Origin of the sequence: Pontibacter rufus (genome assembly GCF_015694705.1) — a bacterium.
Lineage (GTDB): Bacteria > Bacteroidota > Bacteroidia > Cytophagales > Hymenobacteraceae > Pontibacter > Pontibacter rufus.
Map to the genome: position 1 here is coordinate 860975 of NZ_JADQDR010000001.1, position 54853 is coordinate 915827.

At 48.1% G+C, this 54853-nt stretch carries 68 protein-coding genes (2 of these 68 cut by a window edge); 55 read left to right on the forward strand and 13 right to left on the reverse strand.

All coding sequences use genetic code 11. From position 1 onward, the window contains the following. The 12 genes from I2I11_RS03900 to I2I11_RS03955 all read left to right on the forward strand — a co-directional run. On the forward strand, positions 1–2189 hold the 3' portion of the coding sequence (locus I2I11_RS03900; protein ID WP_196266320.1) for an FtsK/SpoIIIE family DNA translocase. The gene continues 418 nt to the left of window position 1, outside the view; only the last 2189 of its 2607 coding nucleotides appear in the window; its start codon lies beyond the left edge, outside the window; its stop codon occupies positions 2187–2189. Positions 2190–2217: 28 nt separating this feature from the next. Then, a complete protein-coding gene (gene lolA1, locus I2I11_RS03905; protein WP_196266321.1) occupies positions 2218–2862 on the forward strand; it encodes an outer membrane lipoprotein periplasmic chaperone LolA1 in 645 nt (214 codons plus the stop codon). Between the two features lie 185 nt (positions 2863–3047). After that, a complete protein-coding gene (gene pyrF / locus I2I11_RS03910) occupies positions 3048–3875 on the forward strand; it encodes an orotidine-5'-phosphate decarboxylase (RefSeq protein ID WP_196266322.1) in 828 nt (275 codons plus the stop codon). 94 nt (positions 3876–3969) lie between these two features. After that, positions 3970–4602 carry a hypothetical protein gene (locus I2I11_RS03915; protein WP_196266323.1) on the forward strand — a complete coding sequence of 211 codons (633 nt, stop codon included), beginning with the start codon at positions 3970–3972 and terminating at the stop codon, positions 4600–4602. A 142-nt stretch (positions 4603–4744) separates the two neighbouring features. Continuing rightward, the gene (locus tag I2I11_RS03920) at positions 4745–4990 is read left to right on the forward strand and encodes an AbrB/MazE/SpoVT family DNA-binding domain-containing protein (protein WP_196266324.1); all 246 of its coding nucleotides are present in this window, start codon (positions 4745–4747) and stop codon (positions 4988–4990) included. Further along, entirely contained in the window at positions 4981–5304 is a 324-nt protein-coding gene (locus tag I2I11_RS03925; protein WP_196266325.1) for a type II toxin-antitoxin system PemK/MazF family toxin, read from the forward strand. The genes I2I11_RS03920 and I2I11_RS03925 overlap by 10 nt, the downstream gene beginning before the upstream one ends. A gap of 127 nt (positions 5305–5431) precedes the next feature. After that, the gene (locus I2I11_RS03930; RefSeq protein ID WP_196266326.1) at positions 5432–5899 is read left to right on the forward strand and encodes a YehS family protein; all 468 of its coding nucleotides are present in this window, start codon (positions 5432–5434) and stop codon (positions 5897–5899) included. 113 nt (positions 5900–6012) lie between these two features. After that, a complete protein-coding gene (locus I2I11_RS03935) occupies positions 6013–7302 on the forward strand; it encodes a DUF2851 family protein (protein ID WP_196266327.1) in 1290 nt (429 codons plus the stop codon). Further along, a complete protein-coding gene (locus I2I11_RS03940) occupies positions 7299–8591 on the forward strand; it encodes a hypothetical protein (RefSeq protein ID WP_196266328.1) in 1293 nt (430 codons plus the stop codon). The genes I2I11_RS03935 and I2I11_RS03940 overlap by 4 nt, the downstream gene beginning before the upstream one ends. Positions 8592–8748: 157 nt before the next feature. Further along, positions 8749–9384 (forward strand): NeuD/PglB/VioB family sugar acetyltransferase, encoded by a 636-nt coding sequence (locus I2I11_RS03945; RefSeq protein WP_196266329.1) that lies wholly within the window; start codon positions 8749–8751, stop codon positions 9382–9384. Positions 9385–9485: 101 nt separating this feature from the next. Next, on the forward strand, positions 9486–9710 hold the full coding sequence (locus tag I2I11_RS03950; protein WP_196266330.1) for a hypothetical protein: 225 nt from the start codon (positions 9486–9488) through the stop codon (positions 9708–9710). Then, complete coding sequence (locus I2I11_RS03955) at positions 9694–10050, forward strand: type II toxin-antitoxin system RelE/ParE family toxin (RefSeq protein ID WP_196266331.1); 357 nt, start codon at positions 9694–9696, stop codon at positions 10048–10050. Before I2I11_RS03950 ends, I2I11_RS03955 begins: the two co-directional genes overlap by 17 nt. 122 nt (positions 10051–10172) lie before the next feature. Here I2I11_RS03955 and I2I11_RS03960 read toward each other — a convergent pair whose 3' ends face one another. The 7 genes from I2I11_RS03960 to I2I11_RS03990 all read right to left on the reverse strand — a co-directional run bounded on the left by I2I11_RS03960 (position 10173) and on the right by I2I11_RS03990 (position 15510). Next, complete coding sequence (locus I2I11_RS03960; RefSeq protein ID WP_196266332.1) at positions 10173–11468, reverse strand: tyrosine-type recombinase/integrase; 1296 nt, start codon at positions 11466–11468, stop codon at positions 10173–10175. 51 nt (positions 11469–11519) lie between these two features. Then, entirely contained in the window at positions 11520–12038 is a 519-nt protein-coding gene (locus I2I11_RS03965; protein WP_196266333.1) for a hypothetical protein, read from the reverse strand. Between the two features lie 76 nt (positions 12039–12114). Next, on the reverse strand, positions 12115–13188 hold the full coding sequence (locus I2I11_RS03970) for a type I restriction endonuclease (protein ID WP_196266334.1): 1074 nt from the start codon (positions 13186–13188) through the stop codon (positions 12115–12117). Positions 13189–13279: 91 nt separating this feature from the next. Next, entirely contained in the window at positions 13280–13669 is a 390-nt protein-coding gene (locus I2I11_RS03975) for a DUF2511 domain-containing protein (protein ID WP_196266335.1), read from the reverse strand. An 11-nt stretch (positions 13670–13680) separates the two neighbouring features. Beyond that, complete coding sequence (locus I2I11_RS03980; RefSeq protein WP_196266336.1) at positions 13681–14115, reverse strand: hypothetical protein; 435 nt, start codon at positions 14113–14115, stop codon at positions 13681–13683. Positions 14116–14297: 182 nt separating this feature from the next. Next, the gene (locus tag I2I11_RS03985; RefSeq protein ID WP_196266337.1) at positions 14298–14735 is read right to left on the reverse strand and encodes an SH3 domain-containing protein; all 438 of its coding nucleotides are present in this window, start codon (positions 14733–14735) and stop codon (positions 14298–14300) included. A 16-nt stretch (positions 14736–14751) separates the two neighbouring features. Continuing rightward, the gene (locus I2I11_RS03990; protein ID WP_196266338.1) at positions 14752–15510 is read right to left on the reverse strand and encodes a S24 family peptidase; all 759 of its coding nucleotides are present in this window, start codon (positions 15508–15510) and stop codon (positions 14752–14754) included. Between the two features lie 122 nt (positions 15511–15632). Here I2I11_RS03990 and I2I11_RS03995 point away from each other — a divergent pair, with 122 nt between their 5' ends. The 28 genes from I2I11_RS03995 (at position 15633) to I2I11_RS04130 (ending at position 35112) form a co-directional block, all read left to right on the forward strand. Next, positions 15633–15869 (forward strand): hypothetical protein, encoded by a 237-nt coding sequence (locus I2I11_RS03995; RefSeq protein WP_196266339.1) that lies wholly within the window; start codon positions 15633–15635, stop codon positions 15867–15869. A gap of 86 nt (positions 15870–15955) precedes the next feature. Beyond that, complete coding sequence (locus tag I2I11_RS04000; RefSeq protein WP_196266340.1) at positions 15956–16255, forward strand: hypothetical protein; 300 nt, start codon at positions 15956–15958, stop codon at positions 16253–16255. Positions 16256–16273: 18 nt separating this feature from the next. Then, complete coding sequence (locus I2I11_RS04005) at positions 16274–16507, forward strand: hypothetical protein (protein ID WP_196266341.1); 234 nt, start codon at positions 16274–16276, stop codon at positions 16505–16507. Positions 16508–16526: 19 nt separating this feature from the next. Next, complete coding sequence (locus I2I11_RS04010) at positions 16527–17237, forward strand: pentapeptide repeat-containing protein (RefSeq protein ID WP_230679866.1); 711 nt, start codon at positions 16527–16529, stop codon at positions 17235–17237. A gap of 4 nt (positions 17238–17241) precedes the next feature. Then, positions 17242–17532: a hypothetical protein gene (locus I2I11_RS04015; RefSeq protein WP_196266343.1), complete on the forward strand. Its 291-nt coding sequence runs from the start codon at positions 17242–17244 to the stop codon at positions 17530–17532. An 11-nt stretch (positions 17533–17543) separates the two neighbouring features. After that, positions 17544–18866, forward strand: a complete 1323-nt coding sequence (locus I2I11_RS21225) for a hypothetical protein (protein WP_230679867.1) — start codon at positions 17544–17546, stop codon at positions 18864–18866. 47 nt (positions 18867–18913) lie between these two features. Then, complete coding sequence (locus I2I11_RS04025; RefSeq protein WP_196266344.1) at positions 18914–19246, forward strand: hypothetical protein; 333 nt, start codon at positions 18914–18916, stop codon at positions 19244–19246. Positions 19247–19262: 16 nt separating this feature from the next. Continuing rightward, positions 19263–19937 (forward strand): hypothetical protein, encoded by a 675-nt coding sequence (locus I2I11_RS04030; RefSeq protein WP_230679868.1) that lies wholly within the window; start codon positions 19263–19265, stop codon positions 19935–19937. A gap of 40 nt (positions 19938–19977) precedes the next feature. Then, on the forward strand, positions 19978–20157 hold the full coding sequence (locus tag I2I11_RS04035; RefSeq protein ID WP_196266345.1) for a hypothetical protein: 180 nt from the start codon (positions 19978–19980) through the stop codon (positions 20155–20157). Between the two features lie 2 nt (positions 20158–20159). Further along, positions 20160–20375, forward strand: coding sequence for a hypothetical protein (locus I2I11_RS04040; RefSeq protein ID WP_196266346.1), 216 nt, complete (start codon positions 20160–20162; stop codon positions 20373–20375). A gap of 111 nt (positions 20376–20486) precedes the next feature. Continuing rightward, positions 20487–20693, forward strand: coding sequence for a hypothetical protein (locus I2I11_RS04045; protein WP_196266347.1), 207 nt, complete (start codon positions 20487–20489; stop codon positions 20691–20693). A gap of 15 nt (positions 20694–20708) precedes the next feature. After that, a complete protein-coding gene (locus I2I11_RS04050) occupies positions 20709–21029 on the forward strand; it encodes a hypothetical protein (protein WP_196266348.1) in 321 nt (106 codons plus the stop codon). A 385-nt stretch (positions 21030–21414) separates the two neighbouring features. Beyond that, positions 21415–21933 (forward strand): hypothetical protein, encoded by a 519-nt coding sequence (locus I2I11_RS04055; RefSeq protein WP_196266349.1) that lies wholly within the window; start codon positions 21415–21417, stop codon positions 21931–21933. Between the two features lie 2 nt (positions 21934–21935). Then, positions 21936–22142, forward strand: a complete 207-nt coding sequence (locus I2I11_RS04060; RefSeq protein WP_196266350.1) for a hypothetical protein — start codon at positions 21936–21938, stop codon at positions 22140–22142. Further along, positions 22142–22357, forward strand: a complete 216-nt coding sequence (locus I2I11_RS04065) for a hypothetical protein (protein ID WP_196266351.1) — start codon at positions 22142–22144, stop codon at positions 22355–22357. Before I2I11_RS04060 ends, I2I11_RS04065 begins: the two co-directional genes overlap by 1 nt. A 29-nt stretch (positions 22358–22386) precedes the next feature. Then, positions 22387–22593, forward strand: coding sequence for a hypothetical protein (locus tag I2I11_RS04070; RefSeq protein WP_196266352.1), 207 nt, complete (start codon positions 22387–22389; stop codon positions 22591–22593). Between the two features lie 32 nt (positions 22594–22625). Next, entirely contained in the window at positions 22626–23420 is a 795-nt protein-coding gene (locus I2I11_RS04075) for a hypothetical protein (RefSeq protein ID WP_196266353.1), read from the forward strand. After that, positions 23417–24841 carry a replicative DNA helicase gene (dnaB, locus tag I2I11_RS04080; RefSeq protein ID WP_196266354.1) on the forward strand — a complete coding sequence of 475 codons (1425 nt, stop codon included), beginning with the start codon at positions 23417–23419 and terminating at the stop codon, positions 24839–24841. The genes I2I11_RS04075 and dnaB overlap by 4 nt, the downstream gene beginning before the upstream one ends. A 38-nt stretch (positions 24842–24879) precedes the next feature. Next, positions 24880–27402, forward strand: a complete 2523-nt coding sequence (locus tag I2I11_RS04085; protein ID WP_230679869.1) for a DNA methyltransferase — start codon at positions 24880–24882, stop codon at positions 27400–27402. A gap of 49 nt (positions 27403–27451) precedes the next feature. After that, positions 27452–28660, forward strand: a complete 1209-nt coding sequence (locus tag I2I11_RS04090) for a phosphoadenosine phosphosulfate reductase domain-containing protein (RefSeq protein WP_196266355.1) — start codon at positions 27452–27454, stop codon at positions 28658–28660. Further along, positions 28660–29094 carry a DUF559 domain-containing protein gene (locus tag I2I11_RS04095; RefSeq protein ID WP_196266356.1) on the forward strand — a complete coding sequence of 145 codons (435 nt, stop codon included), beginning with the start codon at positions 28660–28662 and terminating at the stop codon, positions 29092–29094. Before I2I11_RS04090 ends, I2I11_RS04095 begins: the two co-directional genes overlap by 1 nt. Positions 29095–29097: 3 nt before the next feature. Further along, positions 29098–29727 carry a hypothetical protein gene (locus tag I2I11_RS04100; protein ID WP_196266357.1) on the forward strand — a complete coding sequence of 210 codons (630 nt, stop codon included), beginning with the start codon at positions 29098–29100 and terminating at the stop codon, positions 29725–29727. A 2-nt stretch (positions 29728–29729) separates the two neighbouring features. Next, entirely contained in the window at positions 29730–29939 is a 210-nt protein-coding gene (locus I2I11_RS04105) for a hypothetical protein (protein WP_196266358.1), read from the forward strand. 439 nt (positions 29940–30378) lie between these two features. After that, positions 30379–30771 (forward strand): hypothetical protein, encoded by a 393-nt coding sequence (locus I2I11_RS04110; RefSeq protein WP_196266359.1) that lies wholly within the window; start codon positions 30379–30381, stop codon positions 30769–30771. Between the two features lie 351 nt (positions 30772–31122). Then, positions 31123–31875, forward strand: coding sequence for a terminase small subunit (locus tag I2I11_RS04115; RefSeq protein WP_196266360.1), 753 nt, complete (start codon positions 31123–31125; stop codon positions 31873–31875). Next, positions 31862–33388 carry a terminase large subunit domain-containing protein gene (locus I2I11_RS04120; protein WP_196266361.1) on the forward strand — a complete coding sequence of 509 codons (1527 nt, stop codon included), beginning with the start codon at positions 31862–31864 and terminating at the stop codon, positions 33386–33388. The genes I2I11_RS04115 and I2I11_RS04120 overlap by 14 nt, the downstream gene beginning before the upstream one ends. 1 nt (position 33389) lies before the next feature. Next, the gene (locus I2I11_RS04125; RefSeq protein WP_196266362.1) at positions 33390–34811 is read left to right on the forward strand and encodes a phage portal protein; all 1422 of its coding nucleotides are present in this window, start codon (positions 33390–33392) and stop codon (positions 34809–34811) included. Position 34812: 1 nt separating this feature from the next. Continuing rightward, on the forward strand, positions 34813–35112 hold the full coding sequence (locus I2I11_RS04130; RefSeq protein WP_196266363.1) for a hypothetical protein: 300 nt from the start codon (positions 34813–34815) through the stop codon (positions 35110–35112). 100 nt (positions 35113–35212) lie between these two features. Here I2I11_RS04130 and I2I11_RS04135 read toward each other — a convergent pair whose 3' ends face one another. From I2I11_RS04135 to I2I11_RS04150, 4 genes are all read right to left on the reverse strand, one after another. Next, entirely contained in the window at positions 35213–35446 is a 234-nt protein-coding gene (locus tag I2I11_RS04135; protein WP_196266364.1) for a hypothetical protein, read from the reverse strand. 226 nt (positions 35447–35672) lie between these two features. Beyond that, positions 35673–35846, reverse strand: a complete 174-nt coding sequence (locus tag I2I11_RS04140; RefSeq protein ID WP_196266365.1) for a hypothetical protein — start codon at positions 35844–35846, stop codon at positions 35673–35675. 21 nt (positions 35847–35867) lie between these two features. Next, positions 35868–36071: a hypothetical protein gene (locus tag I2I11_RS04145; protein WP_196266366.1), complete on the reverse strand. Its 204-nt coding sequence runs from the start codon at positions 36069–36071 to the stop codon at positions 35868–35870. Next, positions 36068–36256: a hypothetical protein gene (locus tag I2I11_RS04150; RefSeq protein ID WP_196266367.1), complete on the reverse strand. Its 189-nt coding sequence runs from the start codon at positions 36254–36256 to the stop codon at positions 36068–36070. The genes I2I11_RS04145 and I2I11_RS04150 overlap by 4 nt, the downstream gene beginning before the upstream one ends. A gap of 149 nt (positions 36257–36405) precedes the next feature. On the opposite strand from I2I11_RS04150, the gene I2I11_RS04155 reads away from it, so the two are divergent. From I2I11_RS04155 to I2I11_RS04200, 10 genes are all read left to right on the forward strand, one after another. Continuing rightward, positions 36406–37047: a hypothetical protein gene (locus I2I11_RS04155; protein WP_196266368.1), complete on the forward strand. Its 642-nt coding sequence runs from the start codon at positions 36406–36408 to the stop codon at positions 37045–37047. Between the two features lie 17 nt (positions 37048–37064). Further along, on the forward strand, positions 37065–37430 hold the full coding sequence (locus tag I2I11_RS04160) for a hypothetical protein (protein ID WP_196266369.1): 366 nt from the start codon (positions 37065–37067) through the stop codon (positions 37428–37430). 19 nt (positions 37431–37449) lie between these two features. Continuing rightward, the gene (locus tag I2I11_RS04165) at positions 37450–38580 is read left to right on the forward strand and encodes a major capsid protein (RefSeq protein WP_196266370.1); all 1131 of its coding nucleotides are present in this window, start codon (positions 37450–37452) and stop codon (positions 38578–38580) included. Positions 38581–38599: 19 nt separating this feature from the next. Continuing rightward, a complete protein-coding gene (locus tag I2I11_RS04170; protein WP_196266371.1) occupies positions 38600–38821 on the forward strand; it encodes a hypothetical protein in 222 nt (73 codons plus the stop codon). Next, on the forward strand, positions 38821–39141 hold the full coding sequence (locus I2I11_RS04175; RefSeq protein WP_196266372.1) for a DUF6706 family protein: 321 nt from the start codon (positions 38821–38823) through the stop codon (positions 39139–39141). The genes I2I11_RS04170 and I2I11_RS04175 overlap by 1 nt, the downstream gene beginning before the upstream one ends. After that, on the forward strand, positions 39141–39467 hold the full coding sequence (locus tag I2I11_RS04180) for a hypothetical protein (protein ID WP_196266373.1): 327 nt from the start codon (positions 39141–39143) through the stop codon (positions 39465–39467). Before I2I11_RS04175 ends, I2I11_RS04180 begins: the two co-directional genes overlap by 1 nt. Positions 39468–39469: 2 nt before the next feature. Next, positions 39470–39913 (forward strand): hypothetical protein, encoded by a 444-nt coding sequence (locus tag I2I11_RS04185; RefSeq protein ID WP_196266374.1) that lies wholly within the window; start codon positions 39470–39472, stop codon positions 39911–39913. Next, a complete protein-coding gene (locus tag I2I11_RS04190; protein WP_196266375.1) occupies positions 39910–40332 on the forward strand; it encodes a hypothetical protein in 423 nt (140 codons plus the stop codon). The genes I2I11_RS04185 and I2I11_RS04190 overlap by 4 nt, the downstream gene beginning before the upstream one ends. A 2-nt stretch (positions 40333–40334) precedes the next feature. After that, a complete protein-coding gene (locus I2I11_RS04195) occupies positions 40335–40910 on the forward strand; it encodes a hypothetical protein (protein ID WP_196266376.1) in 576 nt (191 codons plus the stop codon). A 78-nt stretch (positions 40911–40988) separates the two neighbouring features. After that, entirely contained in the window at positions 40989–41510 is a 522-nt protein-coding gene (locus tag I2I11_RS04200) for a hypothetical protein (RefSeq protein ID WP_196266377.1), read from the forward strand. Positions 41511–41714: 204 nt separating this feature from the next. On the opposite strand, the gene I2I11_RS04205 is transcribed toward I2I11_RS04200, so the two are convergent. Beyond that, positions 41715–42044, reverse strand: a complete 330-nt coding sequence (locus I2I11_RS04205; protein WP_196266378.1) for a hypothetical protein — start codon at positions 42042–42044, stop codon at positions 41715–41717. A gap of 121 nt (positions 42045–42165) precedes the next feature. Beyond that, positions 42166–42570: a hypothetical protein gene (locus tag I2I11_RS04210; RefSeq protein ID WP_196266379.1), complete on the reverse strand. Its 405-nt coding sequence runs from the start codon at positions 42568–42570 to the stop codon at positions 42166–42168. Between the two features lie 57 nt (positions 42571–42627). On the opposite strand from I2I11_RS04210, the gene I2I11_RS04215 reads away from it, so the two are divergent. The 5 genes in view from I2I11_RS04215 to I2I11_RS04235 are tightly spaced (at most 2 nt apart) and all read left to right on the forward strand, a layout consistent with a single transcriptional unit that may run on beyond the window. After that, positions 42628–47205 carry a hypothetical protein gene (locus I2I11_RS04215; protein WP_196266380.1) on the forward strand — a complete coding sequence of 1526 codons (4578 nt, stop codon included), beginning with the start codon at positions 42628–42630 and terminating at the stop codon, positions 47203–47205. A gap of 2 nt (positions 47206–47207) precedes the next feature. Beyond that, complete coding sequence (locus tag I2I11_RS04220; protein ID WP_196266381.1) at positions 47208–49976, forward strand: phage tail protein; 2769 nt, start codon at positions 47208–47210, stop codon at positions 49974–49976. Further along, entirely contained in the window at positions 49976–50764 is a 789-nt protein-coding gene (locus I2I11_RS04225) for a hypothetical protein (RefSeq protein ID WP_196266382.1), read from the forward strand. Before I2I11_RS04220 ends, I2I11_RS04225 begins: the two co-directional genes overlap by 1 nt. After that, positions 50764–54471, forward strand: coding sequence for a hypothetical protein (locus I2I11_RS04230; RefSeq protein ID WP_196266383.1), 3708 nt, complete (start codon positions 50764–50766; stop codon positions 54469–54471). The genes I2I11_RS04225 and I2I11_RS04230 overlap by 1 nt, the downstream gene beginning before the upstream one ends. Further along, on the forward strand, positions 54468–54853 hold the 5' portion of the coding sequence (locus tag I2I11_RS04235; RefSeq protein WP_196266384.1) for a hypothetical protein. It continues 2635 nt past the right edge of the window; only the first 386 of its 3021 coding nucleotides appear in the window; its start codon is at positions 54468–54470; its stop codon lies beyond the right edge, outside the window. The genes I2I11_RS04230 and I2I11_RS04235 overlap by 4 nt, the downstream gene beginning before the upstream one ends.

Below are 54853 nucleotides of genomic sequence, written 5' to 3' on the forward strand. Positions count from 1 at the left end.
TCCTGTTTTTTGCCGGTATGCGCATTGTGTTCCAGCGCGTCAATATATCCATGTCCTATATTCTGGGTTTGTGCTGTTTCAGTATGCTGTGGCTGAGCTTAACGCTGGGCTATATTGTTTTCTCGCTGGATGCCATAGATAAACTCGGCTTTATGGGCGGCGGCATCGGCATCGAAACGGCCATCTGGCTCAACAGCCTCATTGGCTGGGGCTCGTGGCTGCTGCTGGGCTTCTTGTTGCTCGTGTTTTTGGTTGGTTTTTTCAACATCACCAGTATACACTGGAGTAAATCTGTGCTGGTAGATCTGGAGGAGGAAGACAGGATGCCGGAGAAAAATTATGCATCTTCTCTGGGTGACGTGATGGGTTCCGCTTCACGCGGCATCAACCACAACGCAGATCCAACAGCTTCGCTGGAAGTTGTGGAAGAAGCAGACGACTTGCCTTTCGACGAGGAAGATGATGAAATAAACCGGGCGCTGGAGATGGAACTGACGGCCCTGACACAGACGCCTGTTCCGCCGGCCAAACCGGCCGCCCCTGCCTTAGAGCTCGATATTGACGTGCCGGAGGATGTGGAACTTGAGGATAGTATAGATGACCTTAGCGAAGTTGAGGAAGACATGGAACTGGAGATTGAGGAAACGCCGGAAGAAAAAGCTGCCCGCGCCCTCTCAGGCGAAAACTATGATCCCACGCTCGACCTGGCCCGTTATCAATACCCGCACATTGACCTGCTCAACGACTATGGCGTCAACAAAATCCAGGTAACCAAAGAGGAGCTGGAAGCCAATAAAGATAAAATTGTAGAAACGCTCGGCCATTACAATATCGGTATTGCCAGCATCAAAGCCACCATCGGCCCAACGGTTACGCTTTACGAAATTGTGCCGGATGCCGGGGTGCGTATTTCCAAAATCAAGAACCTGGAAGATGATATTGCCCTGAGCCTCGCTGCATTGGGCATCCGTATCATTGCGCCGATTCCGGGCAAGGGCACGATAGGTATAGAAGTACCGAACACCAAAAAGGAGATGGTTTCCATTAGGTCAATACTGGCTACGGAGAAGTTTATGAAGAGCGATATGGAGCTGCCGATTGCCTTCGGTAAAACCATCACCAACGAAGTGTTTATCACCGATCTGGCCAAAATGCCGCACCTGCTGATGGCGGGTGCCACAGGCCAGGGTAAATCGGTTGGTCTGAATGCTATACTTACTTCTTTGCTCTACAAGCGCCATCCTTCGCAGCTCAAGTTCGTGCTCGTAGACCCTAAAAAGGTGGAACTGTCGCTGTTCAATAAAATTGAGCGCCATTTCCTGGCCAAGTTGCCCGATACCGACGAAGCCATCATTACAGACACAAAAAAGGTAGTGAACACGCTCAACTCGCTGTGTATGGAGATGGATATGCGCTACGACCTGCTGAAAGATGCCGGTTGCCGCAACCTGAAAGAGTATAACCGCAAGTTTGTGGAGCGCCGCCTCAACCCGAAAAAAGGCCACAAGTTTATGCCATACATTGTGCTGGTAATCGACGAATTGGCCGACCTGATGATGACAGCGGGCAAAGAAGTGGAAACGCCGATTGCGCGCTTGGCGCAGTTGGCCCGTGCCATCGGCATACATTTGGTGGTGGCCACGCAACGTCCATCCGTAAACGTGATTACGGGTATCATCAAAGCCAACTTCCCGGCACGTATTTCCTTTAAAGTAACGTCCAAAATCGACTCCCGCACTATTCTGGACGCCGGCGGTGCCGATCAGCTCATCGGCCAGGGTGATATGCTGTTCTCTATTGGCTCCGATATGGTGCGTATCCAGTGTGCCTTTGTGGATACGCCGGAAGTTGACCGTATCTGCGATTATATCGGGGAGCAGCAGGGCTATAGCGATGCTTACCTGCTGCCAGAGTTTGTGGGCGATGAAAGCGGAAATGATAAAGCTGACTTCGACCCAAGCAACCGAGATCCTTTGTTTGAGGATGCCGCCCGCATTATAGTGCAACACCAGCAGGGCAGCACCTCGTTGCTGCAGCGCCGCCTTAAATTAGGGTATAACCGCGCCGGCCGCCTGATAGACCAGCTGGAGTCGGCCGGAATTGTAGGGCCGTTTGAGGGAAGCAAGGCACGCGAAGTTTTAATAACCGATGAGTATAGTTTGGAACAGTTATTGAATACGATGGGCTAAGTAATCAATAATATCTAAATTTTTAGAAATGAAACGACTATTCTCTCTGTTGCTGGCCGTGCTGCTGTTTGTGAACCTAGCCAATGCGCAGCAGGACCCTAAGGCTGCCAAAATTCTGGACGCGATGAGCCAGAAGTATAAAACGATGAAAGCCTTTAAAGCCGATTTCTCCCAGACAATGGAAAGCCCTTCGGCCAAAGTGAAGGAAACCATGGAAGGCAACGTACTGGTGAGCGGCGACAAATACCGGCTGAAGGTGAACGGCCAGGAGGTGATAAACAATGGCAAACTGATGTGGACCTACCTCAAAGACGCCAACGAAGTAACCATCACCGAAAACGATGCCGAGGCAGAAAGTATGTCGCCGGGCAAGATTTTCGAAATGTATAAGAAAGGCTACAAGTATAGTTATGCCGGCACCGAAACAATAGATGGCGCAAAGTATAATGTCATTGAGCTGGCGCCCGAAGACCGCAGCAACCCGATATTTAAGGTGCGCCTTTACATCAACCAGAAAGACAATACCCTGAAGAGCTGGCAGATGTTCCGCAACAACGGCAATCGTTATACTTATACTATCAAAAATTTCCAGGCAAACCCCACAGTGACCGCCGACGCCTTTGCCTTTAACAAAGCAAAGTATAAAGGCGTGGAAGTGGTGGATTTACGTTAAACCATACTTTGCTGAAGCACAAAAAAGGCTGCTCTAACCGGGCAGCCTTTTTTGTGCGCCGGTTTACCAGATGCTCACAGGGTATAAAAGACCTGTGAGCGTCTGAGGCCGTTAAAAGTATAAATTACAGTTTCGCCAGTCCGCCTAAAGCTATACTTTTGTACAAACCTTAGCCCGCCCTCCTTATGACCAGAGAAAAACTTTTCGAGCAGATACTACTAAAGAAATCCTACCTGTGTATCGGCCTCGACACAGACCCGCAAAAACTGCCGCAACACCTGCTGGACACTGAAGATCCGGTATTTGAGTTTAACCGCCAGATAATTGAGGCAACTGCCGATCTGTGTGTGGCCTACAAGCCGAACATTGCTTTCTATGAAGCACAGGGCCCGCGTGGTTGGGTGAGTCTGGCCAAAACACTGGAGGTTATACCTGATGAGATTTTTACCATAGCCGACGCCAAGCGTGGCGATATCGGCAACACGTCGGAACTGTACGCGCGGGCTTTCTTTGAAAACATGAATTTCGATTCCATCACGGTAGCGCCCTATATGGGAGCCGATTCGGTGAAGCCATTTTTAGTGCAGCCGGGCAAGTGGGTGATTCTGCTGGCGCTTACCTCCAACCCCGGCAGCCAGGATTTCCAGATGCTGAAACTTGCTGATGGCAACGAGGAATACCTGTTTGAGCAGGTGTTGCGCACGAGCTCAGGCTGGGCTACGGCCGGGCAGATGATGTACGTGTTAGGCGCCACACAGGCCGAGTATGTGCAGCGCGTGCGGGCGCTGGTGCCGGAACACTTTCTGCTGGTGCCGGGCATTGGCGCGCAGGGCGGCAGCCTGGAGGAGATTTCGAGGCTGGGCATGAACCGGCAATGCGGGCTGCTCGTCAATTCATCCCGAGCCATCATCTACGCCTCCTCCGGTCCCGATTTTGCCAAAAAAGCCCGCAAAGCAGCTCTGGCGGTGCAGCGTGAGATGGAGGTATTGCTGGAGGAACTGCTGGTGAAGTAAGGGGTTAGATAGCGTTGCTACTACTGTAAGATGCTATGTCTATATAGGAAATTAAATATTTTGTTAGTTAATAGCTGGGCTCTAAACAAACAATATGACCGATACAGTAGAAGAGTGCTTGAAAAGGTTAGAATGCTTTGAATCTAAAGTTAAACAATCCGCCATTGTTTTAATTCAATCGGGAAAGGGCATGTATGATTTAGATATTCTTGCTAATGCAGTTTTGAACAGAGCATTATCTACCATTAGTGGTTTTTTACTATTGACAAGAGCAAACAACTTCCATTGTGCAGCTCATTTAGTAAGAACTCATCTTGATACATATTTAAGATTCACCGGTGCATGGCTTGTAGAAGATCCACATGAATTCGCAAGGAATGTTCTTAAAGGTGAGCATATTAGAAACATGAAAGATAGAACAGGTGCGAAAATGACAGATATGTATTTAAAAACAAAGCTATCCCAAATACACCCTTGGGTTGAAAAAGTCTATGAAGAAACCTCAGGGTACATTCATTTAAGCAACAAGCATGTTTTTAACTCATCAATATTAAAAGATGAAAGTACTTCAGCATTTTCAATTAGTAGCGAAGACTTATTTGTGAGTGATAAATTAAGGATTGAAGCAACAGAACTGATGATTGAAATTACAAATTGTATCTGCCAATTTGTAAGTAGCTATAGCCTTGAGAAAGTTAATCAAAGTGATCTTGGTAGCAGAGAATAGCATCTACGTTGCCTACTTTCACTTTGTAGTAGCTACGCCACATTATAGTTAACTCAGTTACTTAATTATAAAAAGTGAGAGAACCTGGTCTTGTACTCTGACGTTTATGTAATAACTTTGTAATTACGTTAAAGTATCAGCTATGGAAGTTTCAATTATTCAGATAGGAAATTCAAAGGGGCTTCGGTTATCGAAATCAATTCTCGACAGGTACAATATCAAAGATAAGATTGAGTTGATTCTGGAGAAAGGGCACATCATTCTAAAACCAGTTGAGCACCCGAGACAAGGCTGGGACATAGCATTTAAAAAAATGCATGACAACGGCGATGACCAACTTCTGCTGGATGATGTGTTTGGCGATGAAAGCTTTGAAGAATGGAAATAAGCCAGTATGAGGTTGTATTGGTTAATTTAGACCCGACCATCGGAAGTGAGATACAGAAGACAAGGCCTTGTGTTGTGATTTCGCCCGATGAGATTAACCATAACCTGAGAACCGTAGTAGTTGCGCCGATGACGACAAAAAGTCGTAATTACCCGACCCGCGTGAAAGTGAAACATAATAACCAAACCGGCTGGGTAGTTCTAGACCAGATTAGGACAATTGATAAAGTCCGCATCGTGAAAGCTTTAGGGCAACTAAGTTCTGCAGAAGCCGAGACCTGTAAGCAGGTCATAAAAGAAACTTTCGTGGACTAACTGAAAGTTACGACAAGTAACCCGATGAATGCTTAACCGTCCTTTCGCTATGGGCGGCGCTTGTACGTAGCCGTTATAAACGTGAATCGCACACGCCTCTTTCCGTGCTCAAACAAAATATAAACCAATGAGTAACAACGACATATTACGCCAGATCAGATATACCTTTGATTTCAGTGATTCCGAAATGATAGAACTGTTTGGTCTGGCGGGGCAGCAGGTAACGCGGGCGCAGGTCAGCGATTGGCTGAAGAAAGAGGAAGATCCGGCGTTTCAGGAACTGGATGACGAGCACCTTGCGGTTTTCCTGAACGGCCTGATAAACAGCAGGCGGGGCAAAAAGGAAGGCCCGCAACCCGCACCGGAAAAGCGGTTGAACAACAACATCATCTTCCGGAAATTAAAGATTGCCTTAAACCTGAAAGACGAAGACATCTTGGAAATATTGGAGATGGTGAACTTTCGCTTAAGCAGACATGAACTAAGTGCGTTTTTCCGAAACCCCAGCCAGAGCCAATACCGCGCCTGTAAAGACCAGATATTACGAAATTTCCTGCACGGCATGCAGCTAAAATACCGTGATAACGCAAGTTGAAAGATGAACCTTTATGGTGTAAAAGCCAGCTCTGCCAATGGAGCTGGCTTTTCTTGATTTTATGCCATTATTTATACATCTTCACTTTTCCTAATCTGCACAGCAGCAAAGCTATGAAAGAAGATTTCCTGCACTACATCTGGCAGCATCAGTATTTCGATAAAACGCACCTGTCTACCACGGCCGGCGAGCCGGTGCAGATGCTGCGAACCGGGTTCTACAACACCGATGCCGGCCCAGACTTTAAAGAGGCGCTGCTGCAGATAGGAGAGGTGGAGTGGTCGGGCAGCGTGGAAGTTCACCTGAAAGCCTCCGACTGGTACTGCCACCAGCATCAGCAGGATTTAAAGTACGACCAGGTGGTGCTGCACGTAGTATGGGAGGCCGACAAGCCCGTGCTGCACATCGACGGAACGCCGGTGCCAACGCTGGAACTGAAAGGGCGCATCAACCTGGCGCTGCTGCATACTTATGAGCAACTGCAGCAATCCCGGCATGCTGTTCCGTGCGCTCCATTCTGGCCAAGCATAAACGAGATAACTAAAACCATGATGCTGGAACGGGCACTGGTAGAGCGGTTGGAAGCCAGGGGCGAAGAAGTGCTGAAGTTCTATACAACAGGCGGCAACGATTGGGAACAGGCAGCTTACGGTGTTTTGCTCCGTGGTTTCGGCTTTAAAACAAACCAACAGGCATTTGAATTGCTGGCAAAAGCGCTGCCGCTGACAGTGGTGCGGCGGCACCGGCACAACCTGCTGCAAGTAGAAGCATTGTTGCTGGGCCAGGCCGGTTTCCTGACAGCGCCGGAGGATGACTATACGTTACAACTGCAGAAAGAATACAATTTCCTGAGCCATAAGTATGGCCTGCAGCCAAACGCCCTACAACGCCACCAATGGAATTTCCTGCGCATGCGGCCTGCCAATTTTCCGACGCTGCGGCTGGCCCAGCTCGCCGCGTTGCTGCACCGGTACCAGTCACTTTTTTCCGGCATCGTGGAGGCCGATAGTATAAAGCAGTATGAGGCGTTGTTCCGGGTTCCTGTTTCTGGATATTGGCAGGAGCATTATATGCCGGGGCGTTCGGCAAAAGTGGTTCAGCAAAGTATGGGCATAGGCAGCGCGCACAATCTCATTATCAACGTGGCGGTGCCGCTGCTCGCCGCCTACGCCATCCATAACGGCAACAAATTGTACCTCGACAAAGCCGTCAGCCTGCTGGAACTGGTGAAAGAGGAAACAAACAAGGTAACGCGTTTGTACGAAGAACTTGGCTGGAAAACGAAGAATGCGGCTGGCAGCCAGGCAGCCCTTGGGCTTTACAAATACTACTGCCAGCCTGTAAACTGTATGCGCTGCGCCATAGGCAACAAAATCATGAAACAAAACAGCGCCACCGCGTGAGTATATTTCTATACTTACTGAATGCGGGCATTTTGCTGGCGCTGGTATGGCTGCTCCGGCAGCAAAGCTGGGCGCAGGCGCTGCAGCGATACTTCTATCCGGCTTTGTTCCTGAAATTGCTGTGCGGCGTGTTGCTGGGCTTGTTATACTTTCATTATTACGGCGGCGGCGATACCATTGCTTACTACAACGGCTCGCTTATACTTACTGATCTTGCCCGCAACGATGCCGCAGCCTATATCCGGTTGCTTTTTTTTAACGAATTTGGCAGCGAGGCTTTCCGCGCTTCCGTGCCTTTTTCGCGGTTGCCGGGCTTCACAAATTCTTTTTTCATGATGAAGCTGCTGAGCCTGCTCAATCTTCTCACCGGCAATTCATACTATCTCAACAGCTTATACTTCTCGCTTTTCAGTTTCTGGGGAGCCGCAAAGTTAGCGGCTGTTTTGGTGCGGGTTTTCCCTACGTATAAAAGTGCTGCCGTGGTGGCTTTCCTGTTTTTCCCATCCGTGGTTTTCTGGAGTTCCGGCCTGCTGAAAGATGCTGTTTTATTTGGCAGTATGTGCTGGGTAACCTCGTTTTTCCTGATGCTGGCGCACAAGCAAAAGCTGCCTGCTACCACGCTGGCGCTTGCGCCGGTTATAATTTTGCTTTTCTGCCGGATTAAGTTTTTTCTGGCGCTTATGCTGTTGCCGTTGTTGCTGTTATACCTGCTGGTAAAGTTGCTGGCAAAGTATAGTCACTATTTTCAAAGTAGCTTGCGGCAGGTATGGCTGATGACTGTTGCCATTGTGGTTTTTGGGTTGGCCGGAGCGTTAGCCTTTAAAGTATACGCGGATGGCTTTTTCTATACTAACCTGGTGGAGAGTTATGAACATTTGCTGGCACTGTCGCAGGGAAAGCCGCACATTGCATATCATACTTTAGCGCCAACCATGCGGAGCTTTGCCGTTAATGCGCCTAAAGCAATTTTTAACGCTATTTACAGGCCTTTTATAGGGGAATCAGGTAACTGGCTGTTTGTGCTCCTGGCTTTAGAGAACTTTGTGTTGCTGCTACTCAGTGTATTGGCTGTTGGTGCGGCATGGCGCGGTAAAAGACCAGAAGTGAAGACAGACCACGTACTATTTGTAGCCATTGTATTAGCATTTGCCGTTATATTCGGCCTCAGCACACCTAATTTTGGCACTCTGAGCCGCTATCGGATTGCATTTCTGCCTTTTCTGGTATACCTGCTTTTGCAAAACAGGTACGCGCAGCAGCTGCTTGCAAAGCTCAGGTTGCAGTCCTGATCTCCGGCTTTCCAACTCGCGCGCTTTTTCGTACCTTTGCGCCTGAACTGAAGTATAAAATCAGCCCTGACCAGGTACAATGCATTAGTTATCAGGTATAATAAATACAAAGGCCTGTATCTGATGTCTTCATACTTGTGTCCTTTTACTTAAAATTATGCAAAACCCTGTAATTATACTTGGCGCCCAAAAGCTGGGCACCGCTGCACTGGATATTTTCAACAGCAACGAGGTGGTTGTGTATTGCTTTCTGGAAGATAACCAAAAGTTGCAACAGCAGGAAGTAAACAATGTGGCCGTGATGAGCAGCACCGAAGACAATGAGTTCCTGAAACTGATTGGCACCAAGTGCGATGTGTTTGTGGCTGTGGAAGACGCCGCCGCACGCAAAGGCATGATCAAGCTGCTCAAGGAAGAGTACAAAGCCGTTCCGGTAAATGCCATCCACCGTTTCAGCGCTGTGTCGGAGTTTGCGTGGCTGGGCCATGGTAACCTGATAGCTGCCGGTGCCGTGGTAAACAGCAATGCTAAAATCGGCAACAACTGTCTCATTCATTCCAATGCCGTTGTAGATTCGCAGGCTGAATTGGCCGATTTTGTACAGGTAGGTGCCGGCGCGATTATTAATTCAGAGGTGATGGTGGAGGAAGGCGCCTTTATCGGAACAGGTGCTGTGGTGGTATCCGGCGTTAAGATAGGCAAAAACGCACGCGTGGGTGCCGGTGCCGTAGTAGTAGCCGATGTGCCCGCCAAAGCCACCGTATTCGGAAACCCCGCCGCGCCCATCAAGTAAACTTTTATGCTTGCTGCAGCTGTTAGAGGATAAATTGCTAAATGGTTTATTCTAACCATTTAGCAATTCAACCACCACATTGAATAAAATTATACTTTGCTATGACTGCTCCAATTCAATATATTATCGACAATGACGGGCATAAAAAGTCTGTGGTTATCCCTTTTGAACAATGGGAGGAGTTAAATCAGCGGTATGAGAAGCTGAATAACAAAGTTCAGGTGCTGACGGGTATTGCCAAAGCAGTAAAAGAAGTTAAGAAAGCCCGGGAAATGGGTAAACCATTGCAAACGTTGGCTGATTTTCTGAATGAAAGTAGAGGTTAAGGTTACCAGCAACTTTAAGAAGCAGGCGAAACCTCTGTTAAAGAAATACCCTTTATTGATAAGTGAATTAGATAAACTGGAAAATGAACTCACTAAAAATCCAAAACTTGGAAAACCGTTGGGGAGTGATGCTTATAAAATAAGACTTTCAATTAAAAGTAAAGGCAGAGGTAAAAGTGGCGGAGCAAGAGTAATCACGCATATTGAAAGCGAAATAATAGGTGTAATCGAACAGGTGGAAGAGGCATTTACTGTAAACCTGCTTACTATTTATGATAAATCAGATACAGAATCTATAACTGATAAAGAGTTAAAAGGACTTATTAAGAACATCAGGTAACCATTTATTCAACCATCAACAACACTTAGCCGAAACTGAACAAATCCGAACAGCTACATAATATAGCTGTTCGGATTTGTCGTTTAGGCGGGTTCTGCGGCAAGTGGCGAACAGCAATTGTTCTATGTTGTTTGGAAATTGTTTTCCTGAAGTTTTCCCGAAAGGCGGTCGAATATGCTCTCTGATGCGGTGTTTAGTTCTTCCAGCCTGATTTCTTCTGCGTAGCGCTCTGCCATGGATATGGAAGACCAACCCATCAGCTGTTGTACCTGCCAAAGGTCTTTCAGGGTTTTAAAGGCAGCATCGGTAAAGCTCCGTCGCGCCATGTGCGTCGTAATGTGTGGCAATTTATAACGGTGCGAGATGCCCTTCAGTGCTGTATTAATATGGTCTTTTACATCTTTCAGGGTGTCGTACTGCTGGGTAGCTGTGAGGCTGGGGAAATCTTCCGGCAGCCATGGCAGCACATAGGTTCCCTGGCGTGGGTATTGAGCCAGGATGCCATTGATCATCTCATTGCGGGGCACAGTCTTCCACTTAGCACTGCGTTTGCCGGGCAGGTAAGAAACATATTTCTCTGTTACTTTAACCCATTCCAGCTTTACTACTTCTGAGATGCGTCCGCCGTGCAGCAGGAACAGGAGCAGGAAAGTATTGCGGGCATGATGCCATTCCGGTTTATGGGTAAGGTCGATGTCCAGCAGGGAAAGGATTACTTCTGCCTCCGGGCGCGCCTGTTTTTTAGGGGGCACATATAGATCCAACCCGGCAAAGGGGCTGCGGCCAGGTGGCAAAGCGCCTTCCTGAATACCCTGCTCAAAGGCATTGCGCAGCGCACTTATGTATATCTTAATGGTTTTAGGACTAAACCGCCTGGCATCAGAGTGCTTGCGTGTTTGGGTGCGCAACCACGCCTCATAAGAGGCCACAAAGGCCGGGGTAAGAATCCGCGCATCGCGCAGGTCTGTGGCGGCAAATTCTTCAAGTCGCATCAGCGAAAACCTGAGCTGCTCTGCATAAGAGATGCGGCCGGCGCTCCTGTAGCGTAGTTCGAGCGCTTTAATAAAGCCGACGAAGCTGGTCGGGTTCTCTTCTGCAGGCGGGTTCTCGTACAGCTCTTTTATCTCTTTGGAGGTGCAGGCAGGATGCTGCAGAGCCAGCACTTCCAGTCTATCGAGGGCCGCTTGTATCTCCTCGTTGTACGTGTTGCATTTACGATGGCCTTTTATCCAGTTGCGCTTCCGGTAATCATGTTTGAGGTTCCACTCGCTTTTGCGCTCATCGCCATTTACCCGGATACGGATGCCCAGGTTAAGGTAGGCGTGTCGGCGGTTACGCGTTATGCGGATGCGTACCGAGGTAGTGCCGTCCGCATTGGGCTTGTCTTTCGGTTCTACTTTAAAGCTGGCGGCGGCCATAGTTAAGATAAAGGGAGGTTAGCGCCTCCCCTTTTTGTTTGTTTAGATTAATTAATTTTCCTTTCTGAAACGCCGGATGTCCACTTTTAAGTATATTTCTTGCTCGCTTCCTCCCTCTTGTATTTTCGTGTTTTTTAACTCCCTGCGCCACGTCATTGTGCTATCGGTTATGGCGCTTATTTGCCATTGCGTGTTAGAATACTCAATATAAGATTTGCCATCTTGTTTAGCGATGTGATAAACACTAAGGGGGTCTGTATATATGTCAGGGAAGTCGTATGCGCCTCCTCCCAGAGAGCGCTCTCCTTTATAGATAAAATGCCCATCAAATCTATATCCTTGCTGTACCGGCGTGGGGTTCCCGTTATATATATCAGCAAAATCCGGATCTGGCGAAGTATCTCCTTCATGTGGATACCATTCAGTTTCTTCTTCATAATTCAGCCAGTCTCCTAATATCTGTTCTTCAACAGGATTTTCAGGCATGGGCATGTCTACATCATCTTCGGGAGTGCAGGCAGAAAAAAAGAGACACAAGAGCAGAGGGAGTGATAGTAAATGCTTTTTCATGGTTAAGTTTATTTTAGTGAAAGGAATTGTTTCATAAGTCGTGTGAGGCGGAGTGATTATGTTAGTTATAATGAAACTACTTTTCTAGTCGGGTAAGCGTATTTAAAAGCTGCTCGCTGTAATCATAGATGTTGTCAATAGTTTCAATTTCTACTCGTGTTTCTTTATTCCCATCTTCCATTAACCCTAAGTATTTTTTTGTCCCATTCAGGTGAAGCCGGCAAATGGGTTTTCTATTATTATCATCCAGCAAAACACTTAGATATCGTACTGTATCTCTATAGTGCAGCCTTGAACCATTTATTTTGGTGCGGAGAATGGACTTCACAATAAAGAAAGCTTCCTGCTCCAACTCCGTAAACTCCGTCTTTGGCTCATCTTGTGGCTGTGAGGCGTTTGGCTCTGGCATCTGGGCAGTTTCCTGTTTAACAGTGTCAGCCTCATTTGAGAGGGCCGTTTTCAAACGATCACTGATTAAGTCACTGACATACTGCTGCAGCGACTTCTTCACCAGAGGGCCGAACTGTTCAAGCACCTTAGCGGTCATCATGCCGGTGTGGATGTGTTTGGCGAAATAGCGGACAAATGTCTCTGAAGGGTTTGCGAATTCTGCTGCTATAATTTTCTTTATCTCCCGCGTATACTTTAACTCACTGGCAGCACTAAGAATCTGATCTACATCAAAGGCGCTGTTCTGGTATTTCTTCAGCTCGAATACCGCAGCTTCATTCATATCTGTAATATTGAACTCCCAAAATGGCTTATTGTCCATTTTATTGGGCTCCTCTAAATCGGTATAGAACCGGTAAACTATGCCATTAGTCAGGATGCCGAAGCGGGTGCTGCATACATGAAAATAGCGGTGCAACTGCGAGTTGTGCACGTTCAGTTCCTCTTTCCAGTGCTTGCATTCTACTATAATAATGGGCTGGCCATCCTTTTGTATACAGTAGTCTACCTTTTCGCCTTTCTTAATGCCCAGGTCTGCTACAAATTCCGGGATTACCTCAAGTGGGTTGAAGACGTCATAGCCCAACGCGGCGATAAAGGGCATGACGAAGGCGTTTTTAGTCGCCTCCTCAGTTTGGATGGAGTCTTTCAGGCGGGAAACCTTTTCTCCGAGGGCTTTGATTACGTCAATAAAATCCATGTAGAAGTTTGTCTATAGTTGAAGTTATATTATTTAATAAGTAATTTTTTTAGTACTTGAAGTAGTAGGACTGATGCATGAGAAGACCTTACTACTTGCACATGGATAAGCCCTTTTGAATAATCTCGGAGGGCACAGGAATTTTTGTTCCTACTATTTCAGGATTATCTCGCCAGATTTCTTCATAGGTCTTAGTAGTTATATCTGTTCTTTTTGATTCAACCTGTCCCATTGCTCTTCCATTTAAAGCATAAATGTTTCCTTCTGATTTTATGAACACTGCGGTACCATCACAAAAGACTTCTACTTCTTCCGTTGTAAAGGGCCATTCTTCACCAAAGTCTGAAGCTTGAAATATATTTTCTTTTTTTTCAGGTAAAGAAGCCATAGAACCTGTCATGTTTTTCTCTTCATCAGAACACATCTGCATGATAAAGAGAAACAGAACAACCGCTGCTACTATTTTAAAAATGGTTTTCATAATATAGCTTGTTAGTTCCGACTTTTAACTTCTTGATATTTGGAGTCTTTAAAAGGATAAATGTTAATGTAATTAGAGTCGAAGGTAGCCGAAGCAACAAAATGGTCAGCTACTTTAATGTATTCATCACCCTCAAGCGGGTACTTCAATACCAACTGAGTAACGCGTGGATCATCATAAACATTGATATTACACTTCAGGCAATTCTCTTCTCTGAATTGCTTAATGAAGTCGGTTATATAAGCAGTGTCAATAGGAGCACCGCTTTTAATTTCCTTTGCCCATAAATAATAGTTTTGCACTGCTGCATTATGATTGGTGGCTAGTACCTCATAGGAGGCAGAGTCTAATTTCTCTGATTCTTCTTCGGCGTAACTTTTAGAATCTGTACAACTAGCTAAGGCCAAAGCCAGCATTATAAGTAATTGTGTAAACTGTGTTTTCATAAGCGTAATCTATAGGCTGAATAAATAGTAATTTTCTAATTTTTCGTAAGTAAAAGCCCGGCTTTTGTTTTAAAAGCGTTGTATTTTACCGCTAATACGCTAATTTCTTTAGCACTTTCACGACCAAAAATAAGAGCCGCACATCTTCTTACTGCACTAGGAATGGCAGCTGGTTTTGTGTATCATAAGTTTAGAAGAGGGTCAATGTCGGCTGCCTTACTGAATTCCTTTATGTACCAGTAAGTAATGTATCCTTCGTACCCATCTGCCGTCCTTACCTTAGCGCATCTTCCCTTACTGTCATACAATTCCACATTCAACAATATAACTTTATCCCCATTCAGCAATGTTCCGACTTTATTGTACTTGTAGATTTGCCAAAGAGGAACCTCTAAATACTCCATGCTTGCAGGATCCCAACTGTTGATAGTCACGGTTTTCCCTTTATAAGTTTCACCTAGATCAGTTAAGACAGAATTCAAATTTAAGCCAGATTCCAGTGCTTCACTTTCTGCGACAGAGTCTTGATAATAAAAGTAAACACCTGTGATAAAATCAAATGCGAAGTAGACAGCAACCAGGGTACCTACAACAATCAGAGTAGTTTTAACAGTCTTCATGCAAGTCTATTTATAATTAATAAGCAATATCCTTCAACACCTTCACCACTATAAACAGGTGCTTTACATCACTTTTGTTAATTTCAAAGTCCTCGAACTCCTCACGATTGTGGCTCCGCAGATTCCATTTGTCTTGAGTTGACCCAACACGGATATACTTCACCATCGACTGCTCCCCTGTAATGATCACGTATGCTTGTCCAGGCGGCACCACATTCAAGTTTTCCACCCTGCGGATAATCATGGTGTCTCCATTATTGATATAAGGAGCCATGCTTTCCCCCTTCGCTCCTACGCCGATGAGGCCTTTAGCGCTTGCTGTGTCTTCCAGGTGAATCCATCCTATCAGTGGTATGTTGTCATTGGCCTCGATAAACCGCTGCACATTTCCCGCTGTGATTTCAATCTCATAGAGCGGGATGGCATTCTTAGGTAGTTTGCCTTTCTGTGCTTCTTCATTTGAAATTACTTCCGAATGGGTTTCTTTGTCCGCCTTTCCAGGATAGGTTGAATTATTTTCGGCTACACCGGATTTAAAGCCCACTTCGATCTCATCTCCAGACTGTACCTCTCCATTAAAAATCCACTCTGCTGTTACCTCTGAAAAAGTCTCAATTATCTTCGCAATTATTTCATAACCTGGCTTGCTTTCCCTTCCACCAGGCAGCATAGAAGCAATTGACGTGTGAGAAACACCTATTTGCTTAGCAAATTTTGAAGTATTACCCCCAGAATAGGTTTTTACAAGGTACTCAATCCTTTCGTTTACAGTCATTTATAATATAATTTAAATAATTGCGTAATATTTTACGCTTTTGTTTGACTGTTATTGAAACAATTGCGTATATTTGTAAACATAAAGCAACAACAATCAAACATAGTAAAACTTCTTACCAAATGGAAGCAGCCGAATACATAGAAGCCATTAACACTTTGCGCGACCAACTGAACATGCGCAGAGGCTGGGGCGGCAGGGTGTCCCGCCAGCTACACATCGATAGGCGCGAGGTCTATAATGTCGCCCATGGCAGAACCCGCAACCCCGAGGTTTTGCAGGCCCTTATCTCGGAAGCGGAAAAAGGCCCTGATCCATCCATTGAGCTTATGTCCAATTTCATTAATAAGGCATCCTAAATAAATTTAAATAAATATTGCTTAAGTGCCATACGACAAATATAGATAATAGATATAATAATATATAATATTCTATAATAAATTATATGAACCTGCAAGACATCGCCACCAAAGCAGACCTGCAACCGATTCTTCGCCGCCTGCAGCTATTGGAGCAGGAGAACGAAGCGCTAAGGAGCGGCCTTAGTACCTGGATAAGAGTTGCCGATGCAGCCAATTTGGGGTTTAGCCGCACCTGCCTTTATGAGATGCGGACAGATGGCAGGCTTCAACTCGGTGTAGATTTCAAATACGAAGGCCGCTCGGTGTATTACAACCGCACCAGCCTGGTGAAGCTCAACAAGGGTCAGCAACCCACTGGTGCCGCAAAATCCCTCACTTTATAACGCTACATACCAACAACTATGAAAGCCGAAACAATAGAAGAATTTGAGCAGCGCGTTCGCCGGTTCGAGGAAACCGGCACCGGCCGCGATATCAGCCAGCCGTGGCCGGTAACCCTGCAATACATTGACCGGGCAGACACGCCTGAAATGCGCCAGTTGGCGGCCCAAAGCCGTGCCGGCCTGCTGCCCTGCACACCGTGCCGGATAGAGGATGCGGTGCTGGTACATACAGCTTACAGAAAAGAAAAATAACCTACATAATCCTGTTCCTATGAAGTCTGTAAAAATTGAAATCAAATCCTGGCTCGGCAAAGTGCTTTTTGCCTATGAGTGTGAAGGTAACACGATAGCCAAGACAGTAGAGAAAGCAGTTGAGGAAAGTGCCAACCTCCGCAGTGCCAACCTCAGCTATGCCAACCTCCGCGGTGCCGACCTCCGCGGTGCCAACCTCAGCGATGCCAACCTCAGCTATGCCAACCTCCGCGGTGCCAACCTCCGCAGTGCCGACCTCAGCGATGCCAACCTCAGCTATGCCAACCTCCGCGGTGCCAACCTCCGCGGTGCCAACCTCCGCAGTGCCGACCTCAGCGATGCCAACCTCAGCGATGCCAACCTCAGCTATGCCAACCTCCGCGGTGCCAACCTCCGCGGTGCCGACCTCAGCGATATAAAAAATGACTTTTGGGATGTGCTGCTGCGTGCTCAGAATGAAATTGAAGGATTGAAAGCCGCTGTGATAGAAGGCCGGATAAATGGCAGTACCTACCAAGGTGATTGCGCCTGTCTTGTAGGTACAATAGCCAATATCAGGCATCGGGAATATCACCATTTAGAAAACTTAAAACCGGACTCTTCAAGGCCAATAGAACGGTTTTTCCTCGCCATAAGGAAAGGAGATACTCCAGAAAGCAATGCTGCATCAAAAATTGTCCTGGAGTGGATTAAAGAGTTCCAGGGCCTGATAACTACAGCTGAAAAATAAAGCTATGCCAGTTACAGAAATTATCACCAACACTGAAAAGCTCGAGCTCCTGAAAAAGGGATGCCGGTTCAAAATAGAGGGCAACACCGGCAGCTTTTGCTCCAGCTATATTCCCGAAGATGAATTTGGGCCTGCCTTCACCGTCATATACCATGACTTCACAATGGGCTCTGCTGCATCAGGTACTCTCAGCACAATCAGTAATGAGAAACAGCTGACCGTCTCGCAAGTGGTGTTGCACCAGGTGGTCCAGGTGTCGGTTCCTCTTGCGCAAATTGAAATCATCCACGAATAAGCATCACAGGTATGGAAAAGAAGAAAGTAACACCAGAAATGAGACTGAAGCTGCGCGCGCCGCTGCATGCGGATGCTGTCAATCAAAACCCCTCTAAAACTTTCCTGTCTACCATTAAGCCCATTTTTGTGACTGAAAGGCTGAATGATGTTTTCGGCATCGGCTCCTGGGAGATAAGGACAGAAGTTGTATCTCCTATTGCCTCTGAGCCAAAGAAAACCAAAGCTGGCAGGGAGTACAATGAGTTTACCTCTTTGATGAAAACCTCGCTTTCTATTCCTGAATATGGTATTTACTACGAGTGCATAGCAGGTTCCACAAACGAAGATGAAGGGGACAGCGCCAAAGGCGGCACTACTGACGGCATCACGAAGATATGTAGCTGGCTTGAAATAGGCATCAACGTGTTTAAAGGCTTTGGCAATGTGGCAACAGAACCCAGCCTGGAAGAAGGTATTACGGCTATACTTAATGCAAAGAGCAGGAATGAGATTGATGCTGCCTGGAAGTTATACCCTCACCTAAGAAAAGCTGATTCCTTCAAGAAAGCGGCAGAAGCGATGAGTGCGCTGTATCCGAAGCAGGAAGCGATACAGCCTAAGGTAGAAAGTGGAATGCCCGAGGATGTGGCTGTAGCTGCTGGGAAAGCTGAATTTGAAAAGATGGCTTCAACTGATTCAGATACACAAAAGCCAGCTGCCGAATCTTCAACAGCACCAGCAACAGAGACAGCCAGCGTACGCTACGCTTCAGCCAATCAGAAAGAGGAAATCATACGCCTGCTGAACATCCCGGTGATTACGCGCCAGGAGAAAGTTAAAATGCTGCTCAACATCAATCGCTTTGATGAAGAGCGCGCTGCGCAGGCCATTGAGAAGCTGAATAAGATAATTGAAGACCGCGAGAATAGCCCGGCTCCTGCTGCAAGCCAGGAATTGCCAATAGCGATGGCCTCTGAAAAACAAATTGAGCTTCTGAATAAGCTAATCAACTCGCACCACATCCCAGCACCTTACAAGGAACATGTGCAGGCGCTGCAGGCAAACCACAATGGTAGTGTTCCTGCAGATCATGCTTCTATCATCCTGGATAACCTGCAAAAGCATATTGCCGACGGTATCGAGTACGAGAAAAAGACACCGGCCACGCAGGAGCAGGTAGAGGACATTGAAATCTACCTGGAGAATGCAGCCTTTTCGCCGGAGGAAACAGAAAGCGGCAAAGCCAAACTGAAAAAAGGGTACAGCATCGCGCAGGCCCGGAAGGTAATCGCCATACTGGATAAAGAAATTGAGGAGCGTTCCAAAGCCTTGAGCCTCGCCAATAAAAAATAAGACATCACGAAGTATTTCCCTTTGAAATCAATCACTCTCTAATCTATATGGCAGAACAAATTACGGCAACTATCATCGGCTTCGGTCCTCCATACAGCGAATGTTATGCGATGCATGAAGGCAGGAAAATAGCAGTAGACCCTTTTGTAACGGGGGCATGGGACTGGGAGAACAGAAGTAACCTTTTAGGTACTTGGCAAATGAGAGGGCGATGGTATAATGAAGACTGTTTCCTGCCTGACACCTTTTTAAATCAAACCAACTTAAAAATAATGAAGAACAAGAAGCACCCCAAACCCCGTGTAAGCGGCCTGGCTATGATACTTATAGCTATTGCCGGCCTGATAATCGTGGCAGCACTTTGTATCTATTTCCAATAACCTTGTACCAAAACTCATGGATATAGCAGCAAAAATTAAAGAAAGACCTATCCTGTTTTCGTCGAGCATGGTGCAGGCTATACTGGAAGGCAGGAAAACGCAAACACGCAGGACAAGGGGTTTAGAGTTTATCAATGAACAGCCCGGCATCTGGAATATTGACCAAGCTTCGCCTTACTTAAATGAAGCTGGCACGCATACTTATGTTGATTTCTATTGCGGTACAGATGAAGCCATCTTTCATGATATAAAATGCCCTTATGGAAAGCCAGGTGACAGGCTATGGGTTCGGGAGAGATGGGCAATACACCACGAAGAATGGTGGACAGTTTTTTATGCTACTGATGATCATAATGAAATCGCGAAAGTTTCAGAATTGAAAGCAGATGGGTCTGTTAGGTGGAGGCCTTCTATCCACATGCCTAGAAATGCATCGCGCATGCTCCTGGAAATAACAGATATCAGAGTGGAGCGCCTGCAGGATATTACAAATGTTGACGCTGTAAAAGAGGGCATAGAAAGCTACTGGTCTGGAGGTTCCGCAGCCAGGCTTTATAAAAGTTATATAACGCAGGAGTTTTCTACATACATCCCCCGCATATCTTTCTTTTCCTTGTGGGAGTCCATTAATGGCCCTGATAGCTGGGATGCTAATCCGTTTGTTTGGGCAATTGAATTTAAGAAAATCTAAAGCCTTATCAATCCCCTGAAACACCTTCAACTTTTAGCCAATGACCAACACAACGCCGCCTGTTCTGGACCCGGAACAGCAGAAAGACCCCACGGCCCTGCAGCACCTGCATGAACAGGTTTGCAGGAGAATAGCAGACATCATCGCCTTTTTCGGCCATAAAAATGGCAGAAAGGAAGATGCCGCAACACAGGATAAATGTGAATTTAATTTGAAATAACCATGCATAAATTTAAACATTCTCATTCCCGAGCACTCCTGATAACAGGGCTCTTATTCCTCATCTTATCCGAAAAAGCTATCGCAGCACTGGCGATAGTAATATGCTGGGTACTCGCCGGCATCCTGATTGGTACCGGTGGTTACCTCTGGTACCGGGCCAGGCAGGAGAAGAAGCGCCGGCAACTGCTGTTGAAACTATATGGCAATCCGGCATGAAAAAGGAAAAGCAAAAAGTGCCGTATGGCTCCTGGGTCTGGATCGGTATCATGATTTCGGAACTGCCTAAACTGATCAGTAAATAGTTGCATCAAATTATTCTAAGGATTTATGAGAAAGCCATTATTCACAACAGTAGAAAATCTGCCTATTTATCATGGTGATAAGTATTGGGCTTTTACAGATGATAGCAAAGAAGGCGCATGCCAATGCACAGCAGACGAGAAGTTTGATTACTCTGATAACATTGAGCGATTCAAGTTTGAAGAGACAATCAAAGAAGCGATTGAAGTATTCAAGTGGTGCAACAATAATTAAACTAATGATTAAACCATGAGAAACGGAATCGAATTAATCGCAGAAGAGCGCCAGCGCCAACTTGAGAAAGAGGCCTGGACACCAGATCATGACTCAAATCATAATTGTGAGGAGTTGGTGCATGCTGCTAAATGCTACGCCACAGCAGCTATTGCCAACAGCTATAGCAAGAGGAATATAACATACACAGGCTACAGGCCGGGCGAAGAAGCGCCAAACGCGTGGCCCTGGGAGAAGCGTTGGTGGAAGCCTTCCGCTGACCCTATCAGGAACCTTGTGAAAGCAGGTGCTTTGATAGCGGCCGAAATAGACAGGTTGCAAAACAACAAAAGCTAATAATTTATGACAAAGGCAGCTAGATACTTTAGGCTTCCGCGAAAAAAGAAGAAGCTATTGAAGAAAGTTTATGGCAACAATCCTGATTGGTATAGCCAGCTTTGGTGGAACAACTACAAAATGAATCTGCCCTTTTAACTAATGGATTATCTGGCAGGCACAAACTCTAACGAAGGCGCAAAGAAAATGCGTCCATCGTGCAGGAGAATCTGTGTTGTCAAGGGTTTGCCAGTGGGTTTGTACTCCTTGACGAATGTTCCAACGATGCCAGATCTATGCCTTAGTTCCATACAACAAATATACATTATTAGCCCGGAAAGCTTACCACCTGATTAACGAACTCACAAAAGATTAATGAATTATTCAACTCTTTAAGGCTTCTGCTATGAACTACGCAATATCAAAATTCAAAATCAAACAAGGACTGGTAGTAATCCATTACAGCCAGGAGCTGAACGAAATCAAGAGAGAGCACATCTCTACTATTCATTGCCTGCCACACCAGGACCTTATGGAGGCGATGGACAAGCTTAAAGTTCACCTGTGCTTCATCACGGAGATGGTAGACACTTACATGGTTCCATACCTGAAAGAAAAGACACTGGGTACGGCTTTCCAGGAAGATGAATTCTATGAAGAATTGGCCTTTGCGCGCTACGACGTTACTGGCTTTACCCTTTCTTCCGATGGCGTTGTGCTTATCGGCCACAAGACACTGAACACAAAGAAGGTGCTCAATATGGTATCGCCATTTACGCTGCTCAATGAGGATAGCGATTATGAGTATGCCGGCTTCCTGGATGCGCAGCTTGAGGAGGTATTGCATGAGGTGAATCTGCTTCTGAACGGTAAGGTAGGCTGTGAGCAGCTGGATTTATTTGAACAGACCGAAAACGCGGCATAAGCATGGAATCATCAATCAAAGTATACCACCGGCTTACCGCCGCACAGTTCGGCGTGCCGGATGCCTTTTTCAAAAAGCACATCAAAGGCAAGCGTCTGCCGGTCGTCGGGTTCACAGGAGGATTTTATACGGTGCAGGTGCAGGGAGATACCTATACGGTTCATTCCAGCGATGTGGGCGCTAACTATACATCTAAAGGAGGCAGCTGATGGGCTTTCAGAAAACCGTCTGGCTACAGGCCAACATTGGGGATAAGGTCATCTTCAGGCATCCGAAGCGGTACGGCCGGGTGGAAGGAGTAGTGGAGGATATTACCGTGAGGCTGAAGGACAAAGACTATACTTACCACATCAAGGTAACCACATTCGCCGGCAGGCCGGCTACGCTGAACGCAAAGAAAGACAGCATCATCGGCGTGCTGTAGGTGGCTGAACATTTAAAAAACAACCGATTATGAAAGTATTTAACCCGCCCAATGCGGAAAGGAAATGGAAATCTGTAGCTGATAAAATGAAGCACAGAGAAGAAGAAGTTAAGCGCATAGTAGAGCTAAAAAAGCACGCCTTAATTGATAACGGCTTCAAACTCCATAGCCTACATACCCTTGTCTCAGTAGGCTACGCTATGGCACTTGAAGATAATGGCTTAGCGGATTGGTAATTACTGCTAACGAAAATCTAAAGCTTTGAATTATGAACGGATATGAATTATCGAGACAGTGGTTCGACTTTGCGTTTGAAAATCCAGACAAAGTCAGCGTTACGCAAACTGCGCTGTACATGTGGTTGATAGAAGCAAACAACAGAGCGGGCTTTGTTGAAAAGCTCTCTTTTAACACCGAAGATGCGTGTATGGCCATCGGCGTCAGCAACAGAAAAACGGTGTGGAAAGCACTAAATGAGCTGGCGGAGAATGGATTTGTAAACATCGTTTTGAAGTCCTGTAATCAGAACAAACCTTCTGTGATCAGCCTGAAAGTAGCCAAAATTAAAACTGCCGGGGCACTTGATAAAGCCCTGATGAGGCAGTCCAAAAAACGGACTACCGCGGAAACAGCGGACGGACAAGCAGGGGAACAGCGCGCGGACTACCGCGGTAACAGCGCGGAAACAGCGGACGGACACTCTTATAAACCACAAACAACAAACAATAAACAGGGAAATAGGGAAACTATGCCCCCGGATGGCTTTAATAACCCTCTTCAAAAATCAAAAACAGTTTACCTGGATTGCGTGCGGCTTTTGCGGCAGGAGCATGAAGCCCTTGTACGCAAATTTGGTAAGGAAAAAGCAGAGTGGATGATTGAACGCCTGAACAACCACAAAATGGGCAAAGGGGAGCTTTGGTACGAATCTGATTACCATGTCCTGCTGGGCTGGGTGGCCTCGGCAGCGGAAAAGGACTTCAGGAAAACAAATACACCAGTGCCAGCATCCAACAAATTCAGTATCCAGGCCGCCATCAGGAAACAAAACGCCATCGCATGAGCCATAACGCCAAAACGATGCCCCACAGCAAAGAGCTGGAACGGTTGGTGCTGGGCGCCGTGCTGACAGACCGGAACACGATGAACACCTGCATAGAGCTCATACCGGATCTTGATTTCTTCTATGATATCCGGCATCAGCAGATATACCAGTCGCTGCTCAACCTGCGCAGCAAAGACTTTGACATCGACCTGATGACCTGTACGCAGCAGCTCCGGCAGGAAGGCCATTTGGAAACCGTGGGCGGCGCCATTTACATCGCCGAACTGGCCTCTCTCGTCAACTCTGGCCTGCACATCGAATCGCACATCCGTAAGCTGCAGGAAGCCTATATCAAGCGCAGAATTATCGTTTCGGCGGACACCCTGCTGCAACAGGCCTTTGACCCGGGCACTGACGCCTTGGAAAACCTGGCCGACACCCAGGTGGAGATTATGCGCCTGGCAGAGATACTGGACAAGAAAGGCGAGCACAGCATGTACCAAGTTGTAGATACCACGCTGAAAGACCTGGTGGCCAAATCAAAAGGACAGGAGCTGACAGGTATTCCTTCGGCTATTCGGGCCATTAACACCATCACGGCGGGGTATCAGCCTACGGATTTGATTATTGTCGCTGCGCGCCCTTCCATGGGTAAAACTGCTTTCGCGCTAAACGAAGTGCGGGTTGCGGCTATTCAGTACCAGGTGCCCGTGGCCTTTTTCAGCCTGGAGATGAGCTATGTACAGTTAGGCAAGCGCCTCATCAGCTCGGAGACCCGGATAGATTCCAACACGCTGAAAAAGCCTTCTACCTTGTCGGACTTCCAGTGGCAGAAGCTTGCGACAGACACCGCGAAGCTTTCCGGTGCGCCGATATACGTGGATGACACGGCAGGCCTGACGATTATGCAGCTCCGCGCCAAAGCCGCCCGGATGGTGGCCAAGTACGGCATCAAGCTGATAGTGGTGGATTACCTGCAGTTGATCAAGAACCCGGCATACAAAAACAGGGAGCAGGAGATAAGCAGCATTACCAGGGAGCTGAAGCTGATGGCCAAAGACCTGCATGTGCCTGTAATCGCTTTGGCACAGCTGAGCAGGGCCGTGGAAGCCAGGGGAGACAAAACCCCGCAGCTTTCGGACCTGCGGGAATCCGGTGCCATTGAGCAGGATGCGGATATCATCACCTTCCTGATGCGCCCTGAATATTACGGCATGACAGAAGATGAAGATGGTTACCCGACGGCAGGCCTGACGAAATTCATTATTGCCAAGCACCGGAACGGAGACCTGGGAGAAATATGGCTTGAGCATGATTTGCCGCACAACCTTTACGGCGACATCGGCACTCTGAGTCGGGAAACCAGCATGCCGGTAAGCCAATTTGAGCAGGAGCCGACGCATAATTTTTACGAGAAAGATGATGATATGCCTTTTTGAAACAGACTTTCAATAATAATCCTTAAGAAACCTGAGCAATGAAACAAAAGAAGAAAATCGATTACCAGGACTTCCTGGAAAGCAAGATACTCACTGTTGAAAATGTGGGTTTCCAGGTTCGCACCATCTCGGATGTCCTTTTCCCGCACCAGCGCGACATCGTGCATTGGTCCCTGCAGGGCGGCCGGCGTGCCATCTTCTGCTCCTTCGGGATTGGAAAAACTATCATGCAGCTGGAAATCGCACGTCAGTGTATACTGCAGACAGGCAAGTCTTTTCTGCAGGGCATACCGCTGGGCGTGTTGGGGGAGTTCAAAGATGATGCTGCGATGCTGGGGGTTGAGGTGCATTATGTTACCGACATGCACGATGTAAAAACAATTGAAAACAATATTAAGGGACCGGCCATCTTCATCAGCAATTACGAGCGCATCCGGGATGGCAACTTTACACCGGAACACTTTGGAGGTGTGAGCTTTGACGAAGGCGACGCTATCCGCAACCTGGACACCAAAACATCGGATTACATCCTGCACGAGATGTCAAAGATTCCGTTGCGCTTCATTGCAACGGCCACGCCGGCGCCGAATGAGTACACGGAGATACTGAACTATGCAGAGTTCTTAGGTATTTGCGACCGTGGCCAGGCCTTAACCCGCTTCTTTCAGAGGGATTCAACTAGTGCCGGGAACCTGACCTTGTACCCGCACAAAGAAAAGGAATTCTGGATATGGGTAAGAAGCTGGGCTATTTTCGTGGAGCATCCGAGCGATTTAGGCTATTCGGATGAAGGCTACAACCTGCCGGATCTGAAAATACACTACCATGAGGTAAGCGTAGAGGACAGGGGTGTTCTGACTGACAGAGATGGGAATGTGAAAATGTTTGCTGATGCTTCCAAAGGCTTAAGCGAAAGTGCAAGGGAGAAGCGCAGCAGCCTCGAAATACGTGTAGCCAAAGCTATAGAAATCGTAAAGAATGAACCGGACGCACATTGGCTGATATGGCATGACCTGGAGGATGAGCGCAAATTGATAGAAAAACAACTACCAGGAGTGCAGTCTGTTTTCGGCTCCCAAAAGAACGAAACAAAAGAGCATCTTTTAAATGATTTTAAGCACGGAAAATATCAGTACCTCGCCACAAAACCAACCATTGCCGGCGCTGGATGTAATTTCCAGCAGTATTGCCATAACGCGGTATTTGTAGGAATCGGGTATAAGTTCAAGGATTTCATCCAGGCCATACACCGTATCCAGCGATTCCGGCAGGCGCAAGAAGTTCACATTCACCTGGTCTATACCGATGCAGAGACGGAGGTACTGAAAAAGCTCGAGGCTAAATGGGCGCGCCACAAGGAGATGATTGCCGAAATGACGGCTCTGATGAAAAAGTACGGGCTGTCACAGGCTGATGCCATCACTGACCTGAAAAGGAGCATGATTATAGAGCGCAAAGTGGTAAGCGGAAAAAACTTCACCTGCATTCATAACGATGCCACAGAAGAGGCGAGGGTTATAAAGGATAACAGTATCGACATGATACTTACGTCGATTCCCTTCAGTGATCAGTACGAGTACTGTGAGAGCTACCGGGATTTCGGGCACAACAACGGTAATGAAGGATTCTTTCTTCAAATGGACTTCCTGACACCTGAGCTGCTTCGCATCACAAAGCCCGGAAGGATAGCCGCCATTCATGTGAAAGACAGGATTCAGTTCAGCTACCAGAATGGCGTAGGCTTTACTTCGCTGATAGACTTCTCTGGCCAGACAGTAGCGCACTTCTTAAAGCACGGCTGGTGGTTGTTAGGCAAGCACATCATTACGACGGATGTCGTTCGTGAAAATAATCAGACTTACCGCCTCGGCTGGACGGAAAACTGCAAGGACAGCACCAAGATGGGCAGCGGCTCCCCTGAATACCTGTTGGTGTTCCGCAAGGCTCCGACCGATACCTCCAATGCTTACGCCGATGAGCGCGTCGTAAAGACAAAGCAAGCCTACACCCGCGGACGCTGGCAGCTGGATGCACACGCACACTGGACCAGCTCTGGCAACCGGCTGCTGACGCCTGAGGAATTAAGGAAAATGGATTTAGGCAAAATCGGTAAGTGGTGGGCTGCTTACTGTGAGCAAAACCCTTACAACTTCGAAACACACGTTGACCTTTGCGAAGCATTGGATAGTATGGGTAAGCTGCCGAGTTCCTTTATGGCTATACCGCCGAAATCAAAGACAGATGCTGTTTGGGATGATGTGAACCGGATGAACACGCTTAATACCAGCCAGAGCCACAAGCGCCAGGAAAAGCACGTTTGCCCGTTGCAGTTTGATATTATCGACAGAGCACTGGAACGCTATTCAAATCTCGGAGACACGATATACGACCCGTTCGGCGGCATCATGAGCACACCGGTACGATGCATCGTGAAAGGCCGGAAAGGTGTAGCCACTGAGTTAAATGAAGGCTACTGGAAAGATGGTGTGCAGTACTGCAGGGAAGCTGAGTATAAGCAATCAGTACCCACCCTCTTTGATGTACTTCAGGAAGCATCTTAAACCTGTGGCTTACAAGAGGCAGTATTTACCACTTTTCAATCAGTAATTTATGAGAAATCAGACAAACATATTTGAGGGAACAAAACGCCTGCAAATGACAGAAGGCATAGAGTTGACGCGCCAAAGCCTACTTGCCTATGGGCCTACACACAAGCACTGGTGCATCGCCTGGAGCGGTGGCAAGGATAGCTCAACGCTGGTTACGTTGGTGGTGTGGATGATCCAATCAGGCAAGATACCTGCACCTGAGACGCTGACAGTAATGTATGCCGATACCCGCCTGGAGCTTTCGCCGCTGTGGTTCGCTGCGCAGGACATAATGCAAGAATTGAGGGAGATTGGCATAGAAGTACGCACAGTAATGGCTCCACTTGAAAAACGCTTTATGACCTACATCTTAGGTCGGGGTGTGCCACCGCCCAACAACAATACCTTTCGCTGGTGTACTCGCCAAATCAAAATAGATCCGATGAAGCATGAGTTGGAGAAGTTGTTTGCTGAAAAAGAGGAGAAGGTTCTGATGCTGACAGGAGTTCGTCAGGGAGAAAGTGCCATCCGAGACCAGCGCATCATGATGAGCTGCGGCAAAGATGGCGCCGAATGTGGGCAGGGTTGGTATCAGGAAACAATGCCGGATCAGCTTTGCGACACTTTGGCCCCAATACTTCATTGGCGGGTGTGCCATGTATGGGAGTGGCTCAAGCATTGGGCACCAATGGAAGAGTATGGCGACTGGAGTACGGCAGCCATTGCAGACGCTTACGGTGGCGATGAGGCAGAAGAAATCAACGCCCGTACCGGTTGCACAGGGTGCCCACTGGCACAGAAAGACAGCGCACTGGATACAGTTATCAAACAGCCGCGCTGGGCTTATCTGGCACCACTCAAAAGGCTTAAACCGCTCTGGCGCGAATTGAGGAAACCAGAGAACCGGTTGCGGAAAACGGGCCTTGAAGAAGGCGGCAAAAATAAGCAACGCATGGGGCCGCTAACAATGGAAGCCAGAAAGATGGCTTTAACCGAAGTACTTGCCATACAGCAAGAGGTAAACGAAGTTGCCGTAAAGAGTGGCCGGCCTGCAATCGACATTCTGAGCGATAAAGAAGAAGCATTTATTCGGCAATGTTGGGCAGATAACGTCTGGCCGAATAAATGGACAGGTGAGGAACCAACTGCTGATACACCTATGGAAATGATTTATAGAGACGGCACCGTGCAGGCCATGCTCTTTGCCGAGTTCAACACAATCTTTCACTAATGGCCATACAGAAAACAGAAATCATCACCGCAGAGCAGGCCCGGCTTATACTTGCCGGTTGCGGCAAAGCGGCACTGAAGCCCAGGCGCAAAAAGACTGATGCCGAGAAGCAGCTGGAGCAGGCTCTGCAGCAGCACCGCATCCGGGAGCTGGAGAAGGCCACCGGCCAGCAGGTCATAGCAGAGCACGATTTCCATCCGGAGCGCAAATGGCGCTTTGATTTCTACCTGCCTGAAAGCCGCATCGCTATTGAAGTGGAGGGCGGCGCCTGGACGCAAGGCAGGCACACCAGAGGCAAAGGCTTTCTGGATGACTGCAATAAGTATAACACCGCGCAAGTGATGGGCATCCGGGTGCTGCGCTTCTCACCTGACCAGCTGCTGCAGCCGAATGCCCTTAGCATTATCAAACAGGCAATTCAAACTAAAATTTAAAACATGACAGAGACAGAGCTGGCGCGAAAGTTCATCTCCTATTTTGCGGAATATGACATATACAACGAAGTACCGGCAGCCGGCATCATAGATTTTGTAGCGGTGATGGGCAATGTCAGGACAGCCGTTGAGGTGAAGACTACTTTCAACTGGAAAGTATTTGAGCAAGCCTACAAGAATCGAAATTATGCGCATTACTCATACATCGCTGTGCCTTACAACAAGGATGGCCATTTCAGGGAGCGTCTATGCAAAGATTATGGCATAGGTCTATTGTACTGGAATCAAAATCCAAAGTGCGCACTCTATACTACTGAGGCGATATACGTGAAGGAGGCCGTAGCGCCAAATCTAAATCGGAAGATTGTTAAGATTGTATTAAAAGATTACATGAAAGAATCCGTTGCCGGTTCCCAGAGCCAACGAGTGACGGCTTTCGGCAACACTGTGAATCTGATAACTCACTACCTGAAGTTCAGAGCGGGCGGCAGGTGTTCTATAAAGCGCATCATTGAGGTTGTAGACCATCATTATGGTTCAAATACATCTGCTCGCCAGTGTATTATAAATATGTGTCAAGCCGGAGTAATCAAGGATTTTGAGTATGATAACGGATTTATAAAGCTTAAATAATTATGAAAGAAAAACTAACCAACCTACAGCCAGGCCAGGAGCTTAACACGCTGGCAGGCCCGGCAACGTTCCTCAAATTCCAGAAGGGCAACTTCCATGACCAAAATTACCAGGTGCAGTTTCACAATGGAAAAACAGCATGGTATTCAGCAGACCAGCTGAAGGAGGCCAACATGCCGGATAGCGTTCGTGCACAGGAGGAGCTGTTATGAAAGAACCTGTTACATATCAAAACCTGTTCGGCGAAACTATCACGGTTTCCAATAAGAAAGCAAACCCACTCCTGAAGCTTTTTGGCAAAGGCCCGGAAGGAGAACGCTGCAAGAGCTGCAGGCACCTTTATGGAAAGGAATATGATAAAGTTTACTATAAGTGCGAACTCAGAGGCGATACGAACGGCCCAGGCACAGACCACCGTGTGAACTGGCCAGCGTGTGGAAAATTTGAAGCAGAATAGTTAAATATCTTATAATGAAATGGATCAGTCAGAAAAGGAAGCGGTAGTAAAAGTTGCAGTCGAGGAAAGTAGCAAAATACTTTATATCACGATGCAACTATGTGAAATCAAAAACCACATATCCAGCACTGTGGAATTAGGGGGTGTACTGTATGAATTAACCTTTAAAAAAGCATAACAAATCAATCATACTTATGGAAAACACAACAGACAAATTCGAGAACTGGGCCATCGTGGAAATCATGGGCCATATCAAATGCGCAGGACTTGCGCAGACTGTCACCTTCGGCAACACAGTCATGCTGCGAGTGGACATACCGGAAACATCAAAGCAACCCGCTCATACTAAGATGTACGGCATGAGCAGTATCTTCTCGATTAGCCCCGTAACTGAGGACGTAGCCCGCTCTCATGCCGAAGCCTGGAACATACAGCCTATTATTGCCTATGAGGTGCAGAATGCCTATCAGAAGCGTTTTGATGAAGCAGTAGAAAAAGCCGTGGAGCGCAAGATGAATCCACAATTAGAAAGCAGGTATCTTGAAGATGATGGCTTTCCTGATTTCGATGATTATGAACGACCATGAATGCTATACCCTCAGGTATAGCAGAAATTAAGCATATGAATAACAAGGGGTGTATCTATATCAATTCCAAGAATATACGTATATTGCATTGTTAAGAGATTTTAAGGAAGGTTTGATTTCATAGCTCGGAAAAGGGGCGCGTCATTGGCGTGCCTTTTTCTTAAGTTTAAATAAATGCGCTGTTAGTGTAAGGGTAGCACACTATACCGAGCCAAAGCAGAAACTACTGTGAACAGCACGTGCACAGCTGCAATGCTATAGAAGTGGGGTTCAAGTCCCCGCAGCGTTCAAGATGTAGTCACGTACATCGTCTGTATACTCATACTATGCAGGCAAATATCTTTATAAAGTATGGCAACAGAGAAGCCTGAAGAAATTAAGCTAACAGATAAGCAACAGCGCTTTGTGCAGGAGTATTGCGTCGACTTTAACCGAACGCAGGCAGCTTTACGGGCCGGCTATTCTGAAAGAACCGCCTATGCCATTGGGTCTGAAAACTTGAAGAAACCTCAAATACGCGCCGCCATAGACGAGCGTATGAAAGAACTCTCTCTAACTGCCGATGAAACCCTGAAAGGCATCTCTGACATCGCCAGAGCCAATCTTAACGAATATTTCAAAGTAGTTAAAGTGCAGACCGCTCCCCGTGTCAAAACCCCTCTTGCACAAATCATTGAAAGACTAAAGGCACAGAATGAAGATGCTGACAGTTTTATCATTAGAGCACAGTTGCTAAACCAAGAGGAGTTAGATAGTGAGTATTTAGATGATGTTGCCAAGAAACAAAAACAACGACGGCTGGACATAATCAGGTTGGAGATAGAGTTGGAGCGTAATCCTGAAGCATATCGGATTGAATCAGGACCAGAAGAGCTGATAGAGACTGTAGAACTGGACCTGCCAAAGCTAATTCGTGATAAAGAAGCCGGTAAAATCAAGTCAGTAAAGCACTCCGAGCATGGCCTGAATGTCGAGCTTTACCCGGCAGATGCTGCCTTGCGTGATTTGGCCCGTATCCATGGCTTGTTTGAAAAAGACAACAAACAGGTTAAGCCAGAATCAAACGTTACCATATTCCAGTTACCTGACAATGGCAGAGGTTAAGATAATCCGTCCACAGCCCGGCTACCAGATGCAGGCGCTTTCCACGCCTGCAGACATCGCCATCGGTGGCGCTGCGGCCGGTGTCGGTAAAACTTTCTCACTCCTCATGGAACCGCTCCGGCACATTCAAAACCCCAAGTTTGCCGGTGTTATCTTTCGTCGTACCTCCCCACAAATCAGGATGTCAGGAGGCCTTTGGGATGCCTCGCAGGAGCTATACTTAGCGGCTGATGGTCTGCCCCGCGATACGTTCTTGGATTGGTCATTTCCCTCCGGGTCCAGGATAGACTTTGAGCACCTGCAGTACGAGAAAGACAAAAACAATTATCAGGGCTCGGAAATACCGTTCATTGGCTTTGATGAGCTGACACACTTCACGGAAAGTATGTTCTTCTACATGCTCTCCCGTAACCGCTCCACTTCGGGCATCAGGCCTTACATCCGCGCTACCTGCAACCCTGAACCGGATAGCTGGGTAGCCTCCTTTGTCAGCTGGTGGATAGACCAGGACGAACTGTTGCCGGACGGCACGCCCAATCCCAACTTCGGCTTCCCCATTAAAGAACGTATCGGCAAGCTGCGGTACTTCACCAGCGACAACAACAACTATGTCTGGGGAGATACCCCGCAGGAGGTCAAAGACAAAGCGCCACATAAGTTTGTTGACGAGCTGGCCGATACAGCTCCGAAAAGCGTCACTTTTATTCCAGGCTCTATCTTCGATAACAAAAAACTGCTTGAGGTTGACCCCGGCTACCTGGGTAACCTAATGGCGCTGGATGAGGCCACACAGGCAGCCTTGCTAAAAGGGAACTGGAAAGTGAAGCAGTCAGGTAGTTCACTATTCTTAAATGAGCGTATCAATGACCTGTACTCCAATGAACACGTACCCTTAGGCAAGAAATATATAACAGTGGATGCTGCCCGGTTTGGCTCTGACCTGGCAGTTATCAAAGTCTGGGATAACTGGCGCGTCATTGATGTGGCATGGTTCGATATATCCAGTACCTCCGACATTGCCAAACAGGTAAAGGCTTATGAAAAACAGTATGCGGTACCACGTTCTCAAACCGTCTGTGACGCTGATGGTGTCGGTGGGGGCGTGGTGGATCAGCTGCCGGGCATGAAAAGCTTTGTGAACAACGCCAAGCCATTGCCGCAGGAAATAGGAGGCAAGAAGGTGGAAAAGCCCAACTACGACAACCTGAAAACGCAGTGTTATTACCATGCAGCCGAAAAGGTTAACAACGCCATGGCCTTCATTTCACCGGATGTGGCAGACCGTATCATCAGGCATAAGGGTGTAGAAAAAAGGCTCCGGGATTACATCAATGAAGAATTGCGCGCCATAAGAAAAGGCTCTGCCGATAAGGATGGAAAGAAAAAACTCAACAGCAAAGAGGAGCAGCGCATTATACTTGGTCGTTCGCCCGATTTCGCTGACAGCTTTATGATGCGGTCCTTCTTTGACCTGAAACCGACACAAATGCAAAGCAACTTCTTATATACTTGACATGACAACCGAACAACTCAACACCTTATCAGCTGATGACCTGATAGCAGAAGTGAAAGCCGCTAAGCCTGATACGCAGTATGAAGAGGGCATGAAGCAGTACGATGTGGCGCAGCACGAAGTAAAGAGCACGGTGCACCGGCCAGATAAGCTGTCCCTTATACCCAAGCCTGACAAACTCGATGATGCTGGCAACCCCATTGTGGAGAAGAAATGGACTGCCGTTGCTAAAATTGCTATCCCGCTCCAAAAGTTCATTATCCAGCAGCGGGCATCTTTCGCTGTAGGCAATAAGATAACCTTCAAGTCTGATATACCTGATTCCCCTGTGTTCAGTGCCGCAACCGCTGCCTGGCGTGGCGCCAAAATGCAGTATAACCTCAAAGAGATTGCCCGTAAGCTGATGGCAGAAACTGAGGTGGCCCTGCTCTGGTACTCCAAGAAAGATGAAAAGGCCGAAGGCGGCGTAAAACTGCGCACCCGCATCATTTCTCCCTCTACCGGTGACAGCCTGTTTCCGGTGTTCGACAAGTATAACGACATGATTGCCTTCGGCCGTGGCTATAAGGTAGATGATGAGGAGTACTTTGACCTTTATACCGACACCGAACTGCGGCGCTTTAAAAGTGGCAATGGCGGGTACGAAGAAATAAAGAAGGTTGATGATGCCGGTAATGAATACGTGGAGAAGCTGCCTTATGGCAAGATTCCCGTTATCTACTGGCGCCAGGAAAAACCGGAGTGCGACGATGTGAAAGACCTTATCCGTGCCAGGGAGTTCAACCAGTCCGATTTCTTCGACAATAACCAATACTACGGTGACCCCATGCTGTTCATGAAAGGGTCTGCCGTAAACATGCCGGCAAAAGGGGTGGCCGGCAAAGTATTGGAGGGCTCAGATGATGCCGATGCCAAGTTTCTCACACCTGGCGACTACACGGCAGCCCGCAAGCTGGAGTTTGATATGCTGGATGAGGCCATATTCACGCTTACACGTTCGGCCAAGCTGGATGCAGAGAGCATGAAAGGGCTGGGTGACCTGTCAGGGGCTGCCATGGACAGGATGCTGATTTCCCCGCACATGGCCGCCAGAGACATGCAGGATGGCGAATTTGGCAGCGGCGTGCAGCGCTGCATCAACTTCCTGATTGCCGTGTACAGTGAGTTGCTCGGTATAAAGGATGGCGTAGCGGCAGAGCCGCAATTCAGCCTGTTTCGCATCGATGATGCCGGGGAACGCATTGATCTAGCCATGAAGGCCAACGGCGGCAAGCCTGTTGTAGACCAGGAAGAATCGATTCGCATGGCCGGCGTTTCAGATTATCCGGAAGATGTGTACCGGAAACTGAAAGAGGAGGCAAAGGCAAATAGCGCCGGCAGCGGCACTCCACCTATAGGCAAAACCGGCATGAAAGTCTCATAACATGGCAAAGAAACAAACCCGCCTGCTGCTGAAGGAAATACCCATTCTGCCCAGCATGTTCAAGCTGGACATAGTTGTGTGCACCAGCCTTGAAACCGTTGCCGCATTTTGCCACAAAAGGTATGGCGAAACAGAAAGGTGGTATATGGAGAACTTCCACCTCGATTCCTGCTGCACCTTAGACACAACCGTTGCATCAGAACTGAAAGGAGCCTTACGCACAGTGGTTGTATTAAAGCAGAAGAAGGTGCACATCGTGGCGCATGAGTTGATACATGCCCTTTTGGCACTTAGCGGATAGTATTGGCTATGAGATGACCAGTGGCACGCAGGAATGGCAGGCGGTTACGTATGAGTATTTGCTGAAGGAGGCTATGAAAAATGATTATGCGCAAGTGAGTTCATAAGGCTAAACTTAACTGTGCATTTTGCTCAAATTCTGCCACTGCCTGTAGAACACCGTTTGCCGCCTCATACATCTCTTCTTCCAATAGATCCTGCGCCACCTGCTTCATAATAGCTGTGCTTTTACCTTCCTGCAGAAAATTCAATGCCGTGCGGCGGAACATTCTTGAGCGCTCCCTAATTGATAGCGCATCAATGCCCTCAAATTGGCTGTAGACAGAAGCGGTCATAGTTGTTTCTTAACACTGTGGGTTTACCTTTTTATGTTTTCAGAATCTATGGGCGCCAGATAACGTGCAACCATGTTGTTGTTGCCTTCTACTTTGAAAACTCTGACAGGATAAGTGTACCACGTGCCGCTATTATCTACGCAGTTTCCTATTAATTGCCCGTCCGGTGGTAGCTTTTGAAGTTCCTCAATCAAGTCTTTGACAGTAGGCGCGTATATTGGGCAACTCATTGCTTCTTTTCTCCTTCTGCAAATACTGTAGTATAAGCGGGCTCCCGCGCATCGCCTTTGTAATGCGAGATGCTCAGGTATACTGTATTCAGCTCCAGACTATACTTTTCAGCAATCAACTCCTTGAGGTCTTCCTCGCTGAACTCTATTTTGATTTTCTCTTTCGGCATGGCTTTATAGTTTTCTGTTTATTACTTAATCTTTTTACAATCTGCATGATAGCGGTCAATCACCTTTTCTATATCAGCGTCCGGACTGACAAAGACTCTAGTGCCATTGAAGCTGAACCGGATATTCATATCCAGCTGTATCGCTTTCAACTTAGCCAGTATAACGACCTCGCGTAGCAACATGCCGATTTTAACTTCTACTGTTAGGGTAAAGGTGCACATCATCGCTTCACCTCCTCCATTCTCATACTTTCAAGTAGCTTTTTTTCCTGCTGCCTGCGCTCCACTTCTTTCTGGATTGCCAGGTTGTAGAACTTCTGCTTATTCAGCCTTCCGGCATCTTCTTCAGTCTTTATGAAGTAGTAGCTTTCTTCATCCAGGTATAGCGAATCCTTTACTGTTTTAGCCATGTTTTTACATCGTTTTTATTGTACTAATATACGGTAAAAGCACCGTAAATACCGTAAATGCGGTGCAAAATATTACACTATTTGCATATTTGCAAACATAGGACGTACTTTTAAATAAATCTTTCCGTAAACTTACACATCCAACCATTATGCCAGCAGAAAGGGCTAAAGTATTGGCTGCAATTGAGACAAAGCTCAAGGGCAAGTCACTCAGCAAGAACTTTAAGGATAGCATCGCTTCCAAATGGGCTGAAAAGATTGACACTGACGAAAACATTGATGCTTATATCGATGACCGGGAGGACATTCTACTAGAGGCAAGTTCGGAAGCAGACCGCAGGGCGACAGAGGCGGCGAACAAGGCAAAAGGTGAGCAGAAAAAAGACGAGGGCACCCCGCCAACGGATTCACCACCTGCGAAACCTAATCAGGAGCCTGACAGTGAAATTGCCAAGCTAACGCAACTGGTAACCACTCTGGCAGGAACTGTAAACGCCATGCAGCAGGAAAAGCAGGCACAATCCATTACAGAACGCTTTAAGAAAGACGGACGCCTGAAAGGTGTACCTGAATTTATGTTCAAAGGCAGGATACCCAGCAAGGACGAGGATTTCGAGACAGCCGTAACCGAGCTGGCAACCGACTATACCGAATTCGCCAAGCAAAACAAATTAGCAGCTTTCGGCAACGATGCGCCGCCGCAAGGCCAAACCAAGAATCAAAACGAGGTTTCAGGCGACATGAAAGCGTATCTGGCCAGTAAAAAGCCTGCACAAGAAACAGCTAAATAAATCTAAAGAGCAACATTATGTTAGGAGTTAAAAGAGAAGGCGGTTCATTCCAGCCACTCGTTTGGGAGAACGTGGTAGATACGCTCCCTGGCGGATTGATTCTCGACCTGACAGGCTACACACCTGTCAACGGTGTCGTGCCTGCCGGAACAATGGTAGGCAAAGACCCTGCTACAGGTTTAGGCAAGATTGTAGGTGATCCAGCCGTTGTTGGTGCCCCAACGCCAATCGGCTACACTATCCGTGACACCCCGGCAGAAGAAGGCAACACGCTGGTAAACGGTGTGGGCATTTCCGGCACTATCCGCGAAGCTGCACTACCTACCGGGCAGGGCACACTGGCTGCCAGGGTTGCAGCACTGCCACGCATCACACATGTTTAATTTTTAATGGCGCAAGATAATGGCAGTTAATGTAAATGAAATAATTGAGGATTTCCGTTTAGCGGATGCGCAGGCATTCCTGGATGCATACCCTTTCAGCGACCTACGCTACGCCAATGTATTCCCTGAGCAGTTCCGCACGGACCTGTCCTGGAAATCCATTGAGGCGTCTACCGGCGCGACCGTTGCCGCCGCCGTTGTGGCCTTTAATTCGCGGGCGCCCCGTTTCGGACGACCTACGCCGGGCAAAGCTTCCGGCGATATGCCTAAAATTGAGGGTGGCCGCGACAAAACAGAAACGGACTTTAACGAGTACCGAGCCCTGATGAATGCACTGCAAAGCGTCAACAACGCGGCGGCCCGGGGCAACGTGCTGCAGCAGGTGATCGACTGGCGCTATGATGATCAGGTGTTTGCCGTGAATGCAGTGCGTGCCCGTTTGGAATGGATGAGCAAGCGCATTGCCTCCACTGGTGGCTATGAGCTGACAGTGGTAAACAACGAGCAGGGCGTGCAAACCACTACCAAAGTAGATTTCGGTATTCCCGCTGCCCAAGTGGTAGATGCTGCCACGCCGTGGGATACGGAAGGAGCCGATCCGATTGCCGACATTCGCACCCGTACTAAAGCGGCCCGCGACAAAGGCAGACGACTGGCTTACATGTTCATGGCGCAAGAGACGTTTGAGGCGCTTGTTGCCTTTACCAGTGTACAGAAGTTCGCCGCTACCTACGTAGCAAACGCTTTAGGTCTGGAGGCTGTGCCGACGTTGCAGGCCATGAACAGCGCGTTCTTCGCCCAGGGATTGCCGCAGATTGTCGTATGGGATTCGTCCGTATCCATTGAGGGTAAAGACGGCAGCCAAACAACTGTTTCCGGCTGGCGTCAGGGCAACATCGTCTTTTCTGAAACGCCGGTATTGGGCAGCACACAGTACACGCTGTCAGCTGATGAGTATGTGCAGGCAGGCGTGGCGCAGAAAACCAAGTCCGGCATTGTGCTGGTAAAAACTTGGGGCATTGAAGATCCTATTACGGTTGTTACTAAAGGCACCGCTTATGCTACGCCGGTACTCAATAACAGCAAGAACATCCACATCCTGCGCACCCTTCCAGCCGCGCCAGAGGATGACGCTGTAGCAGTTGGTTAAATTCTAAAAGTACCTAACAATGACAAAAGCTAAAGAAGATAAGGCAAAGACTAAAGTAGCCGATGCTGAATACGACTACGTGGTTATGGAGGGTAAGCAATTCAGGGATATATACGATGTTCAGAAGGGCGTAACAGCGCCTAAGATATACAACGCCGGCGATAATGTGAGCGACTTCGAGCAAGACCGCTTAACAGACCTGGTTAACCGCAAGCTGGTAGAGCGCAGAGTTAAGGCGTAATGACGAACCTCGAAGCAGTTAAAAGCACCGTTGGCGCCAATTATCCTTTGGATGCTTCTGTATACATAAAGGCAATGATTGATGCCGGCATAGCGCCTGAAGGCGTGTACTCGAAAGAGAACGCCAAAGCTGTAGATGTGTGCGCCGCTGCTTTGATTCTCGTGCTCCTCGCTTCTCCTGACCTGCGTGAAGGCTCCTACCAGGTAACGCTGGCAGACCGAACCAACCTGATGAATGTCCGAAAGGCCCTGCTTAGTAAGTATGGCTTGCAAACAGGCACCGGGCCGGTTATTTCCGGCGCTGCAACTTATCTCTGGTAATGGCCTACGAACGCTATCCGCACACGCTGGTATTCAGCAAGGCAGGTACCGAAAGCACGCTGGATGGAAACGGATTTATTGTAGCCGGTGCACCCGGTGAAACGGTAACGGAGCCCTGCCGGTTTGATGATGCCAATGGCGTTGGCAACAGCACCGTTACCGGCGTGGATAACGAAACTTACCGACAGGCGGGCACTATCTACCTGCCGATGTCATCGCTGAATATTCCGGAGCGGGGCATGCAGGTAGAGGTGGTTGATATGTTCAAGGGCCGCGTAGCGAGCACCTACCGGGGCCAGCTGCACACAAGCATCAAAGTATACTGATAATGGCTGTAACCATCAAAGCGGATTTCAACATGGCAGCTATCCAAAAGGAGATAGAGCAGGCCGTACAGAAATATAAGCAGGAAGTGATACAGGCGTACCGGGATGCTGCTACGGTGTGGATGGAGCGCGCCAGGGAGAAAACGAAGGTACAGGGCAGTTTTGGCAACATCACTTTCAATCTCCGCTCAAGTATCGGTTTTCTGCTATTGGATAACGGCAGAGAGGTGGCAATAGAATTTGAAACAGTAGGCCCCGGAGACGCCGGCGCAGCAAAAGGCATGGAATACGCCCGCCAGCTGGCCGGCAGCTATACAGACGGTATAGCGCTTATCTGTGTGGCCGGTGAAGATTACGCGGCAGCTGTGGAAAGCAAAGGGTACGATGTTATCACAGGCTCCAGCCTTTACATAGAGCAGGACTTAGCGGATTTACTCGAAGGATGAAGAGCGGCTTACAAATGGTGGCGGACGTGGCCATGTTGCTGAAGGTGCCGGAAATCACCGGTATAATCAGCGGCAGCATCTGGCAGCACCAGCGGCCGGCCAACAGCAGAAACGAGGACGTGGTAATCAACTCCCTGGCACTTACCAACCAGCAGCTGCAGCAAGGCGTAGTGAACGTCAACATTCATGTGCCGAACCTAAAGCTGAACCTCGACGGTGCCACCGACAACACCATGCCGGATTTAGCCCGCATGTACGAAATTGAGCAGGCGATTTACCCTATTCTGGAAGCCTGTTGGAAAGATTCTTTCCATACCGACATTGACGAACCCGGCCAGCCTTACCAGGATGGCGCTAATTGGTACCTGAACATCAGAGTGAACTATTATTCATTACAGGAAAATTATCAAAATCTATAATTATGGCAATTACTCCAATAAGCGGCATTGAGCGATTAGACTTTGCCCCGGCATATAAAAATATAGCCGATGCCCCGCTAGACGCTGCCTGGCGTCGCGTGGAAAACATAAATAACGGCACTGTCTCCTTAACGCAGAATGAAGACAGCGTGAACCAGATCATCCCTGAAGATAAAGACGTGGCGGAGGTTACGCTCTCTACTCCGGGCGAGGCTGACACGTTTAATTTTTCCACTCTGGACTTTACGCAGGAGAACTTTGCAGACCTGTTCAATGTGGCATTCGATGCAGCAACCAGTACCACAACATTTAAAGCGCAACGCAAAGTCGCTAACCTGGCTATCCGGATGACTACGCGCCCGGTGAATGGTATTAAGTACATCATCACGTTCCCCAACACGGACGCACGCTCCAGGGTAGAAAATCCATTCACGAAGGATGGGCTGGTGCAGATTTCGGCCACGGCGACCATCCTTTCATTCATCGACGCTGATGGTGAGGAAGCCACCCGCACGATGCAAATGGTGAAGGCTGACGGCACCGTTATAGACAGCACCCCGGCAGTTCCGGCAGGGTAAGGATAAGTTTGTTTTCATAGCTCCTGTTAAAGCCCTTCCTTTTAGCTAGGGCTTTACTTTTCCAAATTAAAACAACCTATGCAAGAAGAGGAAATCATAAAAGGAGTAGCGGAGACTATCACCGAAAAGCCAAAGCTGACGGTAACCATAGACGTAAAGCGCCGCACCTGGCTGGACAGGCTATTGCGGCGCCCGAAAGCACGGGTATTCGTCGTGAAGCCTACAACCGTGGCTACTATGCTGATCATCAGCGGCCATGCGGGACTGATGGACAGCGGGCTTCTGCAGGCGGCTTTGCAGTCAGAGAAGAACAGGATACCGGCGATGCTGGCAGCGATTCACGCCAACTTAAAGGATGTGATTTTCGGGGTGGCCACCATTATCCAGAACAACGGAGAAGAACCCGCCGCCAAACTGCTGCAGTGGCTTTCAAAGAACACCGACGCACTGGACCTGGCAGAAATTATAGTGCCTGTGTTGGGGTCGACCTACATGCAGGTTTTTTTGAATTCTATCGTCTTGGTGAAAGGTACCGAAAGCATCCTGAAGCCAAAAACGAGCCCAGGCGAACAAGGGGAGATGATAGCCCCTGGAGAATAATCGGAAGTTACAGGAAGTACTTTGGCGAAACCCGCGAAGCTGTTATGGCCATGAGCTGGGAAAACTTTGTAGCTGACCTGGCCTCCATCCCGGTGTATGAAACGGAAGAGGAGAAAGAGAAAGTCAATGCGCCCGTGGATGCGGCGGAGCTATTCAAGATGTGATTAACAACCATGGCGGTAAAGGTAAGCGGCAACAGGAGGCTTAATAACCTCTGGGGATGGCAACTACCTCATTTTTATAAACATCAATGTCAAAGGTATCAGTATAGGCTCGAATGCTACCGTTCTGCGCCCGCGCTTTGAATTTATGAATGACGCTGCCAGATAGTTTTAAAATTGTGCCATCTGTATCTGCTATGAAAAATGCTGTATCAATGTCGCTGTAAGAAACCGGTGAGTAATCTTCCACCTGTGTTGCTTGATAGAAGGCGCCAATTTGGGTTTTCACATTTTCCATAACATCGGGTAGCGTATTGGATCCGGAAGAGCAGGCACACAAGCATGACAAAGTAACGAAGAGCAGTTGTTTCATAAAATTAGATTTAGCAGGTAAAGTATAAAAGACAAACATAGGGAAAATGGCTTCAAGAACTACTGGGAGCACAGGGATACAGGGCATCATCGGTACGTTTGATATTCCTGATTTAAAGGCACTAATATGTTTCTACAATAGGAATAGTCAAATCTTGCTCATGCCTGTAATCCTCACCCTCATCCTGAAGTATCACCTTTTTATAACCCATTTTTTGCCATGCTTTATACGACCCATTAGTTTGAAATTTTCTATCCCAAACATCATCAAACAAAAGATATGACAAGATTAAAATATCACTGCTATCACCTTCAACATCAACTTTAACATCCATGCCATCATCAAGGAAAGCGTTCCGAAGTTCATGTTGATGCCATAACCTGGTTCCTGAATTTGGCTTGTTTTGCTCCTTTGGTTGGCAGGATAATAAAACGAACATCATAAGCACAACGGCTAGGGTTGTCGGAAGTTTATTCATGATAAGCATCATTAGGTAAGCGGGAATATTTACAGCAAAAGAGGGCATAATGTTTTTTTGGTTTGAAAGCCTGAATCAATAATCAATATCTAAAAAGCGCACGCAATGGCAGTTAAAGTAAGTGGGAACCGTGGTCTTCATTTTATTGGGACGTGGGACGTCTCAGAAATTGAGGCCAACTCGAAGAAGGTGTTAGCTCTTATAGGTAATGTAAAGAAAGCTGTAAACGCTGTAGGTTCCAATAGCGGACAGGATGATTCTTACCAGAAAGGGCAGGTTGCTATTCAAAATGCGCTTGCCGATAGCCGTATTGCATTGCAGCGATTGAAAGAAGAACAGCAGGCACAGCGCACCGAGCAGGAAAAAACGAAAGCTTCAGCACAGGAATATAAAAAAGAACTGTTACGCCTAAAAGTCGAGGAACAGGCGCTGAATAACCAATACAAAGCGGGCCGCGTCGCCTTGGTGGAGTATAACCTTGAGCAAAAACGACTGGCACAGGCTCAAAAAGAAGCGGCAAAACAGCAGCAGGCCGCTACACAAGCCATAAAAGACAGCGCAAGAGCCAGCAAAAGCCAGGAACAGGAAATACAGCGGACTATTAGCGGGTTAGAGCAGGAAGCTATCCTGTTTCAAAAGCTTCAAAGGGAGGCCGCTATTTATAAGGCTGGCATTGCGGGCACAACCAATACCGAGCTGCAAGATAAATATAATAGAAAGCTTCAGGAGACCAGCCGTATTCTCCAACAGTTAACCCCGAAGTCCAACAGGAGCGTTATTACGCCCGGACTGAATACACCATCCCTTAAAAGCGATGTAGATGATCAGGTAAAGGCAATCGGCAGATTAGGCGAGGGGTGGAAAGCCAGTGCCAAAGAGCAGGTAGGGGCCATAGAGCGGGTTAAGCAGCAATTAAAATCCCTTCAGGAGCAGGCTTCCAAAGCACCGGCAGCGGCCTTGCCAAACCTCAATAAAGAAATTGAGGCAACTAAAAACGAGCTTAAAAGGCTTAACGCTATTGGCACAAAAGCCTTTGATGATACAAACAATGCAGGAAAGAAAGTTGAGGGAACACTCAACAGATTAAAACGTGCTGCTGAGCTTTACAAACAAGCCTCTGCCGGCACTGAAAATATTGAGCTACGGACAAAATACAATCAGAAGCTTCAGGATACAGAAGAGCGCATCCGTCAGGTATCAAACCAGGGCAAAGCTGGCTTTGATGCAATGGGTAATAAGATTAAGGATAATACCAGCCTTTTAGGCAAGTTTGGGGGGCAGATAACAAGCATTGCAGGAGCATTAGGTATAGCGTTCGGGATTCAACAATTGGTGCAATGGGGCAAGGAGCTTTTTAACCTTACCGTAAAGGCATCGGGCATAGAAAGAGCTTTTACCAGTATTGGTGATTCTTCATACTTGGAAAAGCTGAGAGAAGAAACCAAGGGATTTGTAGGAGATTTGGAGTTAGAACAGTTGGCTGTTAAAGCAAAAAACCTGAATGTTCCGCTTGATCAACTTGGAACATATCTGTCCTTTGCTTCACAGCGCGCTAAAGACACCGGAGAAAGTGTTGATACGCTCGTTTCTAAAATAATCGAGGGCCTTGGCAAAGAATCTCCCAGAATTATAGATGATTTGGGCATCTCGCAAAAGGAACTGAATGCAGAGATACAGAAAACCGGCAGTTTCTCCACAGCTGTTTCAAATATCATAAAGCGTGATATGTCAGAAGCTGGTACAGCGGTCGACACGCTAGCTGACAAAACAAACAGGATCTCTGTAGGCTTCTCCAATGCCATCAAAAGTATAGGTAATTTCTTTGTAGAGGCATTTAGTCCCGATTTGGCCGATAGCGATAAAATCGGGCAATTAACGGCTAAGTCCCTGGCTCATTTCTCCGACTTTAATAAAAAATCAGGGGCAGAGCAAAAGAAACTGATTAACGACCAATTACGGCTTGTCGCAACCCTTTCTGAAAGCTATAAAAAAGTAATGAAGGAACGAGAGGGCATGTTCTCTGGAAGAAGCCAACTTGTTATCAATGACGACCGACGAGCATTTGGTGAACGACTGGCGGCAGCTCAGAATGTCCTGAAGACCCTCAAACAACAAAATACAGCCTACGAGACACAGCAGCGATTAGCACGTGGAATAGCCTCTATCAATGAATTACAGGAGAAGCAATCAAAATTGCAGGATAAAGCCTATGCCGAAATTGATCCGGCAATGCGCGATGCTCTTTTGAAACAGGCAGAGGAAGTTCAAAAGAAAATCGACAAAATATTAGGCAAAACAGACAAATCAGTACGGAAAGCAGCAGAGGATGCGGCTGATATTGCTAAACAATCACTTCGTGAAAGATTATCGCTTTTAGAAAAGCTAAGCCAGGTAGCGGATAAATATTCAAGGAAATCCAAAACACAGAACGAAGAAGCCCTTCAGGCAGTACGGGACGAATTTGGGACTTTAGCTGATGATATAGCCGCCTTTAACAAGGATCCGAAAAACACGATCAAGATTGATGCTTCAAAACTTGACCCTATCCGCAAGCAGGCTATAGCAGACTTGACATACAGGCAATCAACTGAACAGGTCAAAATCCAGCTTTCAGAGGAACAGAAACTTTATGAAGATTATGAAAATTTTAAAATAACTTTTGGCACAGACAAAGCCAAAGAGCGCTATGCTAAAGTGCTGGATATCTCCAAAACATACCAGCAACGCCTTGAGGAAGAGCTTTCCAAAGTACGCGCCATTCCAGTTGATGAGCTGACGGGGCCACAGCAGGAGCGTTACATTCAGCTGCTGGAGATGGAGAAAGTAGCAAAAACTGAGCAGCAGAAGAATTATGATGACCTGTTAAAAGACCTGCAAAGTTATGAAGAAAAGCGCCTCCTGCTAACGCAAAACTATCAGGCAAAGCGCAAGCAGCTCGAAGGCAACACCAGTGCCATCGGTGAACTGGATAAAAACTACCAGGAAGACCTGAACGCCCTGGATGATGCACATGCTGAAACATTGCAAGCCTTCAAAACCCTTTTCGCAGGCATAGAAGATTTGAGCGACAAAGCGGCCCGTCAAGTGGTGGCGGATGCCAAACGCCAACTGGATGCGCTACGGGCCGCCGGACGCATCAGCGAGGCGGAGTACCAGAAGATTAAGAAAACGCTTGACAGCACGAGCCAGGCCATTGACGCACGGCTGCCGCAAAAGCTCCAGGATTTATCCGGAGAGCTAAGGAGCATGGCCAGTGCTGTAGGGTTGGTAAACGAAGGTTTCGGCAACGTGCTCAATTCCGTCTCCAATGTCATACAAGGTGTGGCCCAAATCAAGGACAGCCTCAACGCCATCAAGCAGGCGCAGGCCAACGGAGGCTTGGACTTGTTCAGCGGCCTTTCTGCCGGCATGGGCATTGCCGGCGGCGTGTTTGCGGCCATCGGCGTCGTGAAAGGCATTGCCGATGCCATGAACGCCAAAGATGAAGCCAGGGCAAAGCGGGCAGCAGAACAGCAGCAGTATGCCTTTGACATGCAGGTCAGGCAGAATGAGGCGATTATAACCCAATTAGACCGACAGCTGGCCATCATCAAGGACATGTACGGCACCCAGCGCATCGAGGAGTATAAGCAGGCCATTATCGATGCCAACCAGGAGTACCAGAAGTTGTATGATGGCCTTAAGAAGCCAAATAACGACCCCAAAAACAGGGATGTAGGGCTGATGCAGCTTACAGGCATCAACAAAGAACTGGACGAAACCATTGCTAAATACAATGCAGGCCAAACAAGCTTATATGACTTGATAAGAACTGCCGGCAAAGCAGGCCTGGAACTGAAGCCTCTAAATGAGCTTATCGACAAGTTAAATGATCCGAAACAGAGGGATAGCGCATTAGCAGACCTGCAGAAGCTTATGGACGAAGGGTTGATAGATGAGGCCACCGCCTCTACTATCAAGAGCATGTCGGAGATAAGCAGCAAGATAAAGGAAACGCTGAACGCCATCAATGCCGAGGTAACGGGCTTTACCCTGGATTCGCTGATTGATGATATCGTGGGGCTTTTCGCTGATGGTGGAGACCTGGCAGGGGATGCATTTAACAAAAGCTTTAATGAGCAGGTGCAAAAATCCCTTTTGCAGACATTCCAGCGCGATTATTTAGAAAAGCAACTGCAAGATTACTATACTTTATTTGCCGACCTCTCTGAATCAGGCGGCTCGCTGGATAAAAACGAGATAGCGGAACTGAGGAAAGAATATGAGCGCGTCCTGAAAGAAGCGCAGCAGAAATTTGCAGACATGGAAGCGGTTACCGGGGTTGATATGAACAATCCCTCTGGCAATGGCTCCAATCAGAATACCTTACCAGGCGCAATACGTGCCTCCCTTACCGAAGAAACCGGAGGCAAGCTTGCAGGCATCTATCAAGGCATCTTTGGCCTCAACAAACAGCAGTTGTCCGAACTACAGGGGATGGCTGGCAGCATAGCCGCGTGCTATGGTGTCGCGGTTCAAAGCGTCAACTACTTGGAGCGCATTGATTATAATACCCGCATGGGCTATGAGAGCGGGCACAGGATAGAGGGCCAACTTGTAAAGATGGGAGATTCACTAAATACGATTTCCAAAAACACTTCCGGCGGTACTGCTTCCGCCCGGGATTTAGGACTTGACGGATAGAAATGTACCTGGATATATACAGAAATAACGCCATTGTAGCTGCTATCCCTGTTTCGGAGAACAGCAACTATTCCTATCAGCTGATGGGAGAGCACAAGGTTGCCTGCGAGAGCATCGTGGTTACCGACGTGCTCGATATCCAGCTGGGCGACTATATCCTCTACAAAGGCCAGAAATATTATATCAACACCGCTCCCGGCTGCACCAAGTTCAGCAACTTCAGCTACGAGTACAGCCTCACATTCGAGCATGTATCTTACCGCCTGTTCGACAAAAAGCTGATGCAGAACGGCGAGTTCGTGACCGATTTTTTCGGTTATCCCAAACTGTACCTGCAGCTCATCGTGGACAACATGAACCAGATAGATACCGGCTGGCGGGTTGGCAATGTAGCGGAGGCAGACGAAAAGCACATTGCTTTTGAGGAGGGCGCCAGCTGCCGGGCCGCACTCACCACGGTGGCAGAGGAGTTCGGGCTGGAGTATTATTTTGAAGGCAAGACGGTGCACCTGGTGAAGTATGCCGGCGCTATCACCAGCCACGTATTTTCACAGGGCAAAGGCAACGGCCTCTATACTTTCCAGCTGCAGCGCCGAGATGATGCCAACCTCGTAACCCGGGTGTACGGCCGTGGCGGTACCAGGAATATCCCCGCGGATTACCGGCTGAATGATGCCGGCATACCGGCTACCCGCATCCGCATTCCTTCGGACTATGTAGAGCAGAATGTTGAGTTGTACGGCATCAAGGAGGGCAGCTATATCAATGAGGAGATTTTTCCGAACCGCACCGCGACGCTGACCGGCGTGGGAGGCATTGGCACCAACGTTTTCTATATTACGGATGCCACACTGGAATTCAATATCAACGATCATCTCCTGGAAGGCCTGGATGCCAAAGTTGCTTTCAAATCAGGAGACCTTGCCGGTTACGAGTTCACCATCAGCAAGTACGACGACAGCAGCAAGACACTTACGCTCAACATCGACAAGAACCAACCGGATTTTGCTATTCCGAATGCGACGTTTGTGCCCAAAGCTGGCGATAAGTATACTTTGGTGGATATTGATATGCCACAAGAATATGTGGCGGTTGCCGAGACGGAGTTACAGGCCAAAACGGAGGAATACGCTGCCGAAAACAGCAGGCCGAAGCTGGCCTTTAGCCTCACCCTGGATGAGCAGTACGTGCGCAGCCAGGGTGTACGGCTGGTGCCCGGTGACCGGGTGCGGGTAGCAGAGCCAAAGCTGGGCGTAGATGCCATGATTCGCACCACATCGGTAAGCTGGCCCTTGCTGCATGAGGACAGGATAAGCGCCACTATTGCCGATTATATTACCTACACCAGGCAGCAGCGGCTGGTAGCGGAAACGATAGAGAACCGGAAAGAAACTATCATTCAGGAGCGAATCAACGCGGAACGGGCACGGCGCACGGCAAGAGAATTACGGCAGCTGCGCGGCCTCATCCGGGACCCGGACGACTACTTCGACATTACAGGAATTCGGCCGGGCACGATAGAAACGCTCTATCTGGCAGTAGGGGCCAAGTCGCAGAACTTCGGCCTCAACAACGTGCTGATACAGGCAAACTACAGGGGCAACCCCAACAGTGTGCACATATCTTCTGGCCAGCTCGTGCATTACGAGGTGGAGATTGAAGGATTAGGCTATGTCTGGCAGATGCCGGAGCGCCAGTTCACCGGGCTTGACCCGGCTAAGGCCTATTACATCGCAGCCAAAGTAGAGCGCACCGCCTTGCGCGGCGTGTGGAGCCTGACAGAAGATTTCAAGGCAGCAGAGCAGGAGCCGGGCGTGTGGTATTTCAACTTGGGCGTGCTGTACCCGGCAAAAGACGGTTACCGCAACTATGACCTGACAAAGGGCATGACCACCATTGTAGGGGACACCATCACTACGGGCAAACTACAAAGCATTGACAAAATCAACTTCTTCAACCTCACCAACGGCACCTTTAACCTGGGCAATGGCGAAAGGGGCATAGACTGGGGCATCACCAACGAGGGGCAGTTGACGATTCGAGGGGCCGTGATGGCGGATAAGGTAGAGGTGGGCTCGGAGGGTGTCGTGAATGCTTTCATATCCGGACTGACGGACAACGGGCCGCTGTCGGTACGCTTTTCAGCCGGCGCCAGCGGAGAATTCCGGGTGCTGGACAATGGCGATGTGTATATGCGCCGAGCCGAAATTCAGGACGGGTGCAAAGTAGGCTCCTTCACGATTGAGGGTGGCGGCATGTCGAACAGCGACGGCAACGGCTCTATTTATATTGGCGAGGCCTCCAGGGATACAGAGATACGTATCGGCGTGAACATATTCCCTTACCTGGCAGACACCACTGGTACGGCTTATTTCTCCAACGGCAAATCCAATCCTGGAGGCACCAATTATGGAATATTGGCAGCGGCAAGAGGCGGCAAGAACAATATTGCGGCACGGTTCAATGGTGGCCTTCAGGTGACAGGAGGACTGTATTACCAGCCGCAAAGGATTACGACAGGCGGCAGATATACCCTTGGCAGGGATGCAAGCCACGTGGTATGGGCGGCTTCTGCTGACGGCAGCCTATTGTTGCCCAAAGACCCCTTGCCCGGGCACAGGATTACCTTTTACAAGTATAACACCGGCCCGACTGTAGGCATAGTAGGCAATGGCCGCACCATCGTATTTGGCGGCCAGGGGCAGCCTGCTTTCCTGTCGGGTGTGTGGCATGAGCTGTACTTTGATGGCACTAACTGGAACATGAAGTAATGGGAGCGTACGCGATAAACGGAAAAGACCTGATGGCCACCTTCGGCATTTTTGTGCGTGAGGGCGGCAGCGATGGCTTTCTGCAGTTGCCTAAGCCGAAAGCTTTCTACCAGTATGACTGGAAAGACAAAAGCGGGGTGGAGACAGATCCGACAGAGCCGGTCGTGTTCGAGCCGCGGAGCGTGGCCGTGCCCTTTACCATTGCGGCAGATACCGAAGCAGCATTTTGGGCTGGCTATACTGGCTTTATCGCGGAGCTCACTAAGCCAGGCCTGCAGGCATTGTACATCGAACAGGCAAACCGCATCTTCCGGGTGAAGATGGAAAACAGCAGCGCTTTTACCAGGCTCAGCCCTATCAAAAACCCGGTACAGAAGATTGTGGCCAACTTCACCATTACCTTTTTAGAGCCGGAGCCAAACCTGTTCACAGAGCCGGCAGCAGCGCCAGGGGAAACACCGGCCGATATGCTTTTTTACAGCTGGGGTTATTCCGGAAATCCGGTGTACGAAACGGATTACAGTACGCTCACTTACCAGTTCGGGGCCAACAGGGACAGGTCGGCGCCGGTGCTGGATTTTACACAGGCGGCCAACTACAAGTACCTGTACGTGGCCACGCCGATGGAGGCCCCGGTATTCACGGTGTGGGGGAATGCACCAAAAAATTACGGCAAGTTCCCGGATCAGCTTTTCTATGCGCCGGTAACATTGGCAGAGAGGAGAATTTACATATCACGCAGCCCTGTGCTGCTGGATAAGGACAACAGTAGCTTAAGCTTAGGATAATGGCAATATACAACCCACAAGACCACATCGTTCAGAACAAGGGCACGGCAGTTGTCGGAAAGCCTGTGGATGCGCGTTCGTGGTGGAGCGACGGCATCGGCCTGCGCCCTTTTGCCTCTGAAGCGGAGGTGCTGGGCTACTTTGATACACCCGCTTCCAGGGAGGGCAATTTCCTCATCTATATCGGTGCTGATGCTTATACTTTCAAGGGCGGCACGGCAGATGAGAACCTTGTACCTTTCGGGGATGGTGCTGTAGACCAGGAGCCTGTTGAAGGTGGCGGCAATGCCATTGCCTCGGGCTACGTGTACGACCTGAACGAGCGCTTCAAGCTGCTATCACAAGGCGGCCTTACCTATGCGAATGGCGCGTTGTTCGCTAACGGGATTGAGGTAAGGCTCGACATGTCTTATTTTACTGGTGTCTGGGCCGCGGGCACCTACCAGAAAGGATGGCTCGTGATAAGCACGGACCATACCAAGCTATGGAGAGCCAAGCAAACGCATGCTTCAAGTGCTGCGCCGGTTGCCGGTGTTAACTGGGAGCTTATGCTGGAGGTGCCCAAAGTAGATACAGTGCCGGTGCAGGACAGCACAAATGCTATTTCGTCCGGGTACCTGTTCCAACTCCGGCAACAAGTGCCGGTGCTGTTGGATGGCCAGCTTCAGGACATAGACGGCAATCCTATTACACTTACCGGCCAGTATGATACGAAGCCTGTTCAAAACAGCACCAAGGCGGTGCAGTCTAAGTATTTCTTTGAGCAGGAGAAGCTGTACCCGCGCTATAATGCAGCAACAAATGTTTTTACGGACTGGCAGGGGAATAAAATATTCGGAGTAGATAGCCTGCCCGTGCTGAACAGTCTCTATCCCATCGCTTCAGGCTATTTGTATGCGCAGCAGCAGAAGTACCTCTATTATATAAATGGAAAGGTGCAGGATGCGGCCGGCAATCCAATTACTGTAGGCGGCGGTGTGCAGTACGTAGACGGGCAGCTGGTTACGCCTGATGGTAGCGAGATTTTGCTTTCGCTGGATTTATTCCCGGAAGTAATCCGAGGATACAGCTATAAAGTGGGGGATTATTTCAGGGAGGGGGATACTGTTTACAGGGTGCTGACCGCCTTTACCTCTCCGGCTGAGACTTATAACAGCCCAACTCAATTGGCATTATCAAAAGGCTGGTTAGAGCTTTTTTTTGAGTCTACAAAGACACGTCTTTCAGGAAGTGTTGTTGCTGGATATACCGGTTACCAATCCTCTATACTTGCCGGGCACGCTAGCGAAAAAGTTCTTGTACCTGGTCCCGGCGCTACAGAGCTTAATTACGTTTCCTACTATCCTGTAATCGTTGGCAGGACTTTCACTGCTTATGCAGAGCTGAAGACGCTTGACTTTTCTATCAGCTTCGTAAGCGGGGCCGGTTGGACTACCTGGGTTGGCGATTGGACACTTCCATCCGGTCTGGTAGTTGGCGATACTGTAGCCTACGAGTTCAAATGTTTTAGCTACAACACTTTTACACTTGTAAGAAAGTATATTGTTGGCCGCAGCGCCAGTACGGGTACATCAGTTAATACGCCCGGCACCACCGTCGAGCGCGACAGTACAGGCAGCTTTGCAGGGCAGGATATTACCGCCGAACGGGTTATTACTGAAGAATTAGAAGCAGATAATGCGACTGTAAACAACACGCTTTATGCCGGGGCTGTTGAAGCCGGCAGTGTCTCCATAACAGCGCCTGTTGTTGATCCAAAAGACGCTACCACGAAAGAATTTGTGGAGGGGCTTAATAGCTCTACCGTTACGCAGTTGCGCGATGGTGTAACTGCTGACGGTGACACGCTCAACAAGCAGAACCTGCGGCTAAAGGCGATAGAAGCAATAATCGGCGACGCTACGCCTGATGCAGATACCGTCGTTAACAAGCTTAATGAAGCGCTGGAGATACTGCAAAATTATCCAGAGGGCACGAACCTGCTTGGACTGATTGCGGGCAAGGCGGATAAGGCGGATATATACAACGCCCTGGATGCTATTACACCGGGCAAAATGCTGGATGCTACGCAGGGTAAGGTGTTAATGGATGCCATCAACACGCTTGCTGCCGAACTGGATGCCTCGAAATGGACAGAAGCAAAAACGCTTGCCACCAAGCTGACTGGCTATGTTAAGGCTGCTGCTTCTTCTGCTCTTGCCACTACCACCGGCTTTTTACAGGCCCTCGGTATTCTGGAGTATAGACTGGACAATCTGGATGTGGGTAAAGCTACGACAGGTACTTTACCTGATGCACGGCTGAGCAGTAATGTTCCGCTGAAGAATGCCCAGAATACTTTTACGCAACAGCAGACATTTAATCAAGTAACCTTTAAAGAACCTTCAGTAGAGACAAAAACTGCTTACGGCATAACCAGTTTGGGAAGTGGCAATATCTTGCCATTAATATTAGATACTTATTCTGATGCAGCGCAGTTTGCGCCTGTTATAAAGGTTGAATACTTAGACCAAGCTACACAACAATGGACGCCTTGGGTTGGTGGTGAAACTCCAATAAGCAGATTGCTTGATGGGCAGCCATTAACAGCCACCTCTGTAACCACCGAGAAGAGACATTGGAGGTTTGTAATCAAGCTTCAGGCTTATCATGGTGGTGGTTTATTCCAAATGTATCAAGAGTATGGCGTAGGCGGTCCATTTGCCTATACTATGAAGGTGGAACACTGCGCAACCTCAGATTTTGCTAGTGGTGTAACAGAGGTATTCAATGAAGCTGTTAGTGCAGGGAGTTATTTTTTTAACAAAGCTATTACTGCGTTTACGCCTAATACTTATTATAGAATTGACATTGATGTTAGTTCAACAACAGTAGATAGTAATTGGAGATGGTTTAAGTTACTAACCTCTCGCGTATCGTATGGGACTTATTCAGGCCTCCCTTTTGGATGGGATTATACTAAAAAAGTCACCTTTGAGGCAATTAATTCCAAGACCATACAGGAAAACGGTGTAGCGCTGGCTGATAAGTACGCTGGCAAAGATGCTATTAACCTTTACACACAGAAGCAGTTTGTAAGGAGATCACTAGCAACTGATAGCGCGTTTGCAGTAGAAGTTTTTGGAGATGCACAGAGCAGGTCTATAATTTTTGCGGATGGACTAATTGAATGGGGGAATGGAGATAGTGTCAGGGATGTCAATCTGTTTCGGGCTGCATCAGGGCTGTTACAGACTAATGGAGCCATTAATGCAGTAGGAGGCTTCAGAGAGAATGGCGTTCCATTATCAACTAAGTATATACTCAAGGAAGCAGTTGATACACAGTATTTCTTAATAGCCCCTGCAGCTTCGCTAACAGCTCCAATGACAAAAGTAGTAAACGGTCAAGCTATAAGCATGCAAGATCGGAAGCTACTTACACCTTTTGAATCGGGTTCCATCGTTGAGCCTACACTCAATTTTGAAGAAATTACGAACGGCAAAAATGCACTGTGGCTGTTTAAAAACCGGAGCGGCGGCACAAGGCCAATCCACCTGCCAACGGGCGTCGCTATAACGATGGACCTGAAAGGCTCCGCTATCCTTCCTGAGTTCGACAAAGCAACCAGGATTATAAATCTGCCTGATCAGAAGAACGCAAAGTTGTATGTCTCTAACGATGGAGAAAACTACGACATCATACTTACAATAACAGGACTTATATGAGAGAAGGAGAAGCCGTAACCGCAGCAAGTAACATGCTGTCAAAAAGGGAGCGAGAAACTGCTTACCTGAACACGTTTCCCAACACTACTACATCTACGCAGCCGTTCAGCTCTGTCGGCGCAAAAGTATATTATAGTAGTGGAACCACAACCGAGTACACCGCAACAGGAACTGCTTACGGGATAAAGGCTAGTCCCGGAACGTCCGAATCAATTCCCGTTAACGCGGGATACGTGGAGGGAACTGATACCACCATCGGCTTTATGATGACAGGCGGGATCAGCAGGCGGAAAGAAGTTTTGGTATTTGACAATCCGTCTGTGTTCGATTTATCAGTTACCCGGGAGTTGGAGGCGCAGTTTAAGGTAGGGCACATTCGATC

Excerpts from the sequence above, each read along its gene's own strand:
- lolA1 (WP_196266321.1), top strand. The coding sequence starts at position 2,218 with ATGAAACGACTATTCTCTCTGTTGCTGGCCGTGCTGCTGTTTGTGAAC.
- pyrF (WP_196266322.1), top strand. The coding sequence starts at position 3,048 with ATGACCAGAGAAAAACTTTTCGAGCAGATACTACTAAAGAAATCCTAC.
- I2I11_RS03915 (WP_196266323.1), top strand. The coding sequence starts at position 3,970 with ATGACCGATACAGTAGAAGAGTGCTTGAAAAGGTTAGAATGCTTTGAA.
- I2I11_RS03920 (WP_196266324.1), top strand. The coding sequence starts at position 4,745 with ATGGAAGTTTCAATTATTCAGATAGGAAATTCAAAGGGGCTTCGGTTA.
- I2I11_RS03925 (WP_196266325.1), top strand. The coding sequence starts at position 4,981 with ATGGAAATAAGCCAGTATGAGGTTGTATTGGTTAATTTAGACCCGACC.
- I2I11_RS03930 (WP_196266326.1), top strand. The coding sequence starts at position 5,432 with ATGAGTAACAACGACATATTACGCCAGATCAGATATACCTTTGATTTC.
- I2I11_RS03935 (WP_196266327.1), top strand. The coding sequence starts at position 6,013 with ATGAAAGAAGATTTCCTGCACTACATCTGGCAGCATCAGTATTTCGAT.
- I2I11_RS03945 (WP_196266329.1), top strand. The coding sequence starts at position 8,749 with ATGCAAAACCCTGTAATTATACTTGGCGCCCAAAAGCTGGGCACCGCT.
- I2I11_RS03950 (WP_196266330.1), top strand. The coding sequence starts at position 9,486 with ATGACTGCTCCAATTCAATATATTATCGACAATGACGGGCATAAAAAG.
- I2I11_RS03955 (WP_196266331.1), top strand. The coding sequence starts at position 9,694 with ATGAAAGTAGAGGTTAAGGTTACCAGCAACTTTAAGAAGCAGGCGAAA.
- I2I11_RS03960 (WP_196266332.1), bottom strand. The coding sequence starts at position 11,468 with ATGGCCGCCGCCAGCTTTAAAGTAGAACCGAAAGACAAGCCCAATGCG.
- I2I11_RS03965 (WP_196266333.1), bottom strand. The coding sequence starts at position 12,038 with ATGAAAAAGCATTTACTATCACTCCCTCTGCTCTTGTGTCTCTTTTTT.
- I2I11_RS03970 (WP_196266334.1), bottom strand. The coding sequence starts at position 13,188 with ATGGATTTTATTGACGTAATCAAAGCCCTCGGAGAAAAGGTTTCCCGC.
- I2I11_RS03975 (WP_196266335.1), bottom strand. The coding sequence starts at position 13,669 with ATGAAAACCATTTTTAAAATAGTAGCAGCGGTTGTTCTGTTTCTCTTT.
- I2I11_RS03980 (WP_196266336.1), bottom strand. The coding sequence starts at position 14,115 with ATGAAAACACAGTTTACACAATTACTTATAATGCTGGCTTTGGCCTTA.
- I2I11_RS03985 (WP_196266337.1), bottom strand. The coding sequence starts at position 14,735 with ATGAAGACTGTTAAAACTACTCTGATTGTTGTAGGTACCCTGGTTGCT.
- I2I11_RS03990 (WP_196266338.1), bottom strand. The coding sequence starts at position 15,510 with ATGACTGTAAACGAAAGGATTGAGTACCTTGTAAAAACCTATTCTGGG.
- I2I11_RS03995 (WP_196266339.1), top strand. The coding sequence starts at position 15,633 with ATGGAAGCAGCCGAATACATAGAAGCCATTAACACTTTGCGCGACCAA.
- I2I11_RS04000 (WP_196266340.1), top strand. The coding sequence starts at position 15,956 with ATGAACCTGCAAGACATCGCCACCAAAGCAGACCTGCAACCGATTCTT.
- I2I11_RS04005 (WP_196266341.1), top strand. The coding sequence starts at position 16,274 with ATGAAAGCCGAAACAATAGAAGAATTTGAGCAGCGCGTTCGCCGGTTC.
- I2I11_RS04010 (WP_230679866.1), top strand. The coding sequence starts at position 16,527 with ATGAAGTCTGTAAAAATTGAAATCAAATCCTGGCTCGGCAAAGTGCTT.
- I2I11_RS04015 (WP_196266343.1), top strand. The coding sequence starts at position 17,242 with ATGCCAGTTACAGAAATTATCACCAACACTGAAAAGCTCGAGCTCCTG.
- I2I11_RS21225 (WP_230679867.1), top strand. The coding sequence starts at position 17,544 with ATGGAAAAGAAGAAAGTAACACCAGAAATGAGACTGAAGCTGCGCGCG.
- I2I11_RS04025 (WP_196266344.1), top strand. The coding sequence starts at position 18,914 with ATGGCAGAACAAATTACGGCAACTATCATCGGCTTCGGTCCTCCATAC.
- I2I11_RS04030 (WP_230679868.1), top strand. The coding sequence starts at position 19,263 with ATGGATATAGCAGCAAAAATTAAAGAAAGACCTATCCTGTTTTCGTCG.
- I2I11_RS04035 (WP_196266345.1), top strand. The coding sequence starts at position 19,978 with ATGACCAACACAACGCCGCCTGTTCTGGACCCGGAACAGCAGAAAGAC.
- I2I11_RS04040 (WP_196266346.1), top strand. The coding sequence starts at position 20,160 with ATGCATAAATTTAAACATTCTCATTCCCGAGCACTCCTGATAACAGGG.
- I2I11_RS04045 (WP_196266347.1), top strand. The coding sequence starts at position 20,487 with ATGAGAAAGCCATTATTCACAACAGTAGAAAATCTGCCTATTTATCAT.
- I2I11_RS04050 (WP_196266348.1), top strand. The coding sequence starts at position 20,709 with ATGAGAAACGGAATCGAATTAATCGCAGAAGAGCGCCAGCGCCAACTT.
- I2I11_RS04055 (WP_196266349.1), top strand. The coding sequence starts at position 21,415 with ATGAACTACGCAATATCAAAATTCAAAATCAAACAAGGACTGGTAGTA.
- I2I11_RS04060 (WP_196266350.1), top strand. The coding sequence starts at position 21,936 with ATGGAATCATCAATCAAAGTATACCACCGGCTTACCGCCGCACAGTTC.
- I2I11_RS04065 (WP_196266351.1), top strand. The coding sequence starts at position 22,142 with ATGGGCTTTCAGAAAACCGTCTGGCTACAGGCCAACATTGGGGATAAG.
- I2I11_RS04070 (WP_196266352.1), top strand. The coding sequence starts at position 22,387 with ATGAAAGTATTTAACCCGCCCAATGCGGAAAGGAAATGGAAATCTGTA.
- I2I11_RS04075 (WP_196266353.1), top strand. The coding sequence starts at position 22,626 with ATGAACGGATATGAATTATCGAGACAGTGGTTCGACTTTGCGTTTGAA.
- dnaB (WP_196266354.1), top strand. The coding sequence starts at position 23,417 with ATGAGCCATAACGCCAAAACGATGCCCCACAGCAAAGAGCTGGAACGG.
- I2I11_RS04085 (WP_230679869.1), top strand. The coding sequence starts at position 24,880 with ATGAAACAAAAGAAGAAAATCGATTACCAGGACTTCCTGGAAAGCAAG.
- I2I11_RS04090 (WP_196266355.1), top strand. The coding sequence starts at position 27,452 with ATGAGAAATCAGACAAACATATTTGAGGGAACAAAACGCCTGCAAATG.
- I2I11_RS04095 (WP_196266356.1), top strand. The coding sequence starts at position 28,660 with ATGGCCATACAGAAAACAGAAATCATCACCGCAGAGCAGGCCCGGCTT.
- I2I11_RS04100 (WP_196266357.1), top strand. The coding sequence starts at position 29,098 with ATGACAGAGACAGAGCTGGCGCGAAAGTTCATCTCCTATTTTGCGGAA.
- I2I11_RS04105 (WP_196266358.1), top strand. The coding sequence starts at position 29,730 with ATGAAAGAAAAACTAACCAACCTACAGCCAGGCCAGGAGCTTAACACG.
- I2I11_RS04110 (WP_196266359.1), top strand. The coding sequence starts at position 30,379 with ATGGAAAACACAACAGACAAATTCGAGAACTGGGCCATCGTGGAAATC.
- I2I11_RS04115 (WP_196266360.1), top strand. The coding sequence starts at position 31,123 with ATGGCAACAGAGAAGCCTGAAGAAATTAAGCTAACAGATAAGCAACAG.
- I2I11_RS04120 (WP_196266361.1), top strand. The coding sequence starts at position 31,862 with ATGGCAGAGGTTAAGATAATCCGTCCACAGCCCGGCTACCAGATGCAG.
- I2I11_RS04125 (WP_196266362.1), top strand. The coding sequence starts at position 33,390 with ATGACAACCGAACAACTCAACACCTTATCAGCTGATGACCTGATAGCA.
- I2I11_RS04130 (WP_196266363.1), top strand. The coding sequence starts at position 34,813 with ATGGCAAAGAAACAAACCCGCCTGCTGCTGAAGGAAATACCCATTCTG.
- I2I11_RS04135 (WP_196266364.1), bottom strand. The coding sequence starts at position 35,446 with ATGACCGCTTCTGTCTACAGCCAATTTGAGGGCATTGATGCGCTATCA.
- I2I11_RS04140 (WP_196266365.1), bottom strand. The coding sequence starts at position 35,846 with ATGCCGAAAGAGAAAATCAAAATAGAGTTCAGCGAGGAAGACCTCAAG.
- I2I11_RS04145 (WP_196266366.1), bottom strand. The coding sequence starts at position 36,071 with ATGATGTGCACCTTTACCCTAACAGTAGAAGTTAAAATCGGCATGTTG.
- I2I11_RS04150 (WP_196266367.1), bottom strand. The coding sequence starts at position 36,256 with ATGGCTAAAACAGTAAAGGATTCGCTATACCTGGATGAAGAAAGCTAC.
- I2I11_RS04155 (WP_196266368.1), top strand. The coding sequence starts at position 36,406 with ATGCCAGCAGAAAGGGCTAAAGTATTGGCTGCAATTGAGACAAAGCTC.
- I2I11_RS04160 (WP_196266369.1), top strand. The coding sequence starts at position 37,065 with ATGTTAGGAGTTAAAAGAGAAGGCGGTTCATTCCAGCCACTCGTTTGG.
- I2I11_RS04165 (WP_196266370.1), top strand. The coding sequence starts at position 37,450 with ATGGCAGTTAATGTAAATGAAATAATTGAGGATTTCCGTTTAGCGGAT.
- I2I11_RS04170 (WP_196266371.1), top strand. The coding sequence starts at position 38,600 with ATGACAAAAGCTAAAGAAGATAAGGCAAAGACTAAAGTAGCCGATGCT.
- I2I11_RS04175 (WP_196266372.1), top strand. The coding sequence starts at position 38,821 with ATGACGAACCTCGAAGCAGTTAAAAGCACCGTTGGCGCCAATTATCCT.
- I2I11_RS04180 (WP_196266373.1), top strand. The coding sequence starts at position 39,141 with ATGGCCTACGAACGCTATCCGCACACGCTGGTATTCAGCAAGGCAGGT.
- I2I11_RS04185 (WP_196266374.1), top strand. The coding sequence starts at position 39,470 with ATGGCTGTAACCATCAAAGCGGATTTCAACATGGCAGCTATCCAAAAG.
- I2I11_RS04190 (WP_196266375.1), top strand. The coding sequence starts at position 39,910 with ATGAAGAGCGGCTTACAAATGGTGGCGGACGTGGCCATGTTGCTGAAG.
- I2I11_RS04195 (WP_196266376.1), top strand. The coding sequence starts at position 40,335 with ATGGCAATTACTCCAATAAGCGGCATTGAGCGATTAGACTTTGCCCCG.
- I2I11_RS04200 (WP_196266377.1), top strand. The coding sequence starts at position 40,989 with ATGCAAGAAGAGGAAATCATAAAAGGAGTAGCGGAGACTATCACCGAA.
- I2I11_RS04205 (WP_196266378.1), bottom strand. The coding sequence starts at position 42,044 with ATGAAACAACTGCTCTTCGTTACTTTGTCATGCTTGTGTGCCTGCTCT.
- I2I11_RS04210 (WP_196266379.1), bottom strand. The coding sequence starts at position 42,570 with ATGCCCTCTTTTGCTGTAAATATTCCCGCTTACCTAATGATGCTTATC.
- I2I11_RS04215 (WP_196266380.1), top strand. The coding sequence starts at position 42,628 with ATGGCAGTTAAAGTAAGTGGGAACCGTGGTCTTCATTTTATTGGGACG.
- I2I11_RS04220 (WP_196266381.1), top strand. The coding sequence starts at position 47,208 with ATGTACCTGGATATATACAGAAATAACGCCATTGTAGCTGCTATCCCT.
- I2I11_RS04225 (WP_196266382.1), top strand. The coding sequence starts at position 49,976 with ATGGGAGCGTACGCGATAAACGGAAAAGACCTGATGGCCACCTTCGGC.
- I2I11_RS04230 (WP_196266383.1), top strand. The coding sequence starts at position 50,764 with ATGGCAATATACAACCCACAAGACCACATCGTTCAGAACAAGGGCACG.